Origin of the sequence: Faecalibacterium sp. DFI.5.82 (assembly GCF_029076575.1) — a bacterium.
GTDB lineage: Bacteria > Bacillota > Clostridia > Oscillospirales > Ruminococcaceae > Faecalibacterium > Faecalibacterium duncaniae.
Genome location: NZ_JARFIS010000009.1, coordinates 56,040 through 108,180 on the forward strand (window position 1 = coordinate 56,040; position 52,141 = coordinate 108,180).

Here is a 52,141-nt window from a genome sequence, read left to right on the forward strand (position 1 = left end):
TGTACCGGGTGTTTATGCTCAATGTGGGCAAGAGCCCCATCGATTATCTGACCGAATACCGCATCAACGAAGCCTGCAAGCTACTGAGGGCCGGCAACCTTTCCATTGCAGAGGTCGCCATCTCGGTGGGCTTCTTTGACCAGTTCTATTTTTCCCGGGTCTTCAAGCGGGCCAAGGGGACGCCGCCCAGCAAATACATTGCCGCCCAGAGCGAAAATGCAGATGCCCCCGCTTCGGAAGAAGCCTGACCCAATCCCATTCCAAAGGAGAATTTCCATGCCCTTACAAAAAAATCAGGTGCTGACCCTGACCATTGAGCGCCTGTCCAACGATGGCAGCGGCGTTGCTCACAGCCCGGACGGCGAGGCTGTGTTCATACCCGGCACCGCCCCCGGTGACGTTGCCGCCATCCGCATCGTCAAAGATTGCGGCCGCTACGCTTTCGGTATTCTGGATGCCATTCAGACTCCCTCGCCTGACCGTATCCCGGTAGATTGTGCAGTGGCCGGCCCCTGCGGTGGCTGCAGCCTGCGGCATCTGGATTATGCCGCTGAACTGCGCGCCAAGGGCGAAAGCGTTACCGATGCTTTCCGCCGCATTGGCGGGCTGGATGTACCCGTGCTGCCGCCCCTCCCCTCCCCCGAGATCGACCGCTACCGCAATAAGGTTCAATTCCCGGTGGGCTGTGATAAGAATGGCAAGCCCTGCATCGGTTTCTACGCCGGGCGCACCCACCGCATTGTACCCTGCCCCGACTGCAAGCTGCAGCCGGATGTGCTGAACGAGATCGGCAATACCCTCTGCGATTTCTTTGCCGCCCACAACATTCAGCCCTACGATGAGCAGACAGGCAAGGGGCTGGTGCGTCATGTGTTTCTGCGCCGGGGTGTCCACAGCGGCCAGATCATGGTCTGTCTGGTCTGCACCCGGGCAAAGCTGCCCCACGCAGAGGAGCTTTGCCGCGCACTGACTGCGCAGTTTTCCGATATCGCCACCATCCTGATCAATGTCAACGCCAGAAACACCAATGTGATTCTGGGCAGCGAGACCCACACCCTGTACGGCCCCGGGTTCATCGAGGACACCCTCTGCGGCGTTCCGGTGCAGCTGGGCCCCTTGTCGTTCTATCAGGTCAACACCCTGGCCGCTGAGCAGCTCTATGGCATTGCCGCAGAATATGCTCAGTTGACCCCGGATGACCTGCTGCTGGATCTCTACTGCGGCATGGGCACCATTGGCCTGTCCATGGCAGACCATTGCCGGGAGCTCATCGGCGTGGAGATCGTGCCTGAGGCCATCGAAAGCGCCAAGGCCAATGCTGCCCGCATGGGTGATGCCACAGCCGCAAAGAGCCGCTTCTTCTGCGCCGATGCTGGTAAGGCGGCCTCTCAGCTTGCCGCCGAGGGCCTGCACCCGGATGTTGTGATGCTCGACCCGCCCCGCAAAGGCTGTGACGAAGCAACTCTTTCCGCTGTCGTCACCATGTCCCCCCGCCGGGTGGTCTATGTCAGCTGCAACCCCTCCACCGCCGCCCGGGATGCCAAGTGGCTGGAAGAACATGGGTATCGGGCAGAAAAGGTGCAGCCGGTGGACCTTTTCCCGAGGACGAGGCATGTGGAGGTTTGCAGTAGTTATATCAGGGTAGACAAGTAACCCGCCCAAGCTCCCGACATAAACGCCGGGAACATCTCGCCGATTTTGTCGGCGTCAACAAAATCGCGTTACCCGCGCGTTTTGCAAAAAGTCAGCGAAAAGTGCGCGTAAATTCAGCGATTCCGCAATCTAAGCACAAAGGCCGCCCAGTACGGACGGCCTTTGTTTTTATGTTTTGTACGCTCCAATGCTTCTAAAGAAAGCTGATTCTTGGATATATTGCACATCCTCTGCGATTGAGCGCACAGATGAATTATCGGATTTAATCTCAAAGGAATTTAGAATAAACTGTTTCAAGGCGCACAAACTATAATCCCCAATCGACTTGCCAAAAAATGCGGTGAGAATATCAATAATGGTTTCCTCGTGCCGCGCAAAACTGCACGCGTAAACCTTATGCTCAGGAGCAAAATAAACCCAATATGTAAAGCGCGCTTTGTCATGGTTCGCTTTTATATCAAGGCAAGCCTCATCCGTTTTCAGAAAATGAACTGCCCGGTCTGTTATCAGATTCAGTTCGCTTTCCCCAACAACGCAGCCGTTCGGAAACAGGTCTTCCATGAACCGTTGAAAATGTTGATTTCCTGCATCCCCGTCAAACACATCATGCCAAGTAGAGCCGTAATCTTCCAGCAGCTTTTCTTTTCGCTCAAAAAGAATGGTACAGGCCAGCTTGACAAAGTTTGCAGGGGATTCAACCTTGAAATGTAGTTTTTCCATATATAACACCTGCTCATGTTTCCGGGGCGAAGCTCCAATGTATATCAATATTTTCCCCGTCCAGATCTATGCGGTGGATGAGGCTGTGGACAAGCTCCCGCCTTTCGTCCAGAGTGCCATTGTCCAGAACGTCCTCTGCCCCTACCAGGGCATCCCGGGCAGCATCCAGGCGCTTGGCGGGCGGTTCCTCTACGGCCTCCGCCAGGGCAGCTTCCACGCCGTCAATTTCCGCCTGGAGCTTTGCCACACGGTCTCCGACCATAGAGGCAGGCAGCGAGCCGCCCATCTGGTACAAGTCCAAAACACGCCCCATCTGCGCCCGCAGGTCGTCCAGGTGCTGTTGCAGCGCAGCCCGGCGCTGGGCTACATCTTCGTCCTGCTGCGGCCCGGACACCGCCAGCTCAAGCGCCGCCGGGTCAAACGCAAGCTTCCGAATCTCGCCCTCTATAACAGCGTCCAGCTTCGCCACCGCCCAACGGTCATTCCGGCAGTTTGGGTCGCGGATCATGTGCTTTGCGGATTTTGCCCTGGAGTAACAAACGTAGTATGGCCAGTAGCGCTTATTCTCGCCCCTGCCCGAGTAATTGCCGCTGGCAAAGTACCGGGCGCCGCAGCGGGCGCACCAAATAATGCCGCCCAGCAGGTGGGTGGATTTGAACGGAGAATCCCGCTCCATGCCATCCGAGCTGGTACGCTTCCAGCTTGAGGTGGCAAGCCGGGCAGCAGCGGCGTCAAAGGTTTCCTGCGAGATCAGCGGCTCATGCTGGCCGTCGTATACCTTTTTTGCCCAGTTTATCTTCCCGGTGTACAGCGGGTTTTTGAGGACGTCCCTCACCGTAGTATCAGAACCCCAGTCGCCATCCTTCGTGGTGTAGCGTGCAGCCATATATTTACGGATGCGGTTCACCGGCCAGCCTTGGAGGTATAGAGAGAACACCTCCCGCACCTGCATTGCTTCATACTCATTCACGACAAGCCCAGCGCCGCCCTCGGCAATGGTTTTATAGTCGTAGCCGATGGGAGCAAAGCCGCCGCCGTGGAAGAGGCCGGCCTTTGCCCTACCGACACGGCCAACCGCCATGCGTTCCCGGATCTGTTCACGTTCCAGTTGGGCGAACACAGACAGGATGCCAATCATTGCCCGGCCAAAGGCCGTGGAAGTATCAAAGTTCTCGTTCATAGAAACAAAGGCGCAGCCGTTCTTCAGGAACACGTCCTCGATCAGATACAGTGTATCCTTTTGGGAACGGGAAAGCCTGTCCAGCTTCCAGACCAAAACAGCATCGCACTTTTTCGCCTGCACAAGGGAGATCAGCTGCTGCATACCAGGGCGCTCAAGTTTTGCCCCCGAGAAGCCCGGATCGGTGATGACCTGGGCGACCACCCAGTCCTTCGCCATACAGTACGCCTTTAGACGATCCTGCTGCTCGCTGACAGAATAGCCTTTTTCGGCCTGCTCTCTCGTGCTGACGCGGACATAGCACACCACCCGCAGGCGGGCGGAATCCATATCACGCATTAAAAATCACCCCTTTTCAAATTCAGGGCGACGTGCTACAATAAAGGCAGTCGGTTCCATGCCAACTGCCCGTGCTTTGTGGCGCAGTCCCTGTTCCAGCAGGAAGCAGCCGCCTCACCCTTTTATATTTTGTAGCACTGGCCCCAGCGCTGACCCTTTCCAGAGGGTCGGCGCTTTTTATTTAGCTTCAGAACATTCACGCTTTGCTGCCCAGCGGGCAGCAATTTTTCTTTTTGCGCTCTTGATAAACAGCACGGCAGAAATAGCAGCTCCGATGCAGATAAAGATGAATACTGGATAGACAACGGAAATCAACAGCATTAAAATGCTCAAAACAGGAAGAATCCCTCCCATAAAGACGTCAAACCAAAGACCGTCCCCGCTGGGCTGCGCCTCCACATCGTCAAGACCGCCAGATTTCCCGCTCTCGGACACATAGCTGATACCAGTACCAGGAACCGAGAGGGTCGTCCGGGTTTTTCCGTTTGCCATTTTGCCAACACGAACGCCCTTCACTCCAACGCTGGTTGATACGCCCGACTTGCTGAACGTCACCCGGGCGGGGCCAGCCTTAAAAGATTTTCTTGCACGAACGCCCACAATAAAGCCTCCTTTCTGTTTACCACCAAAGACCACGCCCCGGTTGGGGTGTGGTCTTTTTTCATTTTACCCGGTGTCTTCGTGCATACTCATAGCTTCGGCATCTGGGGTGCCGGATGCAGTACCAAAGTTCTTTTCGTAGGCGGCCTCGGCAGCCGCTACCCCTGAACCAGGCGGAGAGATCTCTGCGCTTCCGGATTGCGCAGAGGAACCAACGATTTTTTGCATCACATCCCAGAACGCCTGGCGCTGGGCTTTGGACAGCTTGCAGTAATTTTCTACCATGTCCCGCTCCAACGGCGTCAGATCGTACTGCGCGGCCAGGGCGTCCACAGCGCCGGAACTTTCCGGCAGAAACATCTCCCCGGTGCCATTCAGCAGCCATTCACGGCTGACGTTGAACTCCTTGCAGATCAGAATCGCGTTTGATTCCGTCAAGCGGCTTTTCCCGCTTTCAAGGTACGACATAGCGGAGATTTTAATTCCAATTCTAGAACCAAATTCCTGCTGGCTTAGCCCCAGCGCCTGGCGCACGGCCTTTACACGTTCATTTTCGGTCATTCAAATCACCTCCTTTCTTGTGGTTCCTATATTACCACAAAATTTCGACAATTCAAGTCTAAAAGCGATTTTTCTGCTTGACTTTTTTCGATAATCGAAGTATTATACTTGCGTAACCGAAGCTTGAAGCTTCGGTTATAGAAACCACACGGAGGTGAACCAGCAACATGAAGAACAACACCGCAGAGAAGAACAACGCCCCCAGCGCCGCCGAGATCGCGGCAGTGGTTGCAGCCTTCAAGAGCGCAACCCGGGAAGAGCAGCTGGTCTTGAACGGCGTGATGCTGGGCATGGCTACCCAGCGCAGCATCACCGAGCGGGCAGGGTGAGGTGACCCACATGAAGATCACGAACCACTTCCCAGACGGCACCACCCGCAGCACAACTGCGGGCATCCGGGTGCCGTACACTGCAAACACCGCCCCGGCCTACCAAACTCTGGCAGCTGTGAGCGAGAAACCCCGGACACGGGAAACGCCCGAAAAGAGGTGATTTTTCCACACTTTCCCCCAGGCTTTCAACACTGCTGATACAAGAAACTAAACAGGAGGCAACGAAGGAAATGGAAAGACTTTTGATGAAGTTCGGCTGCACCGCAGGCCAGGCCGCAGCTCGCGCCCCGCTTTATACCGGGGTGCTGGTCTACGAAGCCCTGGTGCTTGCAGCTTGGATTTTCCTGGCTCTCGACCAGGCCGGGCGACTTGACCGCCTGGGCTACAACCTCGGCCTGGCTCTTCGCCGCCTGCTGGACTACACCCACGAAAGAAGGTGAGGCCGCAGCCCCTGCCCGAACATCCACCCACAAAGCCAAAGGAGGCACACGACATGGAACAGACCAAAGCAAGCAGCCTGATTGACATGGCCAACGGCGCCATCAAGGAGCGCCTGGACTACGAGATGGGCCGCGTGATTCAGAACATCAGCGACCCGAATACCAAGGCCACCGCCAAGCGCACCATCACGGTCAAGATCACTTTGGAGCCGGACGAGGAACGCCAGCACGTTGAGGTGAGCGCCACCGCTTCCAGCACCCTGGCAGCCCTGCACCCGGTCAAGACCGCCCTTGCGGTCGGCCAGGAGGGCGGCCACACCGTAGCTGTGGAGCTTACCCCGCAGATTCCCGGCCAGTTCGACACCTACGGTGGCGAGGCCCCGGAGCGCAAGGTTCTCAAGTTTGCCGACATTCACACTGCATAAAGAAAGGAACACAAGATGGAGATCAAGAACAGCTTCCTCGCGGACGCAATCAACACCCTCGCCGAGCTGGGCAAGAAGGCCGCAGAGCCGGAAAAGGTAGACATCAACGGACGCAGATTCATGGTGACCGGCGGCAGTTGCACCGAGATTGAGCCGCTCGAGCTTCCCAAGCCTGAGAAGGTCAATACCCGCAGCTTGAACGCCCTGGTGGTACTTATCAAGAGCGAGGTGGACAGCCAGACCGAGAATCCGCCGCTCTACGTTTCCTGCAATACCTACGGCGGCGTGGAGGTTTTTACCACGCCGAACCCCGAGGACGACCTGCACCGCTGGCAGCCCTACCACGCAACAGCCAGCGACCTCCCGCCGCTGGTGGAGGATGTGCGCTGGAGCTTCGACGAAGCGATGATCAAGCTCCGCTCCATGTTCCAGCGGGCGCCCGAGGGCGAGAAAAACGACGTGGATTATATCCTCGACCTGCTTTCCCACATGAGCTTTGACCAGAGCGTCAAAAGCGACGACAACGGCATCACGCAGACGGTGCAGGTGCGCAAGGGTGTCAGCTTTGTAGAGAACAAGGCAGTCCGCCCCATCGTAACCCTGGCGCCTTACCGTACCTTCCAGGAAGTAGAGCAGCCCGAAAGCGAGTTTGTGTTCCGGGTCTACGATGACCGCAGCATCAGCCTGACCGCAGCAGACGGCGGGATGTGGAAGATGGCCGCCCGGAGCATCGTCAAGGACTACCTGGAGGACGCCCTGCAGGATGAAATCGCAGCAGGCAAGGTCAAGGTGACCCTGTAAAGCCCCCTTTTGGAAGCCGCCGCCTGTGGAGTAGCGCAGGCGGCGGAGGGTGGGAACGAGGGACAACACCACAGAAAGGGGACGCATACAGAAATGAAAATAGCCCTGCAGCACGGCCAGATCATACTGGCCGAGATAGAGCCGCTGCGGTACGACCAACTCAAGCGCATGGGGATTTTCCGCTGGAACAAGACCACGCGCACCATGACCGGCCCGGTCAGCCTGGACGCCCTCAACGCCTTACATAACCGCTTCACCCTTCCAGATTTTGTGGAGGCAGAGCGGGAACGTCTGGCAGAGGTCGCCCGCCAGGTAGAACAGCAACGTGATGCCACAGAGCCGAAACCGCTTGCAGAGTACCCGGTCAGAGCGCGGATGTTCCAGCACCAAATCCGAGGTGCCAACATGGCGCTGCTGCAACTCACCTCGGGAAGCAAGGAACAGCACAAAGGGTTTGGGTTTCTCTTTGAGATGGGCTGCGGCAAAACCCTGACGGCCATTGCCACGATGGGCGCCTTGTACCAGCAGCACCGCATAGAGCGGGTGCTGGTAGTTGCTCCGACCAGCGTGTGCAGCGTCTGGCCCCACGACCTGCAGCAGTTCGCCGCTTTCCCCTACCACTGCGAAACCCTGCTCGGGGAAAAGAAAAAGCGCCTGGAAGGTCTGGACGCCTTGGAGGTCTGGCCTTTTGCCTCGCTCAAGATCGCGGTCATCAACTACGAAAGCACCCACCGGGACAGAATCTTTGACGCCCTGGCGGAGTACGACGCCGACCTGATAGTCTGCGACGAAAGCCAGCGCATCAAGAACCACAGCGCCGCCCAGAGCAAAGCCCTGCACAAGCTCGGCGACAAGGCCCGCTATAAACTGGCCTTGAGCGGAACCCCGGTGCAAAACAACGCCGTGGACTTGTACAGCCAGTACCGCTTTTTAGACCCGGCGGTCTTCGGCTCGAACTTCTTCGCCTTCCGAAACCGCTACTGCGTAATGGGCGGCTACGGACAGCATCAGATCATAGGCTACAAGCACATGGAGCAGCTCATACAGAAAGAACACTCCATAGCCTACCGCGTAACCAAAGCCGAATGCCTCGACCTTCCGCCGCAGACCTTCGAGAACCGATATGTGAAGTTCAGCCCGGCGGAGCGCAAGCTCTACGACCAACTCCGAAAGTCCAGCTTCGCGGAGCTTGCAGGCGGCGACAGCATAACCGCAACCACGGTGCTGACCAAAATGCTCCGCTTGATGCAGCTCACCGGCGGCTTCACACAGACCGACGACGGCACCCGCCCGCAGCAGATCGGCACGGCCAAACTGGACGCCTTGGAGGACATTCTGGACGACTACGTCCAGGAGGCCGGGCAGAAGCTGGTGGTTTTTGCCCGGTTCCGCCCCGAGATTGCAGCCATTGAGAACCTGCTCCGAAAGAAGGGCATCAAGTACGGCTCGATCTACGGCGACGTTCCGCAGGCAGAACGGGGCGGCATAGTGGACGACTTCCAGCAAAACCCGGAAACCAAGGTCTTTGTGGCGCAGATTCAGACAGCCGGCCTCGGCATAACGCTTCACGCTGCCAGCGCCGCAGTTTTTTACAGCATGGATTACAACTATGCGAACTACGCGCAGGCTTTGGCGCGGATTCACCGCATCGGGCAAAGCAACCCGGTGACCTACATTCACCTCCTGGTGGAGGACAGCATCGACGACAAGGTGCTTGCAGCCCTTGAGAAAAAAGAGGACATCGCCAAAACCATAGTGGACAGCTGGCGAACCTACTTCTAACCGAAAGAGAGGAAGAATAACAATGACGATTCCCGAACAGGTGGACGCATACCGCGCCCTGCTGGATGAAAAAGACCGCCTGGCAGAGGAAACCAAGGCCAACAACCGGGCCATCGAGGCCGCCCGGGACGCCCTCGCAACGGCCATGATCGAGGACGAAACCCCGCAGATCACCCGGAACGGCTACTCCTACACCCTGACGCCTAAGACCAAATACAGCAAGGCAGCAGGTAAGGACGCCGAACTGATGGACGCCCTCCGCTCCAACGGCCTGGGCGACCTGATCAAAGAAACGGTCAACGCACAGAGCCTGCAGGGTGCCATGAGCAACCTGGCAGAGGAAAACGATGACGAGCTTCCCGAGGAATTCGAGGGCCTTGTGAACGTGTACAGCTTCAACGACATCACCCGGCGCAAGAGCAGCCGGAAACAGTAAGGGAGGATAAACACCATGGCAAACGAAACCGCTTTGACCGCGGTTCAGAGCTTCGCTCTGGCACCCATCAGCAGCGAGGTCACCGACCTCATCAAGGAAGAACTGGACGGCCTCGGCCAGATTCCCTTTGACACCGTAAAGATTCCTGCCGGTGGCAGTGTGACCTTTGAGCTTTCCGGCGACGACCCGGACAACCCCGAAGTGGTGCAGACCCTGACCGGCGTGATCGTACACCACCACGCTGTCAACAGCTACTGGCCCGGCGAATTCGACGGCAGCAACAACGTGCCGGACTGCAGCAGCGCGGACGGCAAGCAGGGCCTGGACATTAAGACCGGCGAAGTCCGGGACTGCGCCACCTGCCCCTTTAACCAGTTCGGCAGCAGCAGCAAGGGCAACGGCAAGGCTTGCAAGAACGGTCACCGCATTTACCTCCTGCGCAGCGGCGAGATGCTGCCCATTCTGATTTCCCTGCCCCCTACGAGCCTGCGGGCCTTTAAGGACTACGTTGCAAAACGCCTGGTGGTAAAGGGCAAGCGCAGCAGCAGCGTACTCACCTCCATCAAGCTCAAGAAGGAAAAGAGTGCGGACGGCATTGCATACAGCAGCTGCGTGTTCACCAAGGCAGGCGACCTGACCCCGGCGCAGATCGAACAGGTAAAGCCCACGGTGGCCTGGATCAAGAGCGTGGCCTCCACGGTACCTGTGGTGGCGGAGGCAGAACAGCCCACCGCCGCACAGACCGACGCTGACGGCTTCGCCCCGGTGAGCGACAAGAACGATGTACCGTTCTAACTTCACGGCCTCCGGCTGACCCAGTGCGGGCTGCAGGGTAACAGCCTTGCAGCCCGCAACTTTTTTCGACTTGGAGGAACACCGTGGATAAAGTAAATCTTGACGAGCTGCTGAACTATAAAGAGGAATACAGCAAGTTCGTGCAGAAACCCGAATATAAAAAAGAGCGCATGACAAGCCTCTGCCCCTTCCACGACGACCGCAAGCCCAGCTTTTCCGTGGATCTCAAAACCGGCAAATTCGTCTGCTTCGCCTGCGGCAAGGCGGGCAACTACGTCAGCTTCCGAGCGGAGCTGGACGGCTGCTCCAACGCCGACGCCTACAAGCGGATTCTCCGAGAGCGTGGCGTGGACGAAGCCAAAAAAGAACCGGCTCGCCCACAGGACTACACCGTGGATGACTACGCCAAAGAAAAGAACCTCCCGGCGGACTGGCTGCGGATGGTTTGCAGCCTGGAAAGCGCCAAGGAAAAGGACGGCACTCCCTACGTCAAAATCCCCTACTTTGGCGAGGACGGCAAACCCAAGGTCACCCGCAAGCGTATGGGGCCGCACAAGTTCAAGTGGGGCTTCGGCTCGGCTGGAAATATGCTGCCCTACGGCCTCTGGCGTAAAGAGGGTTTAGAAATAGCAGGCAGCTGCATCTTGGTGGAGGGAGAGAGTGATGCGCAAACCCTTTGGTTCCTCGGCTACCCCGCCCTGGGCATTCCGGGCGCTTCCACGTTCAAACCCGAATGGGCGGAAAGCCTCAAAGGGATAGAAACGCTCTACATCCACAAGGAACCCGACCAAGGCGGCCAAACCTTCCTGGGCAAGGTCGCCCACGCTCTGAAAGATGCCGGCTTTGAGGGAGAGGTCGAAACCTTCTCCTGCGCAGACGGCGGAGCGAAAGACCCCTCCGCCCTGTACCTCGACCTGGGCAAGGAAGCCGCCCAGGACAAGCTGGAAGAACTGCTGGCAGCAGCGCAGCCCCTGGACTTGGAACACCTCGACGACGCCCTCCCAGTGGCGATTGAGGGCGCACCCAAGAACCTGCGGCAGCCGCCCGGCTGGCTTTACAGCGATCACGGCATCAGCCGGATAGACGAAAAGACCGAACAGCCGGTCTGCATCTGCAGGACGCCGATTATACTGACCAAGCGCCTTAAAAAGACCGACACCGGCGAAGAAAAGATAGAAGTCGCCTGGAAGCGGGACGGCAAATGGCATGACGCGATTTTTCCCCGCTCCATGATCTTCCAGAGCCGCAGCATCACGGTGCTGGCGGACAAGGGCTGCACCGTAACCAGCGAGAACGCAAAACAGGTGGTGCGTTTCCTTGGCGCCTTGGAGCAAGAGAACATCGACGCCCTCGGCCTGCAGGAAAGCACCTCCACCTTCGGCTGGCAGTCAAACCACCGTTTTCTTCCCGGCCACGCCCCGGACATGGTGCTGGACATCGAACCCAGCATGACCCGCTGGGCCACCGCCTACTGCAAGAACGGCACCCTGGAAGCCTGGGTGGCAAGCATGGCTCCGCACCGCAGCCGCCCCCGGTTCCGCTTCATACTGGCCGCCAGCTTCGCCGCCCCCCTGCTGGCGATCATCAAGCAGCGAATCTTCTTCGTGTACAACTGGGGCGGCAGCCGGGGCGGCAAGACCGCCGCCCTGAAAGCAGCCCTGTCTGCCTGGGGCGACCCGGAACGGCTCATGGCCAACTTCAACGCAACACAGGTGGCCTTGGAGAGAATGGCCGGCTTTTACTGCGACCTCCCGCTCGGCATAGACGAGCGCCAGCTTGCAGGCAACAAGCAAGAGGGCTTGGAAAAGATCGTGTATATGCTGGCCAACGGCACCGGGCGCAGCCGGGGCAGCAAGGACGGCGGCCTGCAGGAGCTGCGCACCTGGCGCAGCGTGATTCTGGCGACAGGCGAGGAACCCATAGGCAAGGCGAACAGCCAGACCGGCGTGAGTACCCGAGTGCTGGAAGTAGTGGGCGCCCCCTTCGAGGATGAGGCCAGCGCCAGCGATATGCACCAACAGGCAGCGCTAAACTGCGGCTGGGCAGGCCCGGCGTTCATACAGTACATTCTGGACATGGGCGACGCCGCCATAATAGACGAGTACGCCGAGGTGCTGGAACGCATCCGGGCGCTCATGGGAACCCGGAACGGCAGCCACACCGCAGCGGTCGCCACAGTGACCCTTGCAGATCAGATGCTTTCCCGCTGCATCTTCGGAGAGAACGCCGAAACGGCGCAGATGGAGGCCCAGCACATGGCCAACTGCATCACGGCAGGCATCCAAGAACAGGAGCAGCCGGACGTGAACGAACAGGCCGCCCAGTACATCAGCGACTGGATCAGCGCCAACGCCAACAGTTTCACCGACACCAACGCCATCGGCCAGAGGTACGGCAGCATTGAGAACGGCACGGCCTTTATCCTGCCCACCATCCTGCGGGAAGCGCTGGAAAAAGGCGGCTTCTCCTACCGCAAAACCATGAACTGGCTGGCAGAGAATGAGATCATACAGATCGACCCGCACGGAAAGTATCAGATACAGAAAAAGTTCGGAGGCAGAAACTGCCGCATGGTCGCCATAGACACCGAAGCCCTGCAGAACCCGCCCGACCCGGCAGGCTTCCGGGAAATCACCGACAAGGACGACTTGCCCTTCTAAGCCCGGTGCGCAAGCCCGCAGAAAGCCGTAACGCCAACAACAGCAACTTTCCCGGCTGGAACTTTTGCGGCATCCACGGCGCAATTTTTTTCCAGTGGAAAAAACAAGGGCGTGGTTCATACGGACAGGCAACACCGACAAAACACCACAGTAGCACATTCAAGAACGCATGGGTGTTACCAAAAACACGCGAAAATCCGCTCTTTTTAACAAGAAGCAACACCAGTAACACCAAAAAAACAAATACATTCGTGACGAAGCGGAGAGCGCCCCGCCGCCCTCTTTTCGTATATACGAGTAGCAAAAAGAAGGTGTTACCTGCTACCTCCGATTTTTGCGCGATAAAACGTAAAAGCGATGTAACACCAGTAGCACCTCCCCACACAGAAAGGACAAAGAACATGGAAATCAACGCTACAAACGAAGCCCGCAGCACCGAAACCGAGAACGCCACCCATGACACCTGGTTCCGCTTGAGCCTCGACCTGCACACGCCACGCGACAAGGGCGGCTCGAACCCCGATTCTAACCTGAGCTTTTCCGGGACGACCCCGGAGGCCTTCGACCACGCCCTCGCAACCATCCTGGACGTGGTGACCTCCACCGTGTACGGCGGACAGCTCAACGGCCTGCAGGAGATCATCGACCACGATGTCTCCGAACTGCGGGCCAGCAGCGAAAAGGCGCAGAACAGCGCCGCCACCTTGGAGGACATTCTGCGCCGGGAGCCACCCGAGGACGACACCCAGCAGCCCAAGCGTAACCCCGCCCTGGACGTGGACACCCCGAAGATCAGCACGGTGACCGAGCCTCGCCCCAGCTTCGCCCCCCCTAAGCCCAGCGCCCGAGGCGCAAAAGGTTTGATGTTGCTCGCCTGCCCGGGCTGCAAGCACACCTTCAAGCACTTCGCCCGGGAGAACACCGACAAGGTTAAGTGCTTCTGCGGCACAGAGGTGCCGGTGGACAACGTCACCCGCTTCGAGTTCACCTGCAAGAAATGCGGCAAACTTTCCTACGGCTGGACAAACATCGAAACGGCGGTCATTGAGGCGGGTGCTTTGAACTGCGTCTGCGCAGCGCCCGCCCCGGCAATGACCTGGCACCCTGCCGCCCGGAAATACCGCGGTTAAAATAAAACGCCCGCACCGGGAAGGTGCGGACAGATCGGAGAAACGCATGAACTACAAAAACCCGCTTCCTTCCCCCTACAACTACGAAAAGCTCGGCGCATACCTCCACGCCCTAGTTGATGCAGGCTCAGCCCGCAACGTGACCGAGGCCAGGAAATTGGCCCGCAGGCTGGTGCCCTCGGAGGCAAAGATTCAGAAAGAGATCCTCGCATACCTCCACAAGGAGGTGGGCGGCTTTTGGTGGAAGGACGCCGCCGGGCCGTACCAGCAGAAGGGCATCCCGGACATTGTAGGCTGCCACGAAGGGCATTTCTTCAGCTTCGAGGTCAAGCGCCCCTTGGTGGGCGAACTGAGCGCCATTCAGCGCCACACCCTGGCAGCCATCAACGCTGCAGGCGGCACCGCCTACGTCGTAACCAGCGTGGATGATGTGCGCCGGGTGTTCGACCCGCAGCAGAACGAAAAGGAGTGGTGACCCTTGCCATACATGAGCCTCCGGGAACAGCGGCACCTGCTGCGGCGATACCTCAAGCAGTACCGCTTGGAGCGGACGCCAGCGCACCGCCAGGCTGTGCAAGACACCCTGCTCCACCTCGACCCGATGCACCCCGCCGCCCCGATCATGCGCCTGCGGTACATAGACTGCCGCAGCTGGCGGGCAACGGAGCTGCGAACCTACTACTGCCACAGCAGGGCCTTTGAACTGGAAACCCGGGCCATAGACGACCTGCTCCAGGTTCCAGAGGTTCAAGACGCAATAACAAAATGGGAGGAAACGCACCGTGACGCTTGAAGAAGCCTGCCGTCTGCTCGACCCGAACACGACGGCAGAGGAACTGGCGAAGATCGAATATTACAACGGCTTCAACGGTAAAAAGGCCTGCATTGAGGCCATCAACGAAGCCTGCACACTGTTGGTGGGAGCTGTCCGCAGCGCCCACCACGAAGCACGGAGCGGCACCGCCCCGGACAGCACCAAGGTCTACCTTGTACCCGAGTACGAAATCAAAGAGATTTTCAATGACATCGGGCGCAGCGAATGGAAAACAAAGACGTCGCCCCGAGAGCGCTTCTTGTGCCTGTCGCACACCTTGGACAACTGCCCGGCGCTGGTGGCCGTGGACAATACCACCGGCGACGCCTGGACGGAGGATTTTACAAGCCTTCCGGCGGCGCTGGAATGGCTCAACAGGGAGGATAAAAAATAAATGGACTGGATTTGTGGATTTTTGACCGGCTGCATTGCGGGCTGTATTTCTGGCTTGGTTCTTACGCCTTGCCGCAAGGAAACGGTTGTAGTTGTAACCAGAACTCCGCGCTTGGGTGGCGTGTTGCGGATGGATTGGAGCCGCTGCGAGTTTCCTGGATTGCCCGATGGATGGAACCCCGCAGACCACCCGCTGGAAGCAGAGGGCGAAGCTCTCGACCCGGTAGGAGGTGGCGCAGAATGAAGAACCTTGAACGGCTCGCGCTGGTTGGCGCACTGGCAGCAGCGGTCTTTGTGGAAGGTTCGCTGAACGCCCGGGTCAAAGACCTGGCACAGCAGCGGGACATCTACCAAAGCCGCTCCGCCAACTGGGAGCGGGACGCCCTCAACTGGCAGACCGAGGCGAAAGAAGCGGAGGCGCAAGTCGCAGATCTCAAAGCCGCCCTGGAAGCGGCGCAGGCTGGCCCCGCCGGGCTTGAAGTAGCATACCTCGGGGAGTTTAACTGCACTGCCTACTGCTCGGAGCAGTACGAGCATATCTGCGGCACCGGGGACGGCATCACCGCCAGCGGCGCACCTGTGCAGGCAGGCGTGACCGTAGCAGCAGACCCGGACGTTTTGCCCCTCGGCTCTGCGGTATACATTGAGGGCGTCGGTCTGCGGTACGTCCAAGACACTGGCAGCGCCGTGAAGGGTAAAGCCCTGGACGTGGCGGTGGAAACCCACAGCGAGGCGCTCTCCTGGCCTGGATACGGAACGCACAGGGTCTGGCTGCTTGAGGCCGAATAATAGGAGGTGCAGCATGGACAAAGTAAGGCCGATCGACGCAACGCCGCTCGAAAAAGAGATGATGGAATACGCTCAGTACATTGGCCGCGAAACCACGAACGAGTGCGAAAGCACCGCCGAAAGCTGTGCGGACATGGTAAGCAGCGCCCCGACCATTGACCCGGAAAGCCTGCGTCCAAAGACGCGCATGAAGTATAACGCTTTAGACCGCACTGTAACATGCCTGAGTTGCCTTGGAGATATAAAGCTCGGAGATTATGACAATCCAGAAGATGTCAAGTATTGCCCGTTTTGCGGACTCAAGGCGGAGGAACTACTGCAATGACTAACCCTTGCTTCCACTGTGCAGATCGCCACCCGGTCTGCCACGACACCTGCGAACGGTACAAGGCCTGGCAGGAATTTCACGCCGCAGAGGTGGCGGACAAGCGCCGCAAGAACGACTTCGACGAGGAATTCTGGCACGGCAACCCGCAGCGGCGACGGAGGCGGCACAGATGAGCCGCCCCAAGGTTCAGCCTCCGCAGTTCATAGCAGTGACGGCGGACGAATACGAACTGACCCTCGGCGCCTTTGATACAGTCAAAGAGCTTGCAGCTTGGAGCGGTCACAAGGTCTTCGCCATATACCAAAGCCTTGAGTATGGGCGCATACTACGAAAAGGCCCGGCCAAAGGCTGCAAGGTGCTGCGGTATACCGATGGACACTATACCGCCGGGATCCTGATGCCAAAACCCCGGCGCAAATAACAAAACCGCCTGCGGTGGGTGTTATACCTGCCGCAGGCGGTTCTTATGCTCTTGGATATTCGGGAACAGGCTCCCACGAAAACGGAAATTCTTTGTCGGCCAGCCCCTGGCCGTTCCACGGCGTCTGGTAAGTAACCTCCATCCCGACCTCTGCGCCAGAGCCATCAACCAAGATCAGCATCAGGCCATCTTTGAGCGGCGTGTCCGCTTCATAGCCGCCGCTCCACTTCGTAGCAGTACACCACCGCACAAGATCGTCGCAGAGCCGCTGCCGGACGCATACCCGCCCGGTCTCTTGGATGCGGTACACATCCTCGGAAACGCCGGTCTGCTCCCCGATGAGCCGGACATGGCGCACATAACGGAAACGATCTCTGCCGTTGGTCTCCACGATTTTTGTATTCAGCCCAGCCATCAGCGCCGCCCCGCTGCTGCAGATTCACCCAGCAGGTAAACCCAGTGCCGCCCGGTTTCGTCCCGCTGCCACTCGCCGCCCATAGCCTCAAAGGCGGAGGTCATGCCAGCATAGGCGACCTGGTACATATTTGGCACCGGCTCGCCGTTGTCATCATACGCCAGGGTGCCAGCAGCCTGCTGCTCTGCAACAATCCGCTGCGCGTAGGCCCACTGCATGTCGAGCTTTTCAGCCATCCCCCGGAGAGCAATGCGAAAATCAGATTTTTTCATACTAAAAACGTCCTTTCTGTGGTTGGCTCCCACGACCATCTTGCCGGCCTCGGCAAAATGGTTTCGGCTGCTGCCAGGCAGCCATCATCAGGTGAGTTTATTTCTTGAGGCGCTCCGCCACGGATGCCCAAAAGCTGCGGGCTTCTTTGTGGCGCAGGACGTCCGGGTGATTTTCGCCCCAGTCCCAGGCCTCCCGCTCGATGTAGGGGTCAAGCTCCTTTGCCAGCCCCATGAAGTGCTCCGCCAGCGCGGACGTGTCCATGCCGGTGACGACCTCGATCTCCGCGTGCTCCTCGTTCCAGCGGTGGGCTTCGTTCCGCGTCGCCCAGCTATTGGTGAAGATTGCAATCGGCCAGGAGCAAAGGTTATACTTTGCCGTGCTGGGCTGGCCGTTCCGCTTGAGCTTCATCAAGCTGTAAGAGCTGCCGCACCAGCTCGGGTCGCCGGGCGACCTTTCGATGAACCACAGGCCGTTGTCGTTCTTGAAGTACGCCCCGGACACCCGGACAATGTCCCCGGTCTTCATTTCCACGCCGTTCTTGTCAACCATGAGAAACGCTCCTTTCAAATCAGCCAAAGTACTTGGCAACAAATTCTTCCTTGCTGAGAACGTGAGAATCGTACACATACTCGATAGCGTCAGCGGAATCCATGTCCACACCCTCAACAAATTCTCTGACCTGGCCGCAGAGGTTATGCTCGCGGATGTACTGCTTCATCATTTCCAAGTTTTTCATTTTTCGTATCCTCCGTTCAATGTGTTCCTTTCGGTGTCTGTGTCTTACCACATAAACGCCGGAAACTCCACTGGCAAACAGTCCAATGATACAGGGCGCAGTTTGTCTCTTTTGCTCCGCTCTGGGCAATAAAAAAAGATGGGGTCAAACCCCATCAGAATAGAGCCGCTCTGCCCGGAACACCGGCGCCATGGAGTAGTGCCAGGGCATGACCCACTCGCCGCTGTCAGATACCCGGATCATCGCCCGCTTGACCCCCTCCCCGGAAAACTCGGCCTTGACCGACTTCTCCGTGCGGGACAGCACCTTCATCAGGAACACGCACTCGTGGTTGCAAGCGCTGCGGGCGTAGTAGACAGAACCAACTTCAAACTTGAACATAACAGAAACCTCCCTTATTCTTCGACCTTGACGGCGGCAGCCCTTGCGGAAAGGGCTTTGTACTCGTCGTAGGTGATACCGAAACGCGCATAGGCCTTTTTGATGCAATACTGGACATTGCGCCGATCTTCCTCGGTCAGTACTTCATCAATCATACCAGCCAGATACTCGAACGTCATTTTTGTTTTCCTCCGTTTCTTTGTTGTGCCTGTGTCTTACCACACAACCGCCGGGAACTCAATCGGCACAGCGTCCAATCTTCGGACGGCGAATTTGTACTCTTTGCTCCTTGACCGCCCGGTGCAAAACCGCTATCATATAAAGCACAGCCCCCGCAGGAGTCCGACCCTGCGAGGGCTGCATACCGGGGTGCATCAGGCCTTAGCCTTCATCTTCGGCTTCGGCCTCCCAGACTTCCTCTGGGCTGACACGTTCAACGCCATCTTCACCGATAAAGCCGTAACCCGTGTCCAACATGGTATGCACCCCCTTTCATAGGCGCCTGGCTCGTAACAGCTGGGCGCCTTTTCTGTGTGTATGATACCACGCAAACGCAGTAAATCAATGCGCATAGAGTCCAATAAATACTGCGTGTGTATGGTAAAACTGTACGAAATGGATTTGTCAAGCCCTATTTTCAAAAAAGTTGCGATTTTGAGAAAAGAGCGGACTTTTTTGGTCTTTTTCTATGCTACACTGGGAGTATGCAGAGGACATTCACAAGGACGCAGGGCTTTTATTCCTCCTTTCACCTGCGCCCCGCTAACGTACAGCCAGGGCAACCGGGTGCCGAGCTTCCAGCCCGACCAGCAGGGAGCGAAGCACCCGGAAACCTTGGATTTATGCGGCAAAACGACAGCCGCAGAACGCACGGCAGGATTGCACGGAGAGCGCACGGCGCACGGTACAAGGCCGCCCAGGGCGGCGCAGGTACTACCTGGCAAGAACTGGCAGCGGGGCAGTGAAGGCGCGAAGTGTTCCCGCGCGAAAACCAAAATTTTTCGACCATTTCGCTACGTCAAGCGCAGTAAATGCCCGCCGCAGCCCCAGAACAAACCACAATTTTTTCATTTTGCGTGCATAGCTCAACAGGTAGAGCGCCCACCTTCCAGGCGGGTGACGTTGGTTCAAGACCCGCTGCACGCTCCAACAAGAGGACGAACACATGGAGATCGAAACCCGGCGGCTTGCCGACCTGAAACCGGCAGACTACAACCCCCGCAAAAAGCTGGAACCGGGTGACCCGGAATATGAGAAAATCGCCCGCAGCATTGAAACCTTCGGATACTGCGACCCGATCATCATAAACCGGGACGGCACCATCATCGGAGGACACCAGCGGACGCAGGTGCTCCTGGACATGGGAGCCGAAACCGCAGACTGCGTTGTGGTAGACCTTGACCCCGACAAGGAAAAAGCCTTGAACATCGCCCTCAACAAGATCACCGGCAGCTGGGACGAAGCAAAGCTGGCCGACCTGATCGGCAGCCTTGACCTTGAGGACTACGACCTCACAAAGACCGGCTACTCCGAGCCGGAACTGAAATCCATCCTCGCCCAGGTCACCGTGACCCCTGACGACTTCGGCCAGGAATTCAGCCTCCCGAACAGGCAGCAGGTTCTTTCCCACACTATGAACGTCACCCTGCACAAGCAGCAAATCGCCCTCATCCGGGCAGCGCTGGCGCAGGCAGAAAACGAGGGCCTCGGCGAAACCTACGGAAACACAGACAAGAACGGAAACGCCCTCAGTAAGGTGGTGCAGGAATGGCTCAAGCAGAACACAAGCTCGTCCGAGAGCGACGACTTCTGACCTCAATTCACCCGGCAGAGTATAACCCCCGCAAGGAGCTCAAGCCGGGTGACCCCGAGTTTAAGAACATCCAGCGCAGCCTGAAAGAATTTGGTTACGTTGACCCGATCATCATCAACAAGGACGGCACCATCATCGGCGGCCACCAAAGAGCCTCCGTTTTGAAGTCCCTGGGCTACACCGAGGCAGACTGCATCGTGGTAGACCTCAAGAAGCAGGACGAAAAAGCCCTCAACATCGCCCTGAACAAAATCGGAGGTCAGTGGGATATGAGCCTCCTGCGGGACGCTCTCCAAGACCTGACCCTCAGCCCGGTGGACGTAAACGCCACCGGCTACAGTGACGACGAACTCAGCGTCATTCTCGGGGATGTCATGCTGGAAAAGCAGCACGAAGAAAGCCCCATCGACAGAATGACCTTCACATTCAGCCTGGAGCAGTACGCCGACCTGCAGCAGGCCTTGCAGATCATCGGCGCAAAGTACAAGCCCGACCAAATGGAAACCTTCGGGAACACCAACAAGACCGGGAACAGAATTTACATGGTGGTGAAAGAATGGGTAGAGCAAAAGAAATCCAAATCCGGGTGATACCCTCGAAGATCGCAAACCCATTCATCCGGGCGCACCATTACAGCGGCAAGGTCGTGAATAACTCCTGCCTCCACTTCGGAGCCTTCCTTGACGGACGCCTCCACGGCGTCCTGAGCTATGGCCCCAGCTTGGACAAGAAGAAGATCATCGGCCTGGTAGAGGGAACCGCCTGGGACGGCTTTCTGGAGCTCAACCGCATGGCCTTTGACGACTACCTTCCCCGGAACTCGGAGAGCTACTGCATCGCAAAGACCATCCGCCTGATCAGGAAGCAGGCGCCGCAGGTAAAATGGATTATCAGCTTTGCAGACGGCTGCTCCTGCGGCGACGGCACCATTTACCGGGCCTGCAATTTCGTTTTGACCGACATCAAGCGGAACGATGCCCTCTGCCTCCTGCCGAACGGCGACAAAATCCACAAGATGACCCTGCACAGCAACCCGACCTCCCCCCGCCCGGAGCTTGGAGGCCGTACCTTCTACGAGGTGACCGGCGGCAAGTACGACTGGGACGCTTACGTCAAAGAGGTTGGTGGCACCATCCTGCCAGGCTACCAGCTGCGCTATATCTATTTCATAGATTCCGAATACAGGAAACGGCTCAAAGTTCCCGAGATACCGTTCAGCCGTATCGACGAACTCGGAGCCGGTATGTACAAGGGCCAGCAGGTATCCCAGGCGGAGCGACACGCCGAAAGCCACTTTGAACAGTAGGAGGAAGCATGGCAGCAGAACCCGGCGGGCAGCTTTACGAATCTAAGGTCATAGCCCAGCTTTTTGGCGTTTCAGTTCGCCGTATCCAGCAGCTTACACAGGATGGCATCCTGGAAACGGTACACATCCCCGGACAGCGGAATAAATACGACCTCATTCCCACGATTCAGGCATATATCAAATACCTGTCAGATAAGGCGTATGGCCGGGAAGCGAAGCTCTCGGAAACCGAACTGCGGGAAAAGAAGCTGCAAGCGGAAATTGCCCTCAAGGAATCGCAGACCGAGCTTCACCAACTCCGCACCGCCATTGCGAACGGCAAATATATCAGCATAGAGGAAGCGCAGGCGGACTATACGAAGTTCTTTGCAGTCCTCAAGCGCTTTTGCTCCGGCCTCCCGAGCCGGGTCGTTGGCATGATCGGCACAAGAATCTCCCCCGTGGAGAGTAGAGAATTGGAGAAAGACTTGAACAAAGAGATCAACGACATTCTCCGCACTTTCGTCCTTGCAGCAACCGTCAAGGACGGTGACGGTGGATGAAACCCACGGCAGCCCAGCAGCCCCGGTTCTATAAGTTCCGAAAGTACCAGGTGCCCCAGTACATCAAAGATGCCCTGGACGCCCTAAAGCCGCCGGATGATATAACCGTAAGCCAGTGGGCTGAACAATACCGCCAACTCAGCCGCAAGGAATCCAACCTGCAAGGCGCCTGGCGAAACAGCGTCACCCCCTACCTCGTAGGCATCATGGACGAATTCAACAACTGGGAAACGGAGCGCATAGTCGTGGTGAAACCCACCCAGGTGGGCGGCACAGAGGCCGAGCTTAACGCCCTCGGCTACCTGATAGACCAAGACCCCGCCCCGACCCTGATTGTTTACCCCAACGACGAAATCGCCGAAAGCACCTCGTCCAACCGCATAATGAGTATGCTGGAATCTCCCCGCTTGCGGCGGCATTTTCTCAAAAACGCCAGCAGCAAGAAAGAGTTACAGTTCACCACAGATATGTACATCGCCCTCACCGGCGCAGGATCTGCGGCAGACCTGTCCAGCAAGCCCATCCGCTACCTTTTCCTGGACGAGGTGGACAAGTTCAAGGCGGCGACCACCCAGGAAGCCGACCCCATCAGCCTGTCCATTGAGCGAACCAAAAGTTACTTCTCCAACCGCAAAATCTACATTTGCAGCACCCCCACACTAAAGACCGGCCACATCTGGAAAGCAAAGGAAGCCTGCGACATTGAAAAACACTTCTTTGTCCCCTGCCCCCATTGCGGGAAGTATATAGAGCTAAAATTTGCACAAATCCGCTGGCCGGGCAAGGATGAGGGTCTAAGCGAAGGTGACCGGGCGGAGGCAGCACAGTACATCTGCCAGGAGTGCAGCGGGGCCATTACAGACCACGACAAGCCCGCCATGCTGCTAAAGGGAGAATGGCGGAACGTCCGCCAGAGTGCCCGCACCGCCCGCAGCGTTGCTTTTTGGTTCAATACCCTATACAGCCCCTTCACCCGATTCTCGGAAATTGCCCGGGAGTTTATGAAGTCCAAGGACGACCCCGACAAGCTGCACAACTTCGCCAACTCCTGGCTCGCGGAGCCTTGGGAGGACACGAAGCTCAAAACCAGCGCCGACCTCGTGCAGGAACGCCAGACGGAGCTTGAAATGTTCGAGCTTCCGCCCTGGACGAAGCTCCTGACCGGCGGCGTGGACGTGCAGGAAACCTGCCTCTATTGGACTATCCGGGCCTGGGGCGATTACAGCACATCCCAAAATATAGCCCACGGCCAAGCCGCCAGCTTCGGCGAGGTCGTAGACATAATGAACCTGGAATTCAAGCGGGACGACGGCCAGCAAATGCTGGTAGACCTCGCCCTCGTCGATTCCGGCGACCAAACAGAGGAAGTCTATGACTTCTGTATGCAGAACTCGGAATGGGCGCTTCCAGTAAAAGGCACAGACACGATGCTCAGCAACTATAAAATCTCGACCATCAACAAGGCAGGCTCCGCCGCCTACGGTATGCGCCTGGTTCTCGTGGACGGCGGCAAATACAAGGATGCTATTGCTTCTCGTATGCGCCGCCCGAACGGCAAGGGCAGCTGGATGGTCTACAAGGGCGTTGACCAGGAATACTGCGAACAGGTCACTGCCGAACACAAGATCACCGAACGTGCCACCAACGGCACAGAGCGCACCCGCTGGGTGCCAAAGACCAGCCATCCAAACAACCACTTCCTCGACTGCGAGGTCTACGCCTACGCCGCAGCGGAAATGCTCGGAGTACGCAGCCTCCACCTGCAAAACAAGGGCAGCGCAGCCCAGCCGGAAGCGCAGCCCGCACCGCGGCAGCGCACCGACACCACCCCAGAGGAAAGCTGGATTCATCAGAACGACGGCTGGTTTTAAGAAAGGAAACACGACATGGCAGACGAAACCATCAACTATGGCGACCCCGCCGCCCTGCTGACGGAAGTAAACAAAGCCATCGCCGCAGTCATGGTCGGAGGCCAGAGCTACAAAATCGGCTCCCGCTCCCTGACCCGAGCGAACCTCACCGAACTGCGGAACCTCCGGGCAGACCTCGCCGCCCAGGTAGAGGAACAGAGCGGCTCCTCCCTTTTCCGTGATACGTTCGCCGCATTTTTTGAGGGGAGATAAAGCGCATGGCATGGCTCGACAGAATCATTGAAGCAATCTCCCCCCGGGCAGCCTATATGCGCGAGGGCTGGCGGCAGCAGCTCGGCCTTATCCGCGGTTCAGGCTATGACGCCGCTGACGGTGGCCGGCTGAACAAAAACTGGCGGGCGACCAATGAGGCCGCCGACATCACAGACCGTTACAGCCGGGACACCCTCCGCGCCCGCGCCCGCGACCTTGAGCGGAACTCGGACATTGCAAACGGCGTCCTCAAGGCTTTCAAGAGGAACGTGGTCGGCAACGGCTTCACCTTGCAGGCCAAGACCGGCGACGACGACCTCGACGACCAAATCGAAACCCTCTGGCGGCGCTGGACACGGCGCACAAATTGCGACGTCACCCAGCAGCAGAGTTTCAACGAGCTTCTGCGCATGGCAGTCGTTCGGAAAAAGGCAGACGGCGGCATTCTTTTCAAGAAGTGCTACACCCCCGGCGGCCTACTTCCTTTCAAGCTGCAGGCACTGGAAGTAGACGAACTATCCCGCTCCGTGGCCTCGCCCAGGTACAAGGGAGATCGCGTCATTGGCGGCATTGAGTACAACGAGTACAACAGGCCCGTGGGGTATTGGATAGAGCAGTACAACATTGACGGCTGGGAAACCAACCAGCCTGTCTTCTACCCCGCTAAAGATATTATTTTCTATTACAGCAAGAGCCGCCCCTCCCAGCTTCGAGAGGTCAGCGACCTTGCCCCGAGCTTGAGCCGCATCCGGGACGCCAACGAGTTTATCGCTGCCGTTTCGATGAAAGAGCGAATCGCCGCCTGCTTTGCCCTGCTCATCAAGAGAGCCGCTCCCACCGGCGGCTTCCAGGGCGGCTCCCGGAACAACACCGACAAAGACCGCACGTCCTACTCCGGCAAAATGCTGACCCCCGGCCTCATTTCAGAAATGAACGCCGGTGACGATGCAGTCACCATCAATCCCGGCAACGGCAGCAGCGAAGCAACCGGCTTCCTCAAACTGCTGCAGCGTCTTGTGGGCGCAGGCCAGGGTTTGAGCTATGAATCCACCTCCCGGGATATGTCCGAAACAAATTACAGCAGCGCCCGCCAGGGTATGATTGAGGACGACCTCACATACACCGAGGAAGTGGAGCTGCTGCAGGGCAAGCTCATGGTCGAGGTCTACGAAACCTTTTTGATTTCCGCAGTCCTCGCCGGAAAGCTCACTATCCCGGATTTTTGGAACGACCCGCAGAAATACATGGAGCATGAGTGGGTCGCCTCTCCCAAGAAATGGATTGACCCGCAAAAGGAAGCCAACGCAAATAAAACCGCACTCGAATCCTGCGTCAAGTCCTTCAAGCAGATCAGCGCCGAACAGGGCCGTGACTGGAAAGAACAGATTGACGACATGGCCGACGTTGTAGCATACGCCAAAGAAAAGGGAGTGCAGATTGGAGGTTATAAGAGTGTCCAGAACGAGCAACCCCAGACAGACCCGAAAGAAAACCCCGATGAATAACCAGCCCCTGCAGCGCGATTTCTCCACGGCCAACATCCGGGCAGTAAGCGACGACGAAAACAGCCGCACCTTTGAACTGAGCTTTAGTTCCGAGGAACCTGTTCAGATGTGGTTTGGAACCGAGATCCTCGACCATTCCAGCAACGCCATAGATATGAGCCGGATGCAGAGCATGGGCATCGTCCTTTTCAACCATGACAGGAACCGGGTGATCGGTAAGGTCACCCGGGCATGGGTTGAGGCCAACCGTGGCAAGGCCACGATTGAGTTTGACAACGACGAGGACAGCGAAACCGTCCGTTCCAAGGTCGCCAGCGGCACCCTCAAGGGCGTTTCCGTCGGCTATCGTGTCTTCAACTATGAGAGCGTCAAAGAGGGCGCAAAATCCCTGGATGGGCGCTTCACTGGCCCCTGCTACATCGCCAAGAAGTGGCAGCCCTACGAGATCAGCATTGTTTCCGTCCCCGCCGACACCACCGTCGGCGTTGGTAGAGATATGACCGAGGACGGGCAGCCGCCCGCAGTACAAACCGCCCCGGGCCTGGCTTTCTACGAGAGCCAGCTCGCCGCAAATCGTAACTACTAACTGGAGGTAAACCACATGAACAAGAGAGAGCAGCTGCGGCAGAAACTGCAGCGCCAGCAGGCCATCCTGGCCGCCGCCCGCACCGCAGGCCGTGACATGACCGAGGACGAAACCCGGGAATTCAACGCCCTGCAGACCGACATTGAAACCCTGCGCCCCGAGGCTGACGCGGAGGCGGAGGCCGAGCGTCAGGCACAGATCGAGGCCGCCCGCACCGCAGAGCGCCAGCGTGTCACCGACATCACCACCCTGTGCCGGAACTTCAATGTTGACGCTTCCCAGTACATCACCGGCGGCCAGACCGTAGACCAGGTGCGCACCGCCATTCTGGACTGCATGATTCAGAACGGCACTCCTGCCCGCACCGGCGTCAAGGTGACCGCCGACGAGACCGACAAGTTCCGCGCAGCAGCAGCTGACGGCCTTATGACCCGCAGCGGCCACACCCCCGCAGCCCCTGCGGATGGCTCCCGCCAGTTTGCAGGCATGAGCCTGCGTGACATCGGCATTGAGTGCCTGACCCGCGAGACCGGCAAGAGCGCTTCCGACTTTATGCGCATGAGCGCAGATGACCTGTATACCGAGCTGGCCCGTGCATTCCACAACCCCTCGGCATCCTTCCCCGCCATCATGGACACCGCTATCAACAAGAGCATCGTCCACGCCTACGACCATGCCCCGACCACCTTTGAGAAGTTCACCCGTAAGGGCACTCTGCGCGACTTCAAGCGCACCGACGGCCACAACTACCTGATCGGCGGCGTTGGCGACCTGCTGCTGGTTCCTGAGAACGGCGAACTCAAGGCGGACACCCACAAAGAGGAAATGCTGCCGCAGCGCAAGCTGGACACCTACGGCCGTCAGTTCAGCATGAGCCGCCAGGCGTTCATCAACGACGACATCGGCTTCCTGTCCGAGGTTCCCGGCATGTACGCTGCAAAGAGCAAGAAGCAGATCAACAAAATGGTCTACTCCATCCTCTACAACAACGGCCAGATCTATGACGGCAAGACCCTGTTCCACGCCGATCACAAGAACCTGATCACTTCCGGCAGCGCACCGACTGGCGCAGCCATTCAGGCCATGATCCAGCGGATGCAGCTGCAGGATGACCCGTTCGGCGAGGCTATCAACCTGACTCCCGCAACCATCATCCTGCCCGTCGGCTATGGCTTCGCTATGCAGTCCATTTTCGGCAGCCCCACCATCCAGACCAGCGAGAACACCCAGGCAGCCAACCCGCTGTATAACTACCGCTACCCGATGGAGATCGTCGAGGACGCCACCCTGAACATCCTGGCAGGCTCCGGCGCATGCCCCTGGTTCCTGGGCGCCAACCGCGAGGAAACCACCGGCATCCAGGTCGATTACCTGAACGGCCAGGAGACCCCCACCTTCCGCCGCAGCGAGACCGTCGGCCAGCTGGGCTTTGTGTGGGACATTTGGCTGGACTGGGGCATCAGCGTCATGGACTACCGTGCGTTCGTGAAGAACCCCGGCGCTGCCCTGCCCACCCTGTAAGAGATAGGAGGAAACGCACATGATCGCAAACTACCAGCAGCCTGGCTCTGCCATTGACTACCCCAACGGCACCAGCTCCGCTATCGTCGCAGGTCAGGTCGTGAGCCTGACCACCCGCATCGGCGTTGCAGGCACCGACATTCCCGCAAGCGAAGTCGGCAGCCTGTACGTCAAGGGCGTTTTCACCATGCCCAAGGCGACCTCTACCGCCATCACCATCGGCGCCGCCGTCTACTATGACGCAACCGGCGACAACATCACTACGACCGCTGCGAGCCATATCCCCGCAGGCTGGGCTATTGCAGCAGCCGCCGAAAACGATACGACCGTGCAGGTCTGCATCGGCTAAGAGAAAGGCGGCGCAGTATGATCTATACCGCAAACAGCACCGTAACGGTTGAGGGCAAAAGCTATCGCCCCGGTGATTCCGTGGACATTCAGGACGCCAGCACCGCAGATGAACTGCTCGCCGTGGGCTTCATCGTCACCCCGCCCGGCGAGTATGCCCCCGGCGAAACGCTGACCGTGGAGGTTCAGCAGGAACCCGATGACGGCACTGCCACCGGCCACCTCAACAAAGAGGAGCTGGAAGCAATGCCCAAGGCGCAGCTCCTGACCCTCGCCGAAAATATGGGCCTGGACGCCAAAGACCTGACCAAAGCAAAGCTGGTTGAAGCCATTGCCGCTGCCGAGGTTCAGGCGGAGGTTTAACCGTGGGCTTCAAGGATTTGCTGGCGCAGGATGCAAAGAACGTATTCCTCAACCGGGAAGAATTTGCAGACACGCACAGCATAAACGGAAAGTCCATGCCGGTGCTGGTTGACGATAACGAGATTCTGGAACGCGACAAATCCAAATTGATGAACGTCACCATCACCGGGATCTACAAAGAGCGCAAGCTGATCTATGTAGCCACCGACGATCTCGGAGCCAAACCCGCCCCGGACGACCTGCTCAATTTTGACGGCGCCTGGTATAAGGTAAACGACTGCACCGACGAAGCCGGGATTCTCTGCATTGAGATGGAGGCGAACCGCTCTTGAAAGAGTACGATGTTTTACAGGTCGATGCCGACGCTTCCATTGAAAAAATGGTTCAGCGCCTGGACAACCTGCAAAAAATGGTTGACACGCCGAAAGTAGTGGCAGCGGCCATCAACTCGGCAGCCCGCAGCACAAAGAACAAGATTGTCAAGGACACCAAAGAACGCTATGCGACGGCCAACGATTCCGTTTACTCGTCCAGCAGCGCCTTGAAGGTGGACGCTGCCACCGGCGGCGACCTGACCGCAACGCTCCATTCTTCCGGCTCCATGCAGGAGATCATGGACTTCGATTCAAAACCGAACTCGGGAACCAGCGCCGCAGCGGCGCACGTCCTCAGCAGCTCCGGCATGAAGTCCTTGGAACATAACGGTCTAAAGGCCTTTCTCGTTCAGTTCAGCAGCGGACACAAAGCCATTGTCCAGCGGGTGCCGGGCGAAACCTACACCTCGGCGGGCGCTTCCAAGCGTGCGCAGAAATGGGGCGCAAAGTCCGACATGACCCGCATTGAAAAATTACTTTCCCCCTCCGCTCCGCAGATGTTCGGGAATTCCGACACCGTAGACCCGGCGCTTGAGCGAGCATCCGAGCTTCTCGACAAGCAGATGGAGAAACAAATCGAAAAAGCGCTCGAATAAAGGAGGCCTCCCACATGACACCTACCGACCTGCAGGACGCCATTGTCCAGGCGTTGAGGGAACAGCTTGCACCGCTGCGCCTCACAAATTCCGCCGGGCATGAGGTAGGCGTCAAGGTGTTCCCGCAGTTCAAGCCGTACCGCGCCCCGAGGCCTGCACCGACCACAAACGACGACGACATCCCGGAACCGTATGTGCTGGTGGCTCTTGTCAACGGCGAACAGACCGCCATTGACAGCCCGAACAAGGTCGATGTTGTCATTGCCGTTGAGGTATGCGACCCAGACCCGAACCGACAGGGATACCGGGACGCCTCCCATATTTTGAACGTAATCCTAGGGTACTTTGAGCGCAAAGTGAAGATTGCGCGGGCTTTTGAGCTTGTACGCCCCATCAAATGGGACAACGACCTCGACCCCAACAAACACCCCTATTATTCCGCAGCAATCGGCCTTCATTTTGAAGGGCCTACTATTTATAGAGAGGAGCCTGAAACATAATGGCAAAGACCACTACTCCCGCAGCCCCGGAAACGGTCGTTTATATCGGCCCGAACATTCCCGGCGTCGTTCGTCAGGATTCCGTATTCACCGGCGGCATCCCGGCACGCCTGGCCGAGAAGATCAAGGCGATTCCAGCCATTGAGAGCCTGATCATCCCCCTGGATTCCTTTGCGGAGGCTCGCAAGGAACGCCAGAGCGGCGCAGGCCGTATCGCTACCATCTGTAACATCGTTGCAAAGAAAATCCAGGAGGGCGCATAAATGAGCTATCTTCATGGCGTAGGCAACAGCGAAGTTGCTACCAGCTTAACCACCCCCACCACGTCCAGCGCTGGCATGCAGGTCATTTTCGGCACTGCTCCCATCCACCTGGCAAAAGACCCCTATAAAGCAGCGAACACCCCGAAGCTCTGCTACAGCTTTGCAGAGTGCCAGGAAGCCCTGGGCTATTCTGACGACTTCGAGAATTTCACCCTTTGCCAGAGCATGGACGCCAACTTCCGTGTTTACAATAACTCCCCCATTGTCCTGGTAAACGTGCTTGACCCGAACAAGGCAACGCACACCACGGAAAACGCGGAGGAAAGCGTCACCGTCACCAGCGGCATGGCAACCTATACCAAGCAGTATGTTCTGCTGCCCTCGCTGGTGGTAAAGAACGACACCACTCCGCTCACCGCTGATGTGGACTATACCGCAGCGCACGATGATGACGGCAACGTAACCATCGTGCTGCTCTCCGAAACCGCAAAGGGCGCCAGTTCTTTGAAGGTCTCCAGCAAGAGCCTCAAGCCCAGCGGCGTGACCAAATCCGACGTCGTCGGTGGCGTAAACAGCAGCACCCACGAGGAAACTGGCCTGGAGATCATCCGCCAGATTTATCCCAAGTTCGGACTGGTTCCTGGCCTGATCATTGCCCCCGGCTGGTCGCAGGATGCAACTGTGGCCGCAGCGCTGCAGGCCAAGGTCGAGCAGTTGAATGGCTGTTTTGACCTCAACACCATTCTGGATGTTCCCGCCAACTCCGACGGCGCAACGGTTTACACCGACTGCAAGCAGGCGAAGGAAAAGCAGGGATTCTCCACGAACCACGGAATCTGCCTCTGGCCTCGTGTTTTGGTCGGCGAGAAGAAATATTATTTCTCCGCAATGGCCGCAGCTCATACCGTCTGGTGCGATACCAACAACGACGGCGTTCCCTACGAATCCCCCTCCAACAAGAGCCTGCGCATCACCGGCCTGTGCCTGGACGATGGCACCGAGGTGCTGCTGGATAAGCAGCAGGCAGACGACGTCCTCGTTGCAAACGGCATCTGCACCGCGATCAATGTCAACGGCTTCAAGTTCTGGGGAAACAATACCTGCGCATATCCCAGCACGAGTGACACAAAAGACCGCTTCTGGTGCGTCCGCCGCTTCTTCGACTGGGACGGCAACAACTTCATTTTGACCTACTTTCAGAAGGTGGACAAGCCCGAAAACCCCCGCCTCGTGCAGGACGTTGTGGACAGCACGAACATCACCGGCAGCGGTTACGTCGCTCGCGGCTACTGCGCAGGCTACAACATGAAGTTCCTGGAGAACGAAAACCCCAAAACCGAACTGCTGGCTGGCCACGTGACTGTCCACACCTACATGGCGCCCTTCGTCCCCACGGAGTATCTCCACAACATCCGCGAGTACGACACCACCGCCCTGTCCACCATCTTCTCCTGACCGATTGGAGGTATAAAACGTGAATATTCCTACCAAGATCGCCAAGTATGAGGTCTACAAAGACGGCGTCAAGCTCATTGGCCGTGGCGAGGAAATGACGCTGCCCAGCTTTGAGACTCCCACCAACACCGTTTCCGGCGCAGGTATTCTCGGCGAGTACGAAGATCCCACTCCGGGTTATTTCAACGAACAGGAGCTTCCCATTCCCTTCCGGGTTATGAGCAAGGAAGCAGCATCCCTGGCAAATATGCTCAAGGCTCACCACCTGGAAATCCGTGGCGGCATTCAGGGCAACACGGACGACGGCGACATCGAGTTCACCCCTATCCGCGTAGTCGTTCGTGGCCTCACCAAGAAATGCGAGCCGGGCAAGCTCAAGGCCGCAAACTCTATGGAAACCAGCGTCACCCTTTCGCTTCGGTACATCCTGATTGAGGTAGACGGCGAATCCCTGATCGAACTGAACAAAATCCGTGGTAAGTACGCCGTGAACGGCGTAGACCAGCTGGCAGCTTTGGAGGCAATGTGCTAATGGAAGATAAGAAACTTACCCTCGCCCCCGAGGTCGAGGAACCCGAAACCGCAGAGGACACCAATGAGCTTTACATCAAGTTCGCCAAGCCCTACACCTTCGGCGACAAGACCTATACCGGCATCGACCTGTCCAGCCTTGAGGACGTGAACGGCGCAGTCCTCAAGGAAGCAGGCCGCGTGGTTCAGAAACTGAACAAGGGCATCAACCCCGCCACCGTGGAAATGACGATGGAGTATGCCGTCTATATGGCGCACCATGTCACCAACCTGCCCTCGGACTTCTTCTGGGGCCTGCGTGCCCCCGACCTGGTATCCGTCAAGGGCGCAGTCGTGGGTTTTCTCTACGGCGGGGATGGGGAGGACTAACCCCGCAAGCGATCACAAAAACAACCGTCTATATGTCGCAAGCTCTGCACGCGGGCATTGACTACCTGCAGAGCCTGCCCATAGACGAACTGAACGACCTGGCAGATGCCATCCAAGACTATGCAAAGGAGGTGGAGGCGCAAATTGGCAAAAAGTAAAACGTATGACCTGATGATAAAGATCGGTGCCAAATCAGACGGCACCCTCCGAAAGGCCTGCGCCGCAGCCGACAAAGACCTTGCCTCCCTCAGCAAATCGGCAAAGGCAGTCGGCAAAGCCGCTGCCGCAGGGTTCGCAGCCGCCACCACGGCGGCTGTGGCCTTTTCTACCGCAGCCGTGACCGCCGCCGCAGGCTACCAAAAGGAACTGTCCAACGTCCAGACCCTGCTCACCGGCACCGACGAAGAAATTGCAGCCCGAACCGCCAGCATTTCTTCAGACGTTCTGAGCATTTCGGACAAGACCGGCGTTGCCACCAGCAACCTGACCGATGGTATGTACCAGGTCGTTTCTGCGTTTGGCGACGTTGACGATGCTTCCTCCATTCTGGAAACAGCGGCTAAATCCGCCGCAGCAGGCAACGCCACCACAACGGACAGCGTCAACCTGCTTTCCGCCGTCACCAAGGGCTATGGTGACATCAGCGCAGAGGCTGTCCAAAAGGCGGCAGACCTGTCCTTTGCTACCGTTCGCCTCGGACAAACCAGCTTCCCGGAACTGGCCTCGTCCATTGGCAAGGTCGTCCCCCTGGCCTCCGCCTTGGGCGTGCAGCAAGAAGAACTGTATGGCACCTTTGCAACCCTGACCGGCGTGACCGGCAGCACCGCAGAAGTCGCCACGCAGTACAAGTCCGTCCTTTCCGGCCTTATGTCGCCATCCAAGAGCATGGATGCCGCCCTTAGTAAGTTGGGCTACTCCACCGCAGATGCAGCCATCCAGAGCCTGGGCTTCCAAGGAACGCTTGAAGCGTTGATGGGAACCGTTGGCGGTGATACCCAGGCCATGGCAAAGCTGTTCAGCAGCGTGGAGGCGCAGACCGCAATCCTCGCCCTTTGCGGCGAGCAGTCCAGCACCTACGCCGAAAAGACGGCGGAGATGTACAACGCCACCGGCGCAGCGGATGAAGCATTCGCCCGCCAGACGGACAACCTGGATTATAAGATTCAGAAGCTCACCAACCGCTTCCATAATTTCCTGACAAAGGCCGGCTTGAAGCTGCTGCCGTATCTGGAAAAGCTGGCCGACAAGGCTATTCCATACCTGACGGACGCCATGGACAAAGGCCTCGTTATTTTGGACGATATTCTCCCTAAAGCAGAAAAAGCCGTCCAATTTGCGGCGGAGCATAAAGAACTGTTCATCGCCCTTGCAAGCGGCGTCCTTACCGCAGTAACGGCTTTCAAGACCTTCAAAACAGCCATGACCGCCATCAGCGCTGCGAAAAACCTCGCTACTGTTTTCAAGGCGGCTTCCAACGGCGGTGCTACTCTCGGCAAGGCCGCAGAGGTAATGAACCTTAAACTCCTGGTTGCGGTCGCCATCATCGGCGCAGTTGTTGCCGCCTGTATTTGGATGTACCGAAACTGGGACAAGGTAACAGCCTGGGCGCAGCGCATGGGAACCAAAGTCTCCGAGGTTTGGACTTCGATTCAGACCGCGGTGCTTACCACCGTAGCCGCCCTGGTCTCGGGATTCCAGACCAACTTCCCGCTGCTCTCCGCCTACCTTTCCGGCTGGTGGAGCAGCGTATCCGCAGCCGTTGAAAATGTAAAAGCGATTTTCTCTAACCTCATCCAGTTTGTGGAGAACGTATTCTCCGGGAACTGGGGCGCAGCGTGGCAGAATATCGTGAACATTTTCGCCAACATCTTCGGAGCTATTGTCAACCTGGCAAAGGCTCCGATGAACGGCGTAATTTCCGCCATCAACTACGTTCTCGGCAAGATCAACTCCCTGAACGTAAAAATCCCGGACTGGGTGCCGGTCATTGGCGGCAACACTTTCAGCTTCAACATCCCGCAGATTCCGCAACTGGCCACCGGCGGCATCGTAACCGCCCCCACGCTGCTGGAAGCAGGCGAAGGTGGAGAGCCGGAAGCGATTATTCCTCTGTCCAAGCTCTACGACTTCCTGCTGAGCCTCGGCAAGCCCGACCCGACGAAACCCCAGCCGCAGCCCACCGCAGGCGGCCAGAACCCGCCTCCCGAGGATAAGCCCCAACCTGCCGCTCCCAGCACCGACCCGGTGCCGACAACAGCGCCGCAGGATCCTGCAGCTGTGGACATTCAGACACCCGACCCGACGAAACCCCAGCCGCAGCCCACCGCAGGCGGCCAGAACCCGCCTCCCGAGGATAAGCCCCAACCGCAGCCCGCAGAGGGCGGCGGAGGCGGCTTTGTGTTCTCCCCGACCATCATCTTCAAGGGCAACGGCTCCGTGACCCGGAAAGAAGTAGATCAGGCGATGGATTTCACATACCAAAAGTTTGTGAGATTCAGCAAACAGTTGGAAGAAGAGCGTCGCCGCAAATCCTTTTCTCCGGCCTAACCAGGAGGCCAAATGAGTACCTACACCACGATTCAGGGCGACGTTTGGGACGCTATCGCTTATAAGGTTTACGGAGATTCAAAGTATATGGGCTTCCTCATGGACGCCAACCCCGACAAGATCACTATCTTTGTTTTTGGGGCAGGCGTTGTGCTGAACGTCCCCAACCTTCCCGCAAGCGAAACCGCCGCCCCGAATATGCCCACATGGAGGACAGGATGAAAGCCAGACAGTCCAGCGTTTCTATTACCTACGACGGCAAGACCACATCCGTCCTCAACTTCAAAACGACGGCGTTCACCTACACTGATCCCGCCAGCGGTGAAGCAGACAGTCTCGACATCTCTTTCTTTGCTGGCCCCGCTTCTGTTTTTAGCGGTGGACAGATAGAGGTGAACAAGCCGCTTTCCGCTACCATCGCCCTTGCAAACTGGGCAGCCCAAGGCGACAACCGCACCCTCAACTGCGGCGACTTTCTCGTTGACAGCGTTTCATATTCAGGCTGGCCGTGGATAGGCACCGTGAAAGCGGTATCTGTCCCGGCTAACACTGGATTCCGGCAGACTAAACGCACAAAGGTGTGGGAAAAGGCCACCGTGCAGAAAATCGGCCAGGAGATTGCCTCCAATGCAGGCATAGAACTGCTCTGGGATGTGGAGGGCGACGACCCGCAGATCACGACCCTTGAACAGTCCGAAACCACAGACTGCGAGTTTTACATGAACCTCTGCAAGACCTACGGCCTGAGCATGAAGGTCTACTCCAACAAGATTGTGGTCTACAGCCGGACAGAGTACAAGAAAAAGGATGCCGTTTGCACTATCTACCCGCACCAAATCCTTTCTTGGAGTTGGAGCCAGAACCTCGCCGGAACCTATACCGGCGGTGAGTATACCTATACCCAGCCCAAGACCAACAAGGAAATAAAGGTCACCATTGGCACCGCAGACCGGCTGCTCAAGATGACCGGCAAGGCCGACGATGAAGCCGATGCACAAAAGAAGTTGCAGGCGGGAATTGATGAAGCCAACCACGGAGCAACGAAGCTCAGTCTGACCGTCAAGGGCAAGCTCCTTGTTTCCGGGCAGAATGTGAAAGTTTCCCTTGGAGCGCTCTCCGGGAAATACTTCACCGACACCACCACCCACAACCTCGGTTCCAGCGGCTACACGACAGACCTTGAACTTTCACTTATAGAGTAGGAGGCGCAGAATGGAAACTGTCCGCTTTGGCAAAATTTCCTCGGTGAACTACGAGGCTGGAACCGTGCGGGTCGTCTACCACGAAAAGGACGACTGCGTTACAAGCGAAATCCCGCTCCTTAGTTTTGAGTACATGATGCCCGAGGTAGACGACGCCGTTCTCGTTCTGCACCTCTCGAACGGCGCAGAGGTAGGCGTTGTCCTTGGCCGTCCTTGGAGCGACGAAAATAAGCCGCCCGAGGGCAGCCAGGGCCTCTGGCGCAAAGACCTTGACCGGGAAGCCGGAAAAGGGATGCTCCGCTATAAGGACGGCACTCTCACCATTAAGATGAACAAGGTCGTCCTGGAAGCAAAAGAACTCACGGTAAAGGCTGAAACGACCATCACCGAGAACACGACAATGAAAAAGGACGCCAATGTGGGCCAGACCTTGACGGCCACAACCGACTGCATCGGCGGCGGGAAAAGCCTCAAGAACCATACCCACACAAGCGCTGCACCTGGCAGCCCGACCTCTCCCCCAAACTAACCCGGAGGTGATTTTTTGTTCATCGGAACTTTTGGAAGAAAGATCATCTTCCAGGTCAGCGACCGGGCCGTTTTTACCTTCCAGAACGCCACCCGGGAAAGCTCCGGGCGCTGGACGACCCATGAAGGGCTCGACAGCAAACCGACTCCCGAATTTTTGGGCGCAGGCCTCAAAAAAGGGACGCTGGAAATTCACCTCTCCGCCGCCCTCGGGGTACGACCCCAAAAGGTTCTCGCCCTGCTGGCTCGCATGGCCGAAACCGGCGAGGTTCAGTATTTGGTGATTGGCTTCCGGCCTTTCGGGAGGAACCCCTTCCGGGTTATGAAAGTAAGCGAAGCCTGGGACACCGTACTGCGGCACGGCGAACTGGCAAAGGCCACGGTCAACCTCGACCTTGAAGAATACCCGATGGAGGACACTACATAATGGAAACCACTGCAGTTTACATCGGAGATGAACCCCTGGAGGAAGTAGACGAGCAGGTCGGAACGCTGCTCTCTACCGTTGCCGGAACCATCCCATTAGACCGCGGTCTCGGCATAGACGATAGCTTCATCGACAAGCCCACAGAGGCCGCCCAGAGCTTGTATGTTGCCGAGGTCGCCGAAAAGATTCCCCGCTACATTCCCACCCTTTCCGTTGACAGCGTGAACTTCACCGCAGCAGCCAACGACGGAAAGGTGACCGCAAAGGTGGTGCTTACCAATGCCTGATATTTCCACCGTTAAAGACCTGCCCGACATTTCGTTCATTGAGTATAAAACCGTGGACGATGTGAAGGCAAGCATGGTCGCAGACTACGAAGCGTATATGACAGAGGCCACTGGCAAGACCTACACGCTGCCCAGGGTCTCCCGAGACCGTTTCAAGCTCTACGCCGCCGCAGCCCAAATCTACCAGGCTATGAAGTACGTTGACATCAAGGGAAAGATGGACACCGTGAAATATAGCGTCGGTGATTTTCTGGATTTGCTCGGCGCTTTCCGCTGCGGAGCTACCCGGAACCAGGCCGCCGCAGCCGTCACGACCATCCGCTTCACCCTCTCAGCTGCAAGGGCGTCCGTCACGGCCATCCCGCAAGGAACCCGCATTGCAGCGGGACAGCTTTTCTTTGCAACCTCGGTATATACCGAGATCCCGGCGGGCGACCTGACCGCCGACATTCCCGCGACGTGCATGACCGCAGGCGAAACCGGCAACGGTCTGGCTCCCGGCGAGCTTAAAACGCTGGTTGACCCGGTTCCCTACGTTCAGAGCGTAGAGAACACCTCGACTTCCAGCGGCGGCGCCGACAGGGAGAGCGACGAGAGCTTTGCAGCCCGCATCTTCATTGCACCCGGCAAATACTCCACCGCAGGCAGCCGGAACGGCTACGAGTACCATGTGCAGGATTACAGTTCTGCCATCGGCGGCGTTCACGTTTCGAGCGACCAGGCAGCCGGAACCGTTGACATTGTTTTTGTCATGGCAGACGGCTCCCTCCCGAGCGCAGAAATGATTTCCGCCATGAGCCAGCACATGAGCGCAGAAACCCTCCGCCCGATGAACGACCTTGTGACCGTTCGCGCCCCCGCAGAGGTAAAGTATACCGTTTCCCTCACCTACTACATCAACCAAAGCGACAACAACCGGGCTGTGGCGATTCAGCAAGCAGTCTCCGCAGCGGTTGACAGCTACGTCGCCTGGCAGCGGAAAATTGGGCGGGACATTAACCCCTCCAAGCTCCTGGCTCTCGTAATGGGCGCCGGGGCAAAGCGGGCGCAGATCACCGCCCCGATATTCACCGCCATCCCGGCGGACAGTATCGCCGCCATTGACGGCGCCGCCTCGATCACATACGGAGGCCTTGAGGATGACTGAACTTAAAGACAGCCGCTTCACGGAACTGCTCCCGAGCGACCTGAAGAACGACACGGAAACCCAGGCGTTTGCTTATGCCGTCAGCAGGCAGGTGCAGCAGATCATCCGCTTCGCCGACGCCGCCTGCATCTATATTGCGATTGACAGCGTCCCGGAACCTGTTCTCGACCTTCTCGCTGTGGAGCTTCGCACCCCGGTCTATAAGCAGACATACAGCGTTGCCATCAAGCGGGCACTGGTAAAGGAAAGCCTCATTTTCTACGACCAAATGGGAACCCCGGCTGCGGTCAATCGCATCATTGAAGCGGTATTTGGTGTGGGCTATATAAAGGAATGGTGGGAATGCGGATTGCAGCCCCACCACTTCAAAGCATACACCACAAACCCCGCCGTCACTGCAGCCAATGTGCAGGAATTCAAAGAGGTTTTGAACTCCGTGAAGCGGCTTTCCAGTTGGCTCGACGAAGTAGTGCTTGACCTCTCCACAGACGCCGCCCAACCCAAGGTTGGATTTTTCGTTCATACCGGCGACATCGTAACGCTCAACAAGGCGACCATGTAAGAAAGGAGGAAGCACAAATGTTTGAAGCCCCTAAACTCACGAACGCAGGCAAAGCACTTTACTACCGCAACCTCGGCGGCGAAGCACTCAAGATCACAACCATGCAACTCGGCGACGGCCAGCTCAGCACCCCCATTGCGACCCTGACCGGCCTCGTTCATTCTGTTGTTTCGATTGATGCAGCGGTAAAGCAGCGCACGGACTATGTGGAGGTAAATGCCAAATTTTCCAATGCCGGCTTGAGCGCAGGCTTTTACTGGCGAGAGGTCGGCATCTTCTGTGCAGACCCGGACAACCCGAATGACCGCAGCAAGGATATTCTTTACTGCTATCAGAACGCATACGGCACCGCAGACTATATCGCCCCCGCAGCAACGGAACTGGTGGAAAAGAGTGTCACCATCCCCATCATCGTGGGCGACGCCAGCAGCGTGACCTGCACCTTGGACAAGTCCCTCATTTACGCCACCTGGAAAGACCTGCAGGAGCATGACGAGAGCGAGGACGCCCATCCATTCATTCAAACGAACCTGAACGAATTCTATTCGATGCTGGTGAACGGCGAAGTTTGGACGGCGCTCGGAACCAGCGCAGGCGAACGGCTCTGCACCTCAGACGGCGTAGTTCTGCTGGCCAACCGCAAACTGCAACTTATTTGATTTGGAGGTAATGCAATGGAAACCCCTGTTCAGAAACCTATTTCGGAGCTCTCCGAAGCCCTGGAAGCCCTCGGCACGGACAAGCTGCTCATTCAGACCGCCAACGGCACGAAGATCATCCAGGCCAGCATCCTGGCGCCCGCGCTGCTCTCCCTGCTGGTCGGCGACAGCGCCGCCAGCCATAACGCTATCTATCGTGGCAAGTACCTGGGCAGCAGCTTCACCTCCGCACAGAGTGCAGCCATCCGCTCCGGCAAATTCACCGACCTCTATATCGGCGACTACTGGACGATCAACGGCAGGAACTGGCGCCTCGGTGCTTTTGACTACTGGTATCGCTGCGGCGACACGGACTGCACCACCCACCATGCCCTCATTGTCCCGGACGCGCACCTGTACACCGCAGCCATGAACCCGACCAACACCACGGAGGGCGCATACATTGGCAGTCAGATGTACAAAACCGGCCTGGACGAAGCCAAGACCATCATCAACGCCGCTTTCGGCTCCGACCACATTCTGACCCACCGAGAGCATTTCCAGAACGCTGTCAGCAATGGCAAGCCCAGCGGTGGCACCTGGTACGACAGCACCGTGGATTTGATGAACGAGGCCATGGTCTACGGCACCCGTCACTTCACTGCTGTTTCGGACGGCAGCACTGTTCCGAACAACTATACCATCGACAAGAGCCAGCTCCCATTGTTCCGCTATGCGCCCTGGTTCATCCACGCGCAGCGAGCCTATTGGTGCTGGTTGAGGGATGTGGTCTCGGCGGCGAACTTCGCCCACGTCGACGGCAATGGCCATTGCAGCTCCAACGGCGCCTCGTATGTTGGCGGCGTCCGCCCGGCTTTTGCAATCTACTAATCAACCATCCGGCGGCAACTGCCGCCGGATAATATGGAGTTAAAAATGTCAGAAGTTCCTAAAGGCAGGCGCAACCATTCCAAGCTGGAAGCTCAAACGCTCGCGTCCGACATCCGCGGGCAGATCACCACGGAAATCATGGTGACGTTTGGTTACAGCCAAAAGAAATATGAAGATCATATAAAGGCAATGACCGGCTACATCCAAAACCCAGAGGAAAGAGAAGCAGTCGCCGAAACGATACGCAAGCTGGAAGAAAACTTCGAGGGCTGGTTTATCGTCAAAGAGCGTGACCGTATGTTCCAACTGGCCTGCGACATTCCCTCGCACCTGCGGGAAGCAAATGCCATCCTCCCCAAAATTTACGACGAGTATGTGGAACGCCGCCTGCATCTTGACAAAGCAATCGCCTGCTGCTATCGGCTTCAAGATGAATTGCAATACACCGCAACCACCCTCCCATCCGATTACAACAAGTTTACCCGCATTGTTCTTGACCTCGACCATGAAGCCAATCTGATAAAGAAACTTCGACGCTCCGATGAAAAGCGCTTTTCCGATTTGGCGGTGGAACCCGCGCAGAAACCTCCACAGGAAGCTCCACCGCCAGAGGAAGCGCAGAAAACCGAATAAGAAATAGGGCAGCCTTTGTATGTGGTCTCGGCGACGAACTTCGCCAACGTCAACAACAATGGCAATTGCAACTACAACAACGCCTCGAATGTTAACGGCGTCCGCCCGGATTTCGTAACCGCACACAATGGGTGCAGCCCGCCTGCGGCAATGCGAAAGGAAAGGCTGTCCTCCTGCGGGCACTCCGCAGCAAATACGAATCATGACGGCCCCGGTTATGACCGATGAGCCTATCGCGTGGTTTTTTTACATGAATAATTACTATGACGCAAACGCCTTGTTTGAGGCCGGAACCAAGTCCATCAAGGGAAGCCGTTGGAAATACAGCACACAGCTTTTTGAGATGAACCAGCTTCTGGAAACGGCCAAACTCCAAAAGGCGTTGATGGAAGGAAAATACCGCCCATCGGTTGGCAGCAAGTTTGTCATAAAAGAGCGGGGCAAAACCCGGTATATTTCCAGTGCAACCATGCAGGACAAAACCGTGAACCATATTGTTTGTGATAAGGTCTTGACGCCGCACTTGCACAAATATCTCCAATACGACAACAGCGCCAGCCAGAAAGGAAAAGGCGTGGCCTTCCACAGGAAGCGTTTTGAAACGCACCTTCACCAATACTTCAACGAAACAGGCTCGAATGAGGGCTATATTCTCCTTTGGGATTATAGCGGCTATTATGCAAACATTCCCCACGAAAAGTGCCTGGACACCATCAACGGCTTCCTTGACCGGGAACCCATAGACCCTCAGGAGCGCCAGCTCACAAAAGAGATCATGGCAAACACCCTTCAGAGCTTTGAAATGGACGTTTCCAGATTCAGCGACAAGGAAGTTACCGAGATGTACCGCCAAAAAGTAGACCCGCTTCTCAATGCAGGTGTGCCAGCAGCGCAGCTTACAGGTGAAAAGTGGCTCCGCAAAGGCGTAGACATTGGAAACCAGCAGTCGCAGGACATAGGGATTGTCTATCCATACAGGGTGGACAACTTCTGCAAAATCGTCTGCGGCTTCCGGCACTTCGGACGCTATACGGATGATTCCTATATCATCCACCGCAGCAAGGAAAAGCTGCTGCAGGCTTTCGAGGGAATAAAGAAAATCGCCGCAGAGTACGGCCTTATCATCAACGAGCGCAAGACCCGGATTTGCAAGCTCTCGGACACCTACCGCCACCTGCAAATCCAATACTCCCTGACCGCCAGTGGGCGGCTCATTCGCAAGATCAACCCTAAAGCAGTCACCAGGGAGCGCCGCAAGCTGAAAGCCTACAAGCGCCTCTTGGATGCCGGGCGCATGGTCTATTCCAAGATTGAAGAATCCTTCAAGTCCTGGATTGCCAGCGCCTACAAGTATATGTCCCGCCAACAAATTCAAGGATTGAGCAGGCTATTCTATGACCTGTTCGGAAAGGCACCAACATGGAAGAAAACGCACGGAAGCAGCCATGGACGGTTACGCTGGATGATGGCACTGCCATCGGCGGCCTGACCCTCAGCGGCAACAATTTCATCTCGGACACTGAGCTGACCCCTGAGACGTTCGACGGCAAGCTCTCAAGGGTCACCGCCACCGACGGCGAGAACGCCCTGGAATGGAACCACGCCGAACTGGTACAGATCACGCACCCGGACAACCGCTGGTGGTTCGTCCTGCGGGAACTTTCGCCCGAGGAACTTTTTAGAGCCACCACCAAGGCGAAGCTGGACTATCTGGCTCTCGTCACCGATACCGACCTGGAGGATATGTGACCATGAACGAACACAGCAAGAAATTCCCTGACGTCAAGAGCTACTACGGCCTGGGCATCTGGCGCAGCACTACCGTGAAAAAGGCCGTAAAGAAAGGTTGGATCACCCACGCCGAATACGAAGAGATTACCGGCGAATCCTACACCGCATAAAGCTGCCGGGAGGGAAAATGGAAATTCAACTGACCGAGTTTCTCATTGACACCGTTGAAAAACTTCTTCGTATCGTGAGGCAGCAGAACAACACCCTCGCCCAACTTGGAGCCGTGGCCGCAGAGGAACAGTTTCAAGAGGTAGAGGCTGCCTATTCCGCCGCCGTATACCCTGGCGGAAAGGAGGTGGACAAAGCCAATGTGGATTGATGCAGACGCCATCATCAAGGCCGCCGCCCTTGTAACGGCGCTCGGCGTCCTCGGCGGCGTAGTAGTATCGCTTTACAAGGCGTCCGAGCGGGACAGGAAGCAGAGCGAGATCATCAAAGAGATAATGGACGAACAGTCCCTGATTTGCTATGGCCTGCGGGGCGCCCTGCAGGGCCTAATCGAACAGGGCTGCAACGGCCCCTGTAAAGACGCCCTGGAAAAGCTCAATAAGCACTTAAACCAGGAAGCACATCACAATGATTTATAGGAGATAAAAAATGGAGTACATGAACGAAATCGTTTCCCTGTTGGTAAAAGCCGCAAGCCTGGGCTGCCTGGCCCTGTTTTCCACCGTTGTCCTGCCCTGGCTGAAAAATCAGAGCTTCTTCTGGATTGTCAAGGTGGCAGCCAAAGCCGCCGAGAAGCTGGGCAAGACCGGCGCAATCCCCAAGGCGAAGAAGAAAGAATGGGTCATTGAGCTCCTGACCCGCTGGGGCTACAAGGTGGACGAAAAGACCGAGGTGTTCATTGAGGCAGTACTTACCGACCTGGACAACGCCGCCCAGGAAGCGCTGTCCAAAATTGACGAGGCCTGACCCATGATTGCGCCGTATAAAGGAACCTTCCGCATTTCTCAATCCTGGAACAACCTGCGCAGCAACGGCACCCTGCACCAAGGCTTCGACCTGGTAGGCATTGCCGACAAACGCCTCTATTCCCCGGTATACGGCACCGTCGTCCGGGCAGGCTGGGAGAACCCCAAGAACGCAAAGCAGGGCTGGGGCCGCCGGGTGGTCGTGCGCATCGGCAAGACCCGTTTCTATATGTACTTCGGCCACCTTTCCAGCATTGCCGTCACCGCAGGCCAGACCGTCAAGCCCGGCGACCTGATCGGCATTGAGGGCAGCACCGGCCACAGCACCGGCAGCCACCTGCACTGGGAAATCCGGGAATCCGACAATCACAACCTTTACAGGGATATGCCGCAGTACTCGGACATTCCGAACGCCGCCAGCAGGACGACCAGAGCTTCCGCCTGGGACGGCTCACTGCTCGGCAGCGCAACCCTCGCCGCCGGACGGAACAGCTACCCGGCAGCCATCCACAACGCTACCTTGCAGGCCAGGCTCTCCGCCCTCGGATTTGACGCCGGGGATCCTGACGGTCTGTTTGGAGCCAAGACCACCGCAGCCGTGAAACAGTTCCAGTTGAGCCGCAGCCTGACCGTTGACGGCAAGGTTGGAGCCAAAACCAAAGCGGCGCTTTTCGCACCGTAACCGCAAAAAGGACACCGAAACTCCCACCTCGGGGACGCTCGGCGTCCTTTTTCTTTGCGTAACTCCGCAGGCCACAGGGAAGCCCACCAGTGCATTTTTATATGCAGTCGGTAAAGTTCCAGGTCTAAACACCAAAACGCCGCACAAATAAAGTTTTTTCCATTGGAAAAAAGTAGAGGACAAAAGAAAAGTCCCCGGAGGTCTAACCCCCAGGGACTACCCGAATATTTCAGCCCTTGCACCGATACCCCGCCCGCCGGAGAAACGCCTCCGCCTGGTGCAGCTCGGTGAACGTCCGAGAACTATGCTTCTGGCGGTCACGCCCCATAATATGCTGACCATCCAGAGCTTTCACCACAAATTGCTCCCGCCCGTTCTTCATAACCCGGTTGAAGTAGACGGCCTGCCCGGCCTCATTGAACATTTTCATAAACCCAGCCTCCATTCATAATAGCTTGCATTCCAGAGAGCAACGGAGCGGAGCAGCCCGGCCCGGTGGCCCTCGCTGTCAAGTTCCACCCGCTGCACAATCTCCTGGCCGTACATATTCACGCCCAGGGAGTACAGATACTTTTTCGTGCGGTACTGGCCGCCCGCCATCAGAGCCGCAGCCATTCGCTTTGAGATTGTCATACACCGCACCTCCCATCAGGTAATGTCTTTCGGTGTCTGTGTCTTACCATACAACCGTAGGAAACTCCACTGGTAAACAGTCCAAAGAATACGGCGTTTATATGGTAAACTTTATACTTCCATTTTTACTGCGCTTGCAGTATACTTGTGTAAAAGGAGGACTGCCGCATGAGAGAAACACACACCAATAACCCCATAGACCAGCGCTGCAAGGCCGCAGGGATAAGCCGCCGGGAGCTTTGCCGCCGGGCTGGCATGAGCTACCGCACAATGGAAAGCTGGTGCAGCGGGCAGCGTAAAAGCCCGGACGTGTACCAGCTTTGGAAGGTGGCAAAGGCACTGGGCTGCCAGATTGAGGACTTGCTCGACCCCGAGCGCATAGCAGACGACACCTCGGAAACGGAATAAACAGCGCAGGCAAAACAAAAACACCCGCCAGAACGGCGGGTGTGACAGTCCCCAGTGATATAACAACAAAAACCCTCGTGCGACATTTCCCGCGTAGTAGTCCACACCGTTTTCCTTGAGGTAAGCTTCCATCAAACCAAGGCATTGGCGTAAGTCAATTTCCTCCTTTGCAAACATACAAAGGGTCGGCACGCCGTGCGGCTGCACTGGTAGCAATGTCACCTTTTCGGTCAGCGGCTCAGAAAAATCCAAGCCCTCATCCTTGAGTAGCAGCAAAACGAACCATTCACCCCAGCTATCGATTCCAATCCAGGAAGCAATGTCTCCAGAAAGTGCCGATACATCGATGTCGTGCTCCAGCAGGTTCTGCATCAGCTCTTTTTGAAGGGAAACACGCTGATTTTCTTGGAATATCTGCATCCGCTCCAGATCTTTGCGATATACCTGGAATGCACCGTCAATTTGTTGATATTCATTCTGGTTTTCTGCACAGTCTGATTTTATCGGCAGGCCACGGGTCAGTTCCCGTAAGGGCTGATAATTCAACTGCACCATAGAAGCCACTGCAGCTACGCCCACTGCTAGGAACACCATCAGAAACACCATCGACTGCTGCCAGACCCAGTTGCTCTTCCGGGTAATTGCAGAGACCGGCACCAACGTGATGAGGGTCCAATTTTCTTCTTCCAGCTGCTTCTGCAGCAGGTAATAGCTTTTATTCCCCAGCTCTACATGGCTCTCCAGCCTTTTTTCTGCTGCCATCTGCACCAGTTGCCCTGCAAGCGCTGGATTCCCACTTTCGCACAGAAGCTGACCACCACCGTCCATCAGCAAGGTCGTTGTCCCCTCCATCGTCGCCTGCCCAGCAACGATTTCGCCCAACACCTGCATATCTAATACTTGAATGATAAGTGCGGTTGGGGATCGTCCCTGTGTTGGAATACTGGTCACTGCCATGACCTGCGTCACACCGTTAGAGGAATCGCTGACTACACGGAATAGAGACGATGTCGTGCGCAGGGAATCAAACCGTTTTCCCGCCTCGCTGCCGGAACCAAACAAAACTGCTGCCAGTGTTTCCTTCTCATAGACTGTCTCGGAGGTCAGCGCCTTTTTCAGGTTTCTGAAATAAATATAAGTCTCACTCACCGCACTGCGGGAACTTCCCGGAGCTGCCAACAGACTTTGAATGGTGTAGAATGTGTAATTATCCGACGGCATCGGCGTGGAGAGCAACGAAAAACTACGGATTACATTGTTGCACGCCAGATTGATGGCATCTGTTTTGATCTGAGACATACTGTTATTCAGCGCAGTTTCAATTTTTTCCTGCTGCTGAATCGTAATTTCTGTGTATTCGTCCAGCAATTTTCTTCTGGCGGAAAGAGTCAGCGTAACACACATGGCTGCCATCAGGATCAGAAGAATTGAGAATTCAATGACCCATGTGTAGAGAACGCTTCGCTTTTTCATGCGGTTTCATCCTCTTTTCATTTCTTCGTATTCATTCATCTCATAGACATCTTCGCTGGTTTCAGGGCCATGCGTTCTGTGACGTATCGCATTCCTTTCTCCACACACAGACGTTGGCGCAGCTGCATCCGATCGATCTGCGCTCCGGCACGACCCTGGGTTGTAGCACGGACCGCGGCTTCCGTCTCCGCATCAGACGCAGTCAGTCCTTCTTGACGGGAAACGGCCAAAAACACTGCCCGAAGTTTCATATCTTCCGCTGCGTGTACTCGGATGCTTGCATCCAGTTCCTCTCTCGTTTTATGCAAGCGATGCAGATGACTATCCAGTGAAATACCACTCTTTTCCAGTCGATTTTCCAGCTGCCTCCACTGATATTCAGCTTCCAGCTCTACAGCAAGCTGCGGCAGCTCCACAATAGTCTCATCACTCAAGGCATGGAGCATCCGCTGAGAAATGATCCGCCTGGCCTCCCTCGCCTCTTGCTCCAGAAAGCTATCTCGAATTATTGCACGAAGAGCTGACATATTTTCTTGTCCAAAGCTTTGAGCAAAGGTATCATTCAGCTCGGGCATTCTCTGGTGCACAATTTTTTTCACCCAGCCGATGTATACCGCATTCTTTCCGGCCGCACGTTTATCCTCGTAGGTATAGGGCAACTGCACTCTGCATTGGAATCCGTCTCCTGCTTTTTTGCCTACAACGGCCTGCCAGACTCCTTCCGGCAACTCCTCACCTACAGCAAGATGGTATCTACCATCCCGGCCCATGCTACCGGAAAATCGTGTTCCATCCTCCAGCACCGCATCAAAGTCTAGCGTTGCAAGATCTCCTGCACGGGCCGTTTTTTCATCCTCCGATGTCTCCACCCTCGTTCGGGCCAAGGCTTGTAGTTGTTGTTCTACTTGCGCATCTGTTGGCGGTTTCAGACGGTACTCGGCTGTGCGACCTTCCAGCTGCGGCAGCTCCATAGCAGGTAGCACACAGGTCCGGACCAGAACTCTGTTTTCTTTTCTTTGGAGTGTTGCGCGTCCCAACAGCCAGATTTTTTCTGCTCCTGCCTGACGATCCACAAACTCCAGCACCTGCACTGTACTGGGTTTTTCCCCTGCGTCCAGCAGAACCACAGCATCCAATCGACCTGCTGAATCCTGCACCCATTTTTCGATCTTCATCCCATTCTCCTTCTGCCTGCCAAGAACAGGTCTTCTTACTCTTTACTTCTTTAATATACAAAATTTTTGTTTTCCTCTCAATCCTCAATTTTTTCCTTCCAGGAAATGCAATCTTCATTTTTTGCCTCAAAATTAGTTTCTGTTCTAAAATAGTGCAAAAATCGCGAGACCGTTGTAAAATAGCGCTATAAAAAAATGCTAGGCTTCCCCGCAATGAAGTGTGACCGCCCCAGAATTAATAGACATGAATAAAAAGCACCCTGTGTAGGGTGTGCGCTAACCGGACTGACGAAGCGAAAGCGGAAACAGTTCGATTTTTATAGCAGTTTTCAATAATATAGCACAGCTCTTTACCTTTTGAAAAAAAGTGGTATAACAGAAGCAAGGAAGTTGAGAGCCATGCTGCACAATGAAGCTCGAAAAATGATCTTAGAAGCATACGACAAGGGTGTCAGCGTAAAAGAACTGGCAAAATGTTTTTCTGTAAACACCTGTTCGATCTGCCGTTTGCTGAAGCGTCGACATGAAACAGGAAGCTATGAAACTCAGACGAATCTCCGTGGAAAGAAACCCAAATTGATCGATGCGGATTACCAGAGGATTCTTTCTCTTTTGAAGACACAGCCGGATATCACTTGCTGGAAATTATAGAAACACTGGATTTTCCTGTCAGCATTGATACTGTCTGGCGTTTTCTTCAGCGGGCAGGATATCACCGCAAGATGAAGTCTCTTCACTCCAGTGAACAGGAGCGTCCCCGATGTGGCACAGAAGAAAAAAGACTGGAACGGCCTTATGTCTGGATTCAAGGCAAGTGACCTTGTGTTTCTGGACGAAAGCGGCTTCAATACCGATATGACAAGGCGGTTTGCCTATTCGCTTAGCGGAAGCAGAGCGGTTAATTCTGCACTACTTTCCAAGCCGAAAAATACGACCATTCTGTCATCCATCCAGTTGAATGGAACACTACACTATACGACTTTCTCAGGTGGAACGACAGTAGACCATTTCAGACAATATTTGGAGGATATTTTGCCGCCTCATCTGAACGATGATTCTGTCCTCGCAATGGATAATATGAAGTCGTACCATGCAAAGGCGGTAAAAGAACTACTGGACAGTTCCGGTATTCGGTACATTTATCTTCCGCCGTATAGTCCTATGACAGGAAAGCTGGCACTGCCCACTCTGATTGCACTGTGCAGCATTGCGCTTGGTCGGCCAACAGTCAGTACGCTTGCTGTTCTAGGTGAAATTAGTATCAGCGGTACAATTCTAAAAGTAGATGAGCTTGCAAACAGCTTACAGGTCTGTCTTGATAGTGGAGCAAAGAAAGTTCTGCTGCCGATTACAAGTGCCGCTGATCTTGGATCCGTACCTCCCGAATTGGTAGGAAGTTTTATTTTGATCTTCTATAGTAGCGCAGAGGATGCGGTGTTCAAGGCACTGGGTGTAGAGTAATATAAACGTACTATTGTGCTTTTTTCTCCAAAATCTTGTTGCCTCCCCTATTTTTCTATGCTATACTACGCCAACCTGCCAAAAGTCCTTATGGTTGTTCTTCTACTTCTTTTGGTTGAATTTTTCACCTACCCATGGTAATATTGAGTTACCATTACAAGGAGGATTTCTTATGAAACTCTCAAGTCTCTATGTACATGATTTCAAGGGCTATCGGGAACATCTATTTGATTTGCAGGGAAAAGTACTGTCCTTTTCGGTGTATCATCGGCACAGGTACAGTTGAAGTCATGCATCAGTCTGCCAATGTCAGAATCATCCCGGTACTCACCGTTCACATACAAAATATGTGAACCATCGTCGAATGGCTTGCCCAGCGTCAGGTTCATGTTCTGGGTAACATATACCGGCTTACCAGCCTTATAATAGCCATTTTCCGTGATGAATATGACATAGGTATCCGGCAATTCTCGGTATTCCTGCTTTTCATCCAGATTTTCCACATCCATCATGCTGGAATGGTATCTTGCACGGTGTGGGTCTGTTCCAATATCGGAACGCTGCACCTCAATATCGTATTTCTTACCTGTACTGTCTGTTGCATAAGCATCCAAACAAATTGACCGCGCACCTGTAACACGCTTCATATCTGCTTGTGTTTCACATTTCATCAACACCAAATCAGGCTTTCCCGTGATGATTCGCAGTACGAACTCAGCCAAGGGAATGTTCTCTTTGAACAATCCACGCATAAAGGTATCATCAATTGGACGGAAACCACGCAGCCGCTGAAGGTCTTCCCGATGCCGCTATTCCCGTTTTTGTTCGTCCATATTGTTCATGTGTTCTTATCTCCTGTTCCGCAGATGGCACATTACATCTTCTGCATTTTTATCCTACCATAGGACTGCCGTTTTATCAAGCTGCCATCTGTAAACTTTTACATTCCGACGGATATACTCGGAGGGCTTCTGTTTCTCGCCGTCTTATCGCCCATCATTTTCACGCAGGTAAATCAATACTCAGTCCAGACTTCCGCTCCACGGTGTAGTGGTCATCCCAAACCGTGATTTGTCGGAGCCAGCGTTTGGCCAGTTTTTCGTCAAACTCGGTCAGCTCATTGCTCTGCTGTCCGATAAAATCCTGCAACTCCTTGATGCGCTCCATCTGGATGGCCTTGGTAGTTTCATCGGAATCCGTCTGCTGCTGCAACTCTCGCAGGAGGAAAATCTCCTCCGTAATATCGTCATAGGCTTCCCGGTTGTTGTCACGATTCAGCAGTTCCTATTGAAGCACCAGCAGCCGCTCCGCAATGCGGTCTTTCTGGGCAGAGGTGTCATTCCGCAGCACAAGCATCCTTGATCTATACGACAGACGTATTGTTTCATATTGTCTTCTTGACGGGATGCGGTTCAATTCGGCGGTGAAGTTGATTTACGTATCAATATCTATCGTAACCAACTGAATGCTGCCAGTGCTGCTCAGGACATTTCTCAGCATAATGTGAGTGCCGACAAAGTGCCGACAAATGAACAAGAGCGGCAAATTTACAATTATGTCCTCGAAAATCCATCCATTACAACTACCCAAGCTGCTACTTTGTTAAACATCGGGCAGCGTCGCGCACGAAACCTTTTAGTCAAGATGGTAGATGACCGCTGGTTGAATAAGGAAGGCGCTTCTCGCAGCACTGTTTATGTAATCAACCACGACCCTGTGTAATATTGCTCTGTTCCCCAGAACGACTGCCCTCTCTGCTCTCCCCTGCCCTTTCCCTCACGCCTGCATCGCATTGTTCCCAAGAACGAACCCGAAAAATGTACGATTATGACATCAATTTGCAGGTGTCGAGCCATTGCGAGTGTATCACGGCATTAACCCGCATGAAACCTTGATTTCTAGCACTTTCAAGGTTTGAAGAGCAGTAATTTTCCACCTTTGAACCGGCTCCAGATCTGCCAGAACAATCTTCACCGTCTCATGGAACTGCGAACAAGAAAACCGCCCTGCCGTATAGCTACGACAGAGCGGTTTTCTGCTGTATGGACTCGAAGGGAGTCGAACCCTCGACCTTTCGGATGCGAACCGAACGCTCATCCCAACTGAGCTACGAGCCCTCAACTGTCCTCTGATCGCAAGGGTC

General features: G+C 56.2%; 74 protein-coding genes, 2 tRNA genes and 2 pseudogenes (1 of these 78 running past the window's edge). 60 read left to right on the top strand and 18 right to left on the bottom strand.

What is annotated here, in order from left to right; all coding sequences use genetic code 11:
• Positions 1-248, top strand: partial view of an AraC family transcriptional regulator gene (locus P0G09_RS11225; protein ID WP_275252680.1) — the 3' end only. The gene continues 616 nt to the left of window position 1, outside the view; the window shows 248 of its 864 coding nt (coding positions 617-864); its start codon lies beyond the left edge, outside the window; the stop codon is at positions 246-248.
• 28 nt (positions 249-276) lie between these two features.
• Positions 277-1,653, top strand: coding sequence for a 23S rRNA (uracil(1939)-C(5))-methyltransferase RlmD (gene rlmD / locus P0G09_RS11230; RefSeq protein WP_275252681.1), 1,377 nt, complete (start codon positions 277-279; stop codon positions 1,651-1,653).
• Positions 1,654-1,821: 168 nt separating this feature from the next.
• Here rlmD and P0G09_RS11235 read toward each other — a convergent pair whose 3' ends face one another.
• From P0G09_RS11235 to P0G09_RS11250, 4 genes are all read right to left on the bottom strand, one after another.
• Positions 1,822-2,373 carry a hypothetical protein gene (locus tag P0G09_RS11235; protein ID WP_275252682.1) on the bottom strand — a complete coding sequence of 184 codons (552 nt, stop codon included), beginning with the start codon at positions 2,371-2,373 and terminating at the stop codon, positions 1,822-1,824.
• Positions 2,374-2,386: 13 nt separating this feature from the next.
• Positions 2,387-3,892, bottom strand: coding sequence for a recombinase family protein (locus tag P0G09_RS11240; protein WP_275252683.1), 1,506 nt, complete (start codon positions 3,890-3,892; stop codon positions 2,387-2,389).
• Between the two features lie 177 nt (positions 3,893-4,069).
• Positions 4,070-4,492: a DUF4236 domain-containing protein gene (locus tag P0G09_RS11245; RefSeq protein ID WP_275252684.1), complete on the bottom strand. Its 423-nt coding sequence runs from the start codon at positions 4,490-4,492 to the stop codon at positions 4,070-4,072.
• 66 nt (positions 4,493-4,558) lie between these two features.
• A complete protein-coding gene (locus P0G09_RS11250) occupies positions 4,559-5,053 on the bottom strand; it encodes a helix-turn-helix transcriptional regulator (protein ID WP_275252685.1) in 495 nt (164 codons plus the stop codon).
• A gap of 167 nt (positions 5,054-5,220) precedes the next feature.
• Between P0G09_RS11250 and P0G09_RS11255 the strand changes: the two genes are divergently transcribed.
• From P0G09_RS11255 to P0G09_RS11295, 9 genes are all read left to right on the top strand, one after another.
• Positions 5,221-5,382, top strand: coding sequence for a hypothetical protein (locus tag P0G09_RS11255; protein ID WP_227618751.1), 162 nt, complete (start codon positions 5,221-5,223; stop codon positions 5,380-5,382).
• 10 nt (positions 5,383-5,392) lie between these two features.
• Positions 5,393-5,545, top strand: a complete 153-nt coding sequence (locus tag P0G09_RS11260) for a hypothetical protein (protein ID WP_275252687.1) — start codon at positions 5,393-5,395, stop codon at positions 5,543-5,545.
• A 70-nt stretch (positions 5,546-5,615) separates the two neighbouring features.
• Positions 5,616-5,825 (top strand): hypothetical protein, encoded by a 210-nt coding sequence (locus tag P0G09_RS11265; RefSeq protein ID WP_275252688.1) that lies wholly within the window; start codon positions 5,616-5,618, stop codon positions 5,823-5,825.
• 53 nt (positions 5,826-5,878) lie between these two features.
• On the top strand, positions 5,879-6,250 hold the full coding sequence (locus P0G09_RS11270) for a hypothetical protein (protein ID WP_005923823.1): 372 nt from the start codon (positions 5,879-5,881) through the stop codon (positions 6,248-6,250).
• A gap of 15 nt (positions 6,251-6,265) precedes the next feature.
• Positions 6,266-7,051 (top strand): hypothetical protein, encoded by a 786-nt coding sequence (locus P0G09_RS11275; protein WP_275252689.1) that lies wholly within the window; start codon positions 6,266-6,268, stop codon positions 7,049-7,051.
• 93 nt (positions 7,052-7,144) lie between these two features.
• Positions 7,145-8,833, top strand: coding sequence for a DEAD/DEAH box helicase (locus P0G09_RS11280; RefSeq protein ID WP_275252690.1), 1,689 nt, complete (start codon positions 7,145-7,147; stop codon positions 8,831-8,833).
• Positions 8,834-8,855: 22 nt separating this feature from the next.
• Complete coding sequence (locus P0G09_RS11285) at positions 8,856-9,269, top strand: hypothetical protein (RefSeq protein WP_227618757.1); 414 nt, start codon at positions 8,856-8,858, stop codon at positions 9,267-9,269.
• A 15-nt stretch (positions 9,270-9,284) separates the two neighbouring features.
• The gene (locus P0G09_RS11290; RefSeq protein ID WP_275252691.1) at positions 9,285-10,064 is read left to right on the top strand and encodes a hypothetical protein; all 780 of its coding nucleotides are present in this window, start codon (positions 9,285-9,287) and stop codon (positions 10,062-10,064) included.
• Positions 10,065-10,147: 83 nt separating this feature from the next.
• A complete protein-coding gene (locus P0G09_RS11295; RefSeq protein WP_275252692.1) occupies positions 10,148-12,724 on the top strand; it encodes a DUF927 domain-containing protein in 2,577 nt (858 codons plus the stop codon).
• Here P0G09_RS11295 and P0G09_RS11300 read toward each other — a convergent pair.
• Positions 12,696-13,127: a hypothetical protein gene (locus P0G09_RS11300; protein WP_275252693.1), complete on the bottom strand. Its 432-nt coding sequence runs from the start codon at positions 13,125-13,127 to the stop codon at positions 12,696-12,698. The two genes, P0G09_RS11295 and P0G09_RS11300, sit on opposite strands and share 29 nt — an antisense overlap.
• Between P0G09_RS11300 and P0G09_RS11305 the strand changes: the two genes are divergently transcribed.
• From P0G09_RS11305 to P0G09_RS11340, 8 genes are all read left to right on the top strand, one after another.
• Positions 13,126-13,854, top strand: a complete 729-nt coding sequence (locus tag P0G09_RS11305) for a hypothetical protein (protein WP_275252694.1) — start codon at positions 13,126-13,128, stop codon at positions 13,852-13,854. The genes P0G09_RS11300 and P0G09_RS11305 overlap by 2 nt on opposite strands.
• A gap of 46 nt (positions 13,855-13,900) precedes the next feature.
• Positions 13,901-14,329 carry a VRR-NUC domain-containing protein gene (locus tag P0G09_RS11310; protein WP_275252695.1) on the top strand — a complete coding sequence of 143 codons (429 nt, stop codon included), beginning with the start codon at positions 13,901-13,903 and terminating at the stop codon, positions 14,327-14,329.
• A gap of 3 nt (positions 14,330-14,332) precedes the next feature.
• A complete protein-coding gene (locus P0G09_RS11315) occupies positions 14,333-14,647 on the top strand; it encodes a hypothetical protein (protein ID WP_275252696.1) in 315 nt (104 codons plus the stop codon).
• A complete protein-coding gene (locus P0G09_RS11320; RefSeq protein ID WP_275252697.1) occupies positions 14,637-15,062 on the top strand; it encodes a hypothetical protein in 426 nt (141 codons plus the stop codon). The genes P0G09_RS11315 and P0G09_RS11320 overlap by 11 nt, the downstream gene beginning before the upstream one ends.
• Before the next feature lie 239 nt (positions 15,063-15,301).
• The gene (locus P0G09_RS11325; RefSeq protein WP_275252698.1) at positions 15,302-15,850 is read left to right on the top strand and encodes a 3D domain-containing protein; all 549 of its coding nucleotides are present in this window, start codon (positions 15,302-15,304) and stop codon (positions 15,848-15,850) included.
• 13 nt (positions 15,851-15,863) lie between these two features.
• Positions 15,864-16,175: a hypothetical protein gene (locus P0G09_RS11330; protein ID WP_227618765.1), complete on the top strand. Its 312-nt coding sequence runs from the start codon at positions 15,864-15,866 to the stop codon at positions 16,173-16,175.
• On the top strand, positions 16,172-16,351 hold the full coding sequence (locus tag P0G09_RS11335) for a hypothetical protein (protein ID WP_275252699.1): 180 nt from the start codon (positions 16,172-16,174) through the stop codon (positions 16,349-16,351). Before P0G09_RS11330 ends, P0G09_RS11335 begins: the two co-directional genes overlap by 4 nt.
• Positions 16,348-16,599 (top strand): hypothetical protein, encoded by a 252-nt coding sequence (locus P0G09_RS11340; RefSeq protein ID WP_275252700.1) that lies wholly within the window; start codon positions 16,348-16,350, stop codon positions 16,597-16,599. The genes P0G09_RS11335 and P0G09_RS11340 overlap by 4 nt, the downstream gene beginning before the upstream one ends.
• Before the next feature lie 43 nt (positions 16,600-16,642).
• On the opposite strand, the gene P0G09_RS11345 is transcribed toward P0G09_RS11340, so the two are convergent.
• The 6 genes from P0G09_RS11345 to P0G09_RS11370 all read right to left on the bottom strand — a co-directional run bounded on the left by P0G09_RS11345 (position 16,643) and on the right by P0G09_RS11370 (position 18,583).
• Positions 16,643-17,014 (bottom strand): hypothetical protein, encoded by a 372-nt coding sequence (locus P0G09_RS11345; RefSeq protein WP_275252701.1) that lies wholly within the window; start codon positions 17,012-17,014, stop codon positions 16,643-16,645.
• The gene (locus tag P0G09_RS11350) at positions 17,014-17,286 is read right to left on the bottom strand and encodes a hypothetical protein (RefSeq protein ID WP_275252702.1); all 273 of its coding nucleotides are present in this window, start codon (positions 17,284-17,286) and stop codon (positions 17,014-17,016) included. The genes P0G09_RS11345 and P0G09_RS11350 overlap by 1 nt, the downstream gene beginning before the upstream one ends.
• 97 nt (positions 17,287-17,383) lie before the next feature.
• Entirely contained in the window at positions 17,384-17,836 is a 453-nt protein-coding gene (locus tag P0G09_RS11355) for a hypothetical protein (protein ID WP_275252703.1), read from the bottom strand.
• Positions 17,837-17,855: 19 nt separating this feature from the next.
• Positions 17,856-18,023, bottom strand: coding sequence for a hypothetical protein (locus P0G09_RS11360; RefSeq protein ID WP_275252704.1), 168 nt, complete (start codon positions 18,021-18,023; stop codon positions 17,856-17,858).
• Between the two features lie 144 nt (positions 18,024-18,167).
• Positions 18,168-18,404, bottom strand: coding sequence for a hypothetical protein (locus tag P0G09_RS11365; RefSeq protein WP_275252705.1), 237 nt, complete (start codon positions 18,402-18,404; stop codon positions 18,168-18,170).
• Positions 18,405-18,418: 14 nt separating this feature from the next.
• On the bottom strand, positions 18,419-18,583 hold the full coding sequence (locus P0G09_RS11370) for a hypothetical protein (protein WP_275252707.1): 165 nt from the start codon (positions 18,581-18,583) through the stop codon (positions 18,419-18,421).
• Between the two features lie 895 nt (positions 18,584-19,478).
• Between P0G09_RS11370 and P0G09_RS11375 the strand changes: the two genes are divergently transcribed.
• From P0G09_RS11375 to P0G09_RS11560, 38 genes are all read left to right on the top strand, one after another.
• Positions 19,479-19,553 (top strand) — tRNA-Gly (locus P0G09_RS11375).
• Between the two features lie 16 nt (positions 19,554-19,569).
• Positions 19,570-20,217, top strand: coding sequence for a ParB N-terminal domain-containing protein (locus tag P0G09_RS11380; RefSeq protein ID WP_275252708.1), 648 nt, complete (start codon positions 19,570-19,572; stop codon positions 20,215-20,217).
• Positions 20,172-20,807, top strand: coding sequence for a ParB N-terminal domain-containing protein (locus P0G09_RS20885; RefSeq protein WP_342760531.1), 636 nt, complete (start codon positions 20,172-20,174; stop codon positions 20,805-20,807). Before P0G09_RS11380 ends, P0G09_RS20885 begins: the two co-directional genes overlap by 46 nt.
• Positions 20,774-21,523 (top strand): hypothetical protein, encoded by a 750-nt coding sequence (locus P0G09_RS11390; RefSeq protein WP_275252709.1) that lies wholly within the window; start codon positions 20,774-20,776, stop codon positions 21,521-21,523. The genes P0G09_RS20885 and P0G09_RS11390 overlap by 34 nt, the downstream gene beginning before the upstream one ends.
• A gap of 8 nt (positions 21,524-21,531) precedes the next feature.
• Entirely contained in the window at positions 21,532-22,065 is a 534-nt protein-coding gene (locus P0G09_RS11395; protein WP_275252710.1) for a hypothetical protein, read from the top strand.
• Positions 22,062-23,936, top strand: coding sequence for a terminase gpA endonuclease subunit (locus tag P0G09_RS11400; protein WP_275252711.1), 1,875 nt, complete (start codon positions 22,062-22,064; stop codon positions 23,934-23,936). The genes P0G09_RS11395 and P0G09_RS11400 overlap by 4 nt, the downstream gene beginning before the upstream one ends.
• A 15-nt stretch (positions 23,937-23,951) precedes the next feature.
• A complete protein-coding gene (locus P0G09_RS11405) occupies positions 23,952-24,188 on the top strand; it encodes a peptidylprolyl isomerase (RefSeq protein ID WP_227618778.1) in 237 nt (78 codons plus the stop codon).
• Positions 24,189-24,193: 5 nt separating this feature from the next.
• Positions 24,194-25,693 carry a phage portal protein gene (locus tag P0G09_RS11410; RefSeq protein ID WP_275252712.1) on the top strand — a complete coding sequence of 500 codons (1,500 nt, stop codon included), beginning with the start codon at positions 24,194-24,196 and terminating at the stop codon, positions 25,691-25,693.
• Positions 25,686-26,279 carry an HK97 family phage prohead protease gene (locus tag P0G09_RS11415; protein WP_275252713.1) on the top strand — a complete coding sequence of 198 codons (594 nt, stop codon included), beginning with the start codon at positions 25,686-25,688 and terminating at the stop codon, positions 26,277-26,279. Before P0G09_RS11410 ends, P0G09_RS11415 begins: the two co-directional genes overlap by 8 nt.
• Positions 26,280-26,294: 15 nt before the next feature.
• Positions 26,295-27,800: a hypothetical protein gene (locus tag P0G09_RS11420; protein ID WP_275252714.1), complete on the top strand. Its 1,506-nt coding sequence runs from the start codon at positions 26,295-26,297 to the stop codon at positions 27,798-27,800.
• A 19-nt stretch (positions 27,801-27,819) separates the two neighbouring features.
• The gene (locus P0G09_RS11425) at positions 27,820-28,149 is read left to right on the top strand and encodes a DUF2190 family protein (RefSeq protein WP_275252715.1); all 330 of its coding nucleotides are present in this window, start codon (positions 27,820-27,822) and stop codon (positions 28,147-28,149) included.
• Positions 28,150-28,166: 17 nt separating this feature from the next.
• Positions 28,167-28,511, top strand: coding sequence for a Rho termination factor N-terminal domain-containing protein (locus P0G09_RS11430; protein ID WP_275252716.1), 345 nt, complete (start codon positions 28,167-28,169; stop codon positions 28,509-28,511).
• Between the two features lie 2 nt (positions 28,512-28,513).
• Complete coding sequence (locus P0G09_RS11435; RefSeq protein WP_275252717.1) at positions 28,514-28,843, top strand: hypothetical protein; 330 nt, start codon at positions 28,514-28,516, stop codon at positions 28,841-28,843.
• Positions 28,840-29,481, top strand: coding sequence for a hypothetical protein (locus P0G09_RS11440; RefSeq protein WP_275252718.1), 642 nt, complete (start codon positions 28,840-28,842; stop codon positions 29,479-29,481). Before P0G09_RS11435 ends, P0G09_RS11440 begins: the two co-directional genes overlap by 4 nt.
• A gap of 14 nt (positions 29,482-29,495) precedes the next feature.
• Positions 29,496-29,981, top strand: a complete 486-nt coding sequence (locus P0G09_RS11445) for a hypothetical protein (protein ID WP_275252719.1) — start codon at positions 29,496-29,498, stop codon at positions 29,979-29,981.
• The gene (locus P0G09_RS11450) at positions 29,981-30,244 is read left to right on the top strand and encodes a hypothetical protein (protein ID WP_275252720.1); all 264 of its coding nucleotides are present in this window, start codon (positions 29,981-29,983) and stop codon (positions 30,242-30,244) included. The genes P0G09_RS11445 and P0G09_RS11450 overlap by 1 nt, the downstream gene beginning before the upstream one ends.
• Entirely contained in the window at positions 30,245-31,699 is a 1,455-nt protein-coding gene (locus P0G09_RS11455) for a phage tail sheath family protein (protein WP_275252721.1), read from the top strand.
• A 19-nt stretch (positions 31,700-31,718) separates the two neighbouring features.
• The gene (locus P0G09_RS11460) at positions 31,719-32,231 is read left to right on the top strand and encodes a phage major tail tube protein (RefSeq protein WP_275252722.1); all 513 of its coding nucleotides are present in this window, start codon (positions 31,719-31,721) and stop codon (positions 32,229-32,231) included.
• On the top strand, positions 32,231-32,599 hold the full coding sequence (locus P0G09_RS11465) for a phage tail assembly protein (RefSeq protein WP_275252723.1): 369 nt from the start codon (positions 32,231-32,233) through the stop codon (positions 32,597-32,599). Before P0G09_RS11460 ends, P0G09_RS11465 begins: the two co-directional genes overlap by 1 nt.
• A 32-nt stretch (positions 32,600-32,631) precedes the next feature.
• Positions 32,632-32,757 carry a hypothetical protein gene (locus tag P0G09_RS11470; RefSeq protein WP_275252724.1) on the top strand — a complete coding sequence of 42 codons (126 nt, stop codon included), beginning with the start codon at positions 32,632-32,634 and terminating at the stop codon, positions 32,755-32,757.
• On the top strand, positions 32,744-35,146 hold the full coding sequence (locus tag P0G09_RS11475) for a phage tail tape measure protein (protein WP_275252725.1): 2,403 nt from the start codon (positions 32,744-32,746) through the stop codon (positions 35,144-35,146). Before P0G09_RS11470 ends, P0G09_RS11475 begins: the two co-directional genes overlap by 14 nt.
• A gap of 12 nt (positions 35,147-35,158) precedes the next feature.
• Positions 35,159-35,368 carry a tail protein X gene (locus tag P0G09_RS11480; RefSeq protein WP_275252726.1) on the top strand — a complete coding sequence of 70 codons (210 nt, stop codon included), beginning with the start codon at positions 35,159-35,161 and terminating at the stop codon, positions 35,366-35,368.
• The gene (locus P0G09_RS11485; RefSeq protein ID WP_275252727.1) at positions 35,365-36,348 is read left to right on the top strand and encodes a preprotein translocase subunit TatB; all 984 of its coding nucleotides are present in this window, start codon (positions 35,365-35,367) and stop codon (positions 36,346-36,348) included. Before P0G09_RS11480 ends, P0G09_RS11485 begins: the two co-directional genes overlap by 4 nt.
• A 10-nt stretch (positions 36,349-36,358) precedes the next feature.
• Positions 36,359-36,877 carry a phage baseplate protein gene (locus P0G09_RS11490; RefSeq protein WP_275252728.1) on the top strand — a complete coding sequence of 173 codons (519 nt, stop codon included), beginning with the start codon at positions 36,359-36,361 and terminating at the stop codon, positions 36,875-36,877.
• 15 nt (positions 36,878-36,892) lie between these two features.
• Entirely contained in the window at positions 36,893-37,303 is a 411-nt protein-coding gene (locus tag P0G09_RS11495; protein WP_275252729.1) for a phage tail protein, read from the top strand.
• A complete protein-coding gene (locus P0G09_RS11500; protein WP_275252730.1) occupies positions 37,303-37,590 on the top strand; it encodes a hypothetical protein in 288 nt (95 codons plus the stop codon). The genes P0G09_RS11495 and P0G09_RS11500 overlap by 1 nt, the downstream gene beginning before the upstream one ends.
• Entirely contained in the window at positions 37,583-38,737 is a 1,155-nt protein-coding gene (locus tag P0G09_RS11505) for a baseplate J/gp47 family protein (protein WP_275252731.1), read from the top strand. Before P0G09_RS11500 ends, P0G09_RS11505 begins: the two co-directional genes overlap by 8 nt.
• A complete protein-coding gene (locus tag P0G09_RS11510; RefSeq protein WP_227618798.1) occupies positions 38,730-39,299 on the top strand; it encodes a phage tail protein I in 570 nt (189 codons plus the stop codon). Before P0G09_RS11505 ends, P0G09_RS11510 begins: the two co-directional genes overlap by 8 nt.
• A gap of 17 nt (positions 39,300-39,316) precedes the next feature.
• The gene (locus P0G09_RS11515) at positions 39,317-39,958 is read left to right on the top strand and encodes a phage tail protein (RefSeq protein ID WP_275252732.1); all 642 of its coding nucleotides are present in this window, start codon (positions 39,317-39,319) and stop codon (positions 39,956-39,958) included.
• 15 nt (positions 39,959-39,973) lie between these two features.
• Positions 39,974-40,828, top strand: a complete 855-nt coding sequence (locus P0G09_RS11520) for a hypothetical protein (protein WP_275252733.1) — start codon at positions 39,974-39,976, stop codon at positions 40,826-40,828.
• Between the two features lie 45 nt (positions 40,829-40,873).
• On the top strand, positions 40,874-41,461 hold the full coding sequence (locus P0G09_RS11525; RefSeq protein ID WP_227618801.1) for a hypothetical protein: 588 nt from the start codon (positions 40,874-40,876) through the stop codon (positions 41,459-41,461).
• 202 nt (positions 41,462-41,663) lie between these two features.
• Positions 41,664-42,950, top strand: a complete 1,287-nt coding sequence (locus P0G09_RS11530; RefSeq protein WP_275252734.1) for a Reverse transcriptase (RNA-dependent DNA polymerase) — start codon at positions 41,664-41,666, stop codon at positions 42,948-42,950.
• Entirely contained in the window at positions 42,881-43,210 is a 330-nt protein-coding gene (locus tag P0G09_RS11535) for a hypothetical protein (RefSeq protein WP_275252736.1), read from the top strand. The genes P0G09_RS11530 and P0G09_RS11535 overlap by 70 nt, the downstream gene beginning before the upstream one ends.
• 2 nt (positions 43,211-43,212) lie before the next feature.
• The gene (locus P0G09_RS11540; protein WP_275252737.1) at positions 43,213-43,362 is read left to right on the top strand and encodes an XkdX family protein; all 150 of its coding nucleotides are present in this window, start codon (positions 43,213-43,215) and stop codon (positions 43,360-43,362) included.
• Positions 43,363-43,379: 17 nt separating this feature from the next.
• Positions 43,380-43,571: a hypothetical protein gene (locus P0G09_RS11545; protein WP_275252738.1), complete on the top strand. Its 192-nt coding sequence runs from the start codon at positions 43,380-43,382 to the stop codon at positions 43,569-43,571.
• The gene (locus P0G09_RS11550; RefSeq protein WP_275252739.1) at positions 43,561-43,839 is read left to right on the top strand and encodes a branched-chain amino acid ABC transporter permease; all 279 of its coding nucleotides are present in this window, start codon (positions 43,561-43,563) and stop codon (positions 43,837-43,839) included. The genes P0G09_RS11545 and P0G09_RS11550 overlap by 11 nt, the downstream gene beginning before the upstream one ends.
• A gap of 10 nt (positions 43,840-43,849) precedes the next feature.
• A complete protein-coding gene (locus P0G09_RS11555) occupies positions 43,850-44,167 on the top strand; it encodes a hypothetical protein (protein ID WP_275252740.1) in 318 nt (105 codons plus the stop codon).
• Positions 44,168-44,170: 3 nt separating this feature from the next.
• On the top strand, positions 44,171-44,848 hold the full coding sequence (locus P0G09_RS11560; protein WP_275252741.1) for a peptidoglycan DD-metalloendopeptidase family protein: 678 nt from the start codon (positions 44,171-44,173) through the stop codon (positions 44,846-44,848).
• Between the two features lie 229 nt (positions 44,849-45,077).
• Here the strand turns inward: P0G09_RS11560 and P0G09_RS11565 are convergent, their stop codons facing one another.
• From P0G09_RS11565 to P0G09_RS11580, 4 genes are all read right to left on the bottom strand, one after another.
• Positions 45,078-45,278 (bottom strand): hypothetical protein, encoded by a 201-nt coding sequence (locus tag P0G09_RS11565; protein ID WP_227618808.1) that lies wholly within the window; start codon positions 45,276-45,278, stop codon positions 45,078-45,080.
• A complete protein-coding gene (locus P0G09_RS11570) occupies positions 45,275-45,481 on the bottom strand; it encodes a hypothetical protein (protein ID WP_275252742.1) in 207 nt (68 codons plus the stop codon). The genes P0G09_RS11565 and P0G09_RS11570 overlap by 4 nt, the downstream gene beginning before the upstream one ends.
• Before the next feature lie 111 nt (positions 45,482-45,592).
• Entirely contained in the window at positions 45,593-47,362 is a 1,770-nt protein-coding gene (locus P0G09_RS11575; protein WP_275252743.1) for a hypothetical protein, read from the bottom strand.
• Positions 47,363-47,397: 35 nt separating this feature from the next.
• Positions 47,398-48,537, bottom strand: coding sequence for an FKBP-type peptidyl-prolyl cis-trans isomerase (locus tag P0G09_RS11580; protein WP_275252744.1), 1,140 nt, complete (start codon positions 48,535-48,537; stop codon positions 47,398-47,400).
• A gap of 399 nt (positions 48,538-48,936) precedes the next feature.
• Here P0G09_RS11580 and P0G09_RS11585 point away from each other — a divergent pair, with 399 nt between their 5' ends.
• The 3 genes and pseudogenes from P0G09_RS11585 to P0G09_RS11595 form a co-directional block, all read left to right on the top strand.
• Complete coding sequence (locus P0G09_RS11585) at positions 48,937-49,188, top strand: hypothetical protein (RefSeq protein WP_275252745.1); 252 nt, start codon at positions 48,937-48,939, stop codon at positions 49,186-49,188.
• A 144-nt stretch (positions 49,189-49,332) separates the two neighbouring features.
• Positions 49,333-49,686, top strand: a pseudogene (locus tag P0G09_RS11590) (transposase); the annotation flags it as partial.
• A gap of 12 nt (positions 49,687-49,698) precedes the next feature.
• A pseudogene (locus P0G09_RS11595) lies at positions 49,699-49,998 on the top strand (S16 family serine protease); the annotation flags it as partial.
• 203 nt (positions 49,999-50,201) lie between these two features.
• Here the strand turns inward: P0G09_RS11595 and P0G09_RS11600 are convergent.
• The 3 genes from P0G09_RS11600 to P0G09_RS11610 all read right to left on the bottom strand — a co-directional run bounded on the left by P0G09_RS11600 (position 50,202) and on the right by P0G09_RS11610 (position 52,115).
• Entirely contained in the window at positions 50,202-50,720 is a 519-nt protein-coding gene (locus tag P0G09_RS11600; RefSeq protein WP_275252746.1) for a PD-(D/E)XK nuclease family transposase, read from the bottom strand.
• Positions 50,721-51,000: 280 nt separating this feature from the next.
• A complete protein-coding gene (locus P0G09_RS11605; protein WP_275252747.1) occupies positions 51,001-51,210 on the bottom strand; it encodes a hypothetical protein in 210 nt (69 codons plus the stop codon).
• Between the two features lie 831 nt (positions 51,211-52,041).
• Positions 52,042-52,115: transfer RNA gene (locus P0G09_RS11610), tRNA-Ala, on the bottom strand.
• Positions 52,116-52,141: the final 26 nt, after the last annotated feature.

What these genes read in the sequence shown, in the direction of transcription:
- P0G09_RS11410 (WP_275252712.1), top strand. Translation starts at nt 24,194, where the DNA reads ATGGCATGGCTCGACAGAATCATTGAAGCAATCTCCCCCCGGGCAGCC.
- P0G09_RS11255 (WP_227618751.1), top strand. Translation starts at nt 5,221, where the DNA reads ATGAAGAACAACACCGCAGAGAAGAACAACGCCCCCAGCGCCGCCGAG.
- P0G09_RS11340 (WP_275252700.1), top strand. Translation starts at nt 16,348, where the DNA reads ATGAGCCGCCCCAAGGTTCAGCCTCCGCAGTTCATAGCAGTGACGGCG.
- P0G09_RS11300 (WP_275252693.1), bottom strand. Translation starts at nt 13,127, where the DNA reads ATGTTCTTTGTCCTTTCTGTGTGGGGAGGTGCTACTGGTGTTACATCG.
- P0G09_RS11560 (WP_275252741.1), top strand. Translation starts at nt 44,171, where the DNA reads ATGATTGCGCCGTATAAAGGAACCTTCCGCATTTCTCAATCCTGGAAC.
- P0G09_RS11510 (WP_227618798.1), top strand. Translation starts at nt 38,730, where the DNA reads ATGACTGAACTTAAAGACAGCCGCTTCACGGAACTGCTCCCGAGCGAC.
- P0G09_RS11565 (WP_227618808.1), bottom strand. Translation starts at nt 45,278, where the DNA reads ATGAAAATGTTCAATGAGGCCGGGCAGGCCGTCTACTTCAACCGGGTT.
- P0G09_RS11530 (WP_275252734.1), top strand. Translation starts at nt 41,664, where the DNA reads ATGACGGCCCCGGTTATGACCGATGAGCCTATCGCGTGGTTTTTTTAC.
- P0G09_RS11240 (WP_275252683.1), bottom strand. Translation starts at nt 3,892, where the DNA reads ATGCGTGATATGGATTCCGCCCGCCTGCGGGTGGTGTGCTATGTCCGC.
- P0G09_RS11525 (WP_227618801.1), top strand. Translation starts at nt 40,874, where the DNA reads ATGTCAGAAGTTCCTAAAGGCAGGCGCAACCATTCCAAGCTGGAAGCT.
- P0G09_RS11585 (WP_275252745.1), top strand. Translation starts at nt 48,937, where the DNA reads ATGCTGCACAATGAAGCTCGAAAAATGATCTTAGAAGCATACGACAAG.
- P0G09_RS11490 (WP_275252728.1), top strand. Translation starts at nt 36,359, where the DNA reads ATGGAAACTGTCCGCTTTGGCAAAATTTCCTCGGTGAACTACGAGGCT.
- P0G09_RS11505 (WP_275252731.1), top strand. Translation starts at nt 37,583, where the DNA reads ATGCCTGATATTTCCACCGTTAAAGACCTGCCCGACATTTCGTTCATT.
- P0G09_RS11370 (WP_275252707.1), bottom strand. Translation starts at nt 18,583, where the DNA reads ATGACGTTCGAGTATCTGGCTGGTATGATTGATGAAGTACTGACCGAG.
- P0G09_RS11360 (WP_275252704.1), bottom strand. Translation starts at nt 18,023, where the DNA reads ATGAAAAACTTGGAAATGATGAAGCAGTACATCCGCGAGCATAACCTC.
- P0G09_RS11305 (WP_275252694.1), top strand. Translation starts at nt 13,126, where the DNA reads ATGGAAATCAACGCTACAAACGAAGCCCGCAGCACCGAAACCGAGAAC.
- P0G09_RS11455 (WP_275252721.1), top strand. Translation starts at nt 30,245, where the DNA reads ATGAGCTATCTTCATGGCGTAGGCAACAGCGAAGTTGCTACCAGCTTA.
- P0G09_RS11405 (WP_227618778.1), top strand. Translation starts at nt 23,952, where the DNA reads ATGGCAGACGAAACCATCAACTATGGCGACCCCGCCGCCCTGCTGACG.
- P0G09_RS11535 (WP_275252736.1), top strand. Translation starts at nt 42,881, where the DNA reads ATGGAAGAAAACGCACGGAAGCAGCCATGGACGGTTACGCTGGATGAT.
- P0G09_RS11515 (WP_275252732.1), top strand. Translation starts at nt 39,317, where the DNA reads ATGTTTGAAGCCCCTAAACTCACGAACGCAGGCAAAGCACTTTACTAC.
- P0G09_RS11350 (WP_275252702.1), bottom strand. Translation starts at nt 17,286, where the DNA reads ATGAAAAAATCTGATTTTCGCATTGCTCTCCGGGGGATGGCTGAAAAG.
- P0G09_RS11500 (WP_275252730.1), top strand. Translation starts at nt 37,303, where the DNA reads ATGGAAACCACTGCAGTTTACATCGGAGATGAACCCCTGGAGGAAGTA.
- P0G09_RS11425 (WP_275252715.1), top strand. Translation starts at nt 27,820, where the DNA reads ATGATCGCAAACTACCAGCAGCCTGGCTCTGCCATTGACTACCCCAAC.
- P0G09_RS11520 (WP_275252733.1), top strand. Translation starts at nt 39,974, where the DNA reads ATGGAAACCCCTGTTCAGAAACCTATTTCGGAGCTCTCCGAAGCCCTG.
- P0G09_RS11280 (WP_275252690.1), top strand. Translation starts at nt 7,145, where the DNA reads ATGAAAATAGCCCTGCAGCACGGCCAGATCATACTGGCCGAGATAGAG.
- P0G09_RS11250 (WP_275252685.1), bottom strand. Translation starts at nt 5,053, where the DNA reads ATGACCGAAAATGAACGTGTAAAGGCCGTGCGCCAGGCGCTGGGGCTA.
- P0G09_RS11260 (WP_275252687.1), top strand. Translation starts at nt 5,393, where the DNA reads ATGAAGATCACGAACCACTTCCCAGACGGCACCACCCGCAGCACAACT.
- P0G09_RS11265 (WP_275252688.1), top strand. Translation starts at nt 5,616, where the DNA reads ATGGAAAGACTTTTGATGAAGTTCGGCTGCACCGCAGGCCAGGCCGCA.
- P0G09_RS11355 (WP_275252703.1), bottom strand. Translation starts at nt 17,836, where the DNA reads ATGGTTGACAAGAACGGCGTGGAAATGAAGACCGGGGACATTGTCCGG.
- P0G09_RS11450 (WP_275252720.1), top strand. Translation starts at nt 29,981, where the DNA reads ATGGCAAAGACCACTACTCCCGCAGCCCCGGAAACGGTCGTTTATATC.
- P0G09_RS11540 (WP_275252737.1), top strand. Translation starts at nt 43,213, where the DNA reads ATGAACGAACACAGCAAGAAATTCCCTGACGTCAAGAGCTACTACGGC.
- P0G09_RS11345 (WP_275252701.1), bottom strand. Translation starts at nt 17,014, where the DNA reads ATGGCTGGGCTGAATACAAAAATCGTGGAGACCAACGGCAGAGATCGT.
- P0G09_RS11285 (WP_227618757.1), top strand. Translation starts at nt 8,856, where the DNA reads ATGACGATTCCCGAACAGGTGGACGCATACCGCGCCCTGCTGGATGAA.
- P0G09_RS11415 (WP_275252713.1), top strand. Translation starts at nt 25,686, where the DNA reads ATGAATAACCAGCCCCTGCAGCGCGATTTCTCCACGGCCAACATCCGG.
- P0G09_RS11420 (WP_275252714.1), top strand. Translation starts at nt 26,295, where the DNA reads ATGAACAAGAGAGAGCAGCTGCGGCAGAAACTGCAGCGCCAGCAGGCC.
- P0G09_RS11365 (WP_275252705.1), bottom strand. Translation starts at nt 18,404, where the DNA reads ATGTTCAAGTTTGAAGTTGGTTCTGTCTACTACGCCCGCAGCGCTTGC.
- P0G09_RS11395 (WP_275252710.1), top strand. Translation starts at nt 21,532, where the DNA reads ATGGCAGCAGAACCCGGCGGGCAGCTTTACGAATCTAAGGTCATAGCC.
- P0G09_RS11235 (WP_275252682.1), bottom strand. Translation starts at nt 2,373, where the DNA reads ATGGAAAAACTACATTTCAAGGTTGAATCCCCTGCAAACTTTGTCAAG.
- P0G09_RS11335 (WP_275252699.1), top strand. Translation starts at nt 16,172, where the DNA reads ATGACTAACCCTTGCTTCCACTGTGCAGATCGCCACCCGGTCTGCCAC.
- P0G09_RS11325 (WP_275252698.1), top strand. Translation starts at nt 15,302, where the DNA reads ATGAAGAACCTTGAACGGCTCGCGCTGGTTGGCGCACTGGCAGCAGCG.
- P0G09_RS11470 (WP_275252724.1), top strand. Translation starts at nt 32,632, where the DNA reads ATGTCGCAAGCTCTGCACGCGGGCATTGACTACCTGCAGAGCCTGCCC.
- P0G09_RS11555 (WP_275252740.1), top strand. Translation starts at nt 43,850, where the DNA reads ATGGAGTACATGAACGAAATCGTTTCCCTGTTGGTAAAAGCCGCAAGC.
- P0G09_RS11445 (WP_275252719.1), top strand. Translation starts at nt 29,496, where the DNA reads ATGACACCTACCGACCTGCAGGACGCCATTGTCCAGGCGTTGAGGGAA.
- P0G09_RS20885 (WP_342760531.1), top strand. Translation starts at nt 20,172, where the DNA reads ATGGCTCAAGCAGAACACAAGCTCGTCCGAGAGCGACGACTTCTGACC.
- P0G09_RS11580 (WP_275252744.1), bottom strand. Translation starts at nt 48,537, where the DNA reads ATGAAGATCGAAAAATGGGTGCAGGATTCAGCAGGTCGATTGGATGCT.
- P0G09_RS11550 (WP_275252739.1), top strand. Translation starts at nt 43,561, where the DNA reads ATGTGGATTGATGCAGACGCCATCATCAAGGCCGCCGCCCTTGTAACG.
- P0G09_RS11465 (WP_275252723.1), top strand. Translation starts at nt 32,231, where the DNA reads ATGGAAGATAAGAAACTTACCCTCGCCCCCGAGGTCGAGGAACCCGAA.
- rlmD (WP_275252681.1), top strand. Translation starts at nt 277, where the DNA reads ATGCCCTTACAAAAAAATCAGGTGCTGACCCTGACCATTGAGCGCCTG.
- P0G09_RS11570 (WP_275252742.1), bottom strand. Translation starts at nt 45,481, where the DNA reads ATGACAATCTCAAAGCGAATGGCTGCGGCTCTGATGGCGGGCGGCCAG.
- P0G09_RS11390 (WP_275252709.1), top strand. Translation starts at nt 20,774, where the DNA reads ATGGGTAGAGCAAAAGAAATCCAAATCCGGGTGATACCCTCGAAGATC.
- P0G09_RS11290 (WP_275252691.1), top strand. Translation starts at nt 9,285, where the DNA reads ATGGCAAACGAAACCGCTTTGACCGCGGTTCAGAGCTTCGCTCTGGCA.
- P0G09_RS11575 (WP_275252743.1), bottom strand. Translation starts at nt 47,362, where the DNA reads ATGAAAAAGCGAAGCGTTCTCTACACATGGGTCATTGAATTCTCAATT.
- P0G09_RS11380 (WP_275252708.1), top strand. Translation starts at nt 19,570, where the DNA reads ATGGAGATCGAAACCCGGCGGCTTGCCGACCTGAAACCGGCAGACTAC.
- P0G09_RS11430 (WP_275252716.1), top strand. Translation starts at nt 28,167, where the DNA reads ATGATCTATACCGCAAACAGCACCGTAACGGTTGAGGGCAAAAGCTAT.
- P0G09_RS11310 (WP_275252695.1), top strand. Translation starts at nt 13,901, where the DNA reads ATGAACTACAAAAACCCGCTTCCTTCCCCCTACAACTACGAAAAGCTC.
- P0G09_RS11270 (WP_005923823.1), top strand. Translation starts at nt 5,879, where the DNA reads ATGGAACAGACCAAAGCAAGCAGCCTGATTGACATGGCCAACGGCGCC.
- P0G09_RS11545 (WP_275252738.1), top strand. Translation starts at nt 43,380, where the DNA reads ATGGAAATTCAACTGACCGAGTTTCTCATTGACACCGTTGAAAAACTT.
- P0G09_RS11330 (WP_227618765.1), top strand. Translation starts at nt 15,864, where the DNA reads ATGGACAAAGTAAGGCCGATCGACGCAACGCCGCTCGAAAAAGAGATG.
- P0G09_RS11485 (WP_275252727.1), top strand. Translation starts at nt 35,365, where the DNA reads ATGAAAGCCAGACAGTCCAGCGTTTCTATTACCTACGACGGCAAGACC.
- P0G09_RS11400 (WP_275252711.1), top strand. Translation starts at nt 22,062, where the DNA reads ATGAAACCCACGGCAGCCCAGCAGCCCCGGTTCTATAAGTTCCGAAAG.
- P0G09_RS11275 (WP_275252689.1), top strand. Translation starts at nt 6,266, where the DNA reads ATGGAGATCAAGAACAGCTTCCTCGCGGACGCAATCAACACCCTCGCC.
- P0G09_RS11480 (WP_275252726.1), top strand. Translation starts at nt 35,159, where the DNA reads ATGAGTACCTACACCACGATTCAGGGCGACGTTTGGGACGCTATCGCT.